The organism is Bradyrhizobium oropedii (assembly GCF_020889685.1).
GTDB classification, from domain to species: domain Bacteria; phylum Pseudomonadota; class Alphaproteobacteria; order Rhizobiales; family Xanthobacteraceae; genus Bradyrhizobium; species Bradyrhizobium oropedii.
This window is the reverse complement of sequence record NZ_JACMYO010000015.1, coordinates 1-55,275: the sequence shown is the minus strand read 5'-3', so window position 1 is coordinate 55,275 and position 55,275 is coordinate 1. Positions and strand designations below refer to the sequence as shown.

Annotated in this window: 56 protein-coding genes, 1 other RNA gene and 2 pseudogenes; 24 read left to right on the top strand and 35 right to left on the bottom strand. The window is 64.6% G+C overall.

Features of this window, described 5'->3' with window-relative positions:
- Nucleotides 1–183: 183 nt before the first annotated feature.
- On the top strand, nt 184–1,509 hold the full coding sequence (locus H8A95_RS06980) for a 4Fe-4S binding protein (RefSeq protein WP_229182492.1): 1,326 nt from the start codon (nt 184–186) through the stop codon (nt 1,507–1,509).
- Nucleotides 1,510–1,579: 70 nt separating this feature from the next.
- On the opposite strand, the gene H8A95_RS06975 is transcribed toward H8A95_RS06980, so the two are convergent.
- Nucleotides 1,580–2,305 (bottom strand): SDR family oxidoreductase, encoded by a 726-nt coding sequence (locus tag H8A95_RS06975; protein ID WP_229182491.1) that lies wholly within the window; start codon nt 2,303–2,305, stop codon nt 1,580–1,582.
- 19 nt (nt 2,306–2,324) lie between these two features.
- Nucleotides 2,325–3,215, bottom strand: coding sequence for an SDR family oxidoreductase (locus tag H8A95_RS06970; RefSeq protein ID WP_229182490.1), 891 nt, complete (start codon nt 3,213–3,215; stop codon nt 2,325–2,327).
- Between the two features lie 92 nt (nt 3,216–3,307).
- Here H8A95_RS06970 and H8A95_RS06965 point away from each other — a divergent pair, with 92 nt between their 5' ends.
- Complete coding sequence (locus tag H8A95_RS06965) at nt 3,308–4,150, top strand: helix-turn-helix transcriptional regulator (RefSeq protein ID WP_229182489.1); 843 nt, start codon at nt 3,308–3,310, stop codon at nt 4,148–4,150.
- Here H8A95_RS06965 and H8A95_RS06960 read toward each other — a convergent pair.
- Nucleotides 4,147–4,932: an ABC transporter permease gene (locus H8A95_RS06960; RefSeq protein WP_229182488.1), complete on the bottom strand. Its 786-nt coding sequence runs from the start codon at nt 4,930–4,932 to the stop codon at nt 4,147–4,149. The two genes, H8A95_RS06965 and H8A95_RS06960, sit on opposite strands and share 4 nt — an antisense overlap.
- Nucleotides 4,932–5,747 (bottom strand): ABC transporter ATP-binding protein, encoded by an 816-nt coding sequence (locus H8A95_RS06955; protein ID WP_229182487.1) that lies wholly within the window; start codon nt 5,745–5,747, stop codon nt 4,932–4,934. The genes H8A95_RS06960 and H8A95_RS06955 overlap by 1 nt, the downstream gene beginning before the upstream one ends.
- A gap of 179 nt (nt 5,748–5,926) precedes the next feature.
- Here H8A95_RS06955 and H8A95_RS06950 point away from each other — a divergent pair, with 179 nt between their 5' ends.
- Entirely contained in the window at nt 5,927–6,850 is a 924-nt protein-coding gene (locus H8A95_RS06950; RefSeq protein WP_229182486.1) for a ketopantoate reductase family protein, read from the top strand.
- 125 nt (nt 6,851–6,975) lie between these two features.
- Here H8A95_RS06950 and H8A95_RS06945 read toward each other — a convergent pair whose 3' ends face one another.
- Nucleotides 6,976–10,428 carry a C2 family cysteine protease gene (locus tag H8A95_RS06945; RefSeq protein ID WP_229182485.1) on the bottom strand — a complete coding sequence of 1,151 codons (3,453 nt, stop codon included), beginning with the start codon at nt 10,426–10,428 and terminating at the stop codon, nt 6,976–6,978.
- A 351-nt stretch (nt 10,429–10,779) separates the two neighbouring features.
- Entirely contained in the window at nt 10,780–11,589 is an 810-nt protein-coding gene (locus tag H8A95_RS06940; protein WP_229182484.1) for an IclR family transcriptional regulator, read from the bottom strand.
- Between the two features lie 128 nt (nt 11,590–11,717).
- Between H8A95_RS06940 and H8A95_RS06935 the strand changes: the two genes are divergently transcribed.
- Genes H8A95_RS06935 through H8A95_RS06900 form a run of 8 tightly spaced genes read left to right on the top strand, consistent with a single transcriptional unit; the run spans nt 11,718 to nt 17,628 of the window.
- The gene (locus H8A95_RS06935; RefSeq protein WP_420839342.1) at nt 11,718–12,953 is read left to right on the top strand and encodes an ABC transporter substrate-binding protein; all 1,236 of its coding nucleotides are present in this window, start codon (nt 11,718–11,720) and stop codon (nt 12,951–12,953) included.
- A 57-nt stretch (nt 12,954–13,010) separates the two neighbouring features.
- Entirely contained in the window at nt 13,011–14,360 is a 1,350-nt protein-coding gene (locus H8A95_RS06930) for an aromatic ring-hydroxylating oxygenase subunit alpha (protein WP_229182482.1), read from the top strand.
- Nucleotides 14,357–15,163 (top strand): SDR family NAD(P)-dependent oxidoreductase, encoded by an 807-nt coding sequence (locus H8A95_RS06925; RefSeq protein WP_229182481.1) that lies wholly within the window; start codon nt 14,357–14,359, stop codon nt 15,161–15,163. The genes H8A95_RS06930 and H8A95_RS06925 overlap by 4 nt, the downstream gene beginning before the upstream one ends.
- 31 nt (nt 15,164–15,194) lie before the next feature.
- Nucleotides 15,195–15,785, top strand: a complete 591-nt coding sequence (locus H8A95_RS06920) for a 3-phenylpropionate/cinnamic acid dioxygenase subunit beta (RefSeq protein ID WP_229182480.1) — start codon at nt 15,195–15,197, stop codon at nt 15,783–15,785.
- Nucleotides 15,786–15,800: 15 nt separating this feature from the next.
- Entirely contained in the window at nt 15,801–15,995 is a 195-nt protein-coding gene (locus H8A95_RS06915) for an SH3 domain-containing protein (protein ID WP_229182479.1), read from the top strand.
- Between the two features lie 23 nt (nt 15,996–16,018).
- Nucleotides 16,019–16,414, top strand: a complete 396-nt coding sequence (locus tag H8A95_RS06910) for a hypothetical protein (RefSeq protein WP_229182478.1) — start codon at nt 16,019–16,021, stop codon at nt 16,412–16,414.
- A 15-nt stretch (nt 16,415–16,429) separates the two neighbouring features.
- A complete protein-coding gene (locus tag H8A95_RS06905; protein ID WP_229182477.1) occupies nt 16,430–17,110 on the top strand; it encodes an FAD-dependent monooxygenase in 681 nt (226 codons plus the stop codon).
- Nucleotides 17,107–17,628, top strand: coding sequence for an FAD-dependent monooxygenase (locus H8A95_RS06900; RefSeq protein ID WP_229182476.1), 522 nt, complete (start codon nt 17,107–17,109; stop codon nt 17,626–17,628). The genes H8A95_RS06905 and H8A95_RS06900 overlap by 4 nt, the downstream gene beginning before the upstream one ends.
- Before the next feature lie 24 nt (nt 17,629–17,652).
- Here the strand turns inward: H8A95_RS06900 and H8A95_RS06895 are convergent, their stop codons facing one another.
- The 4 genes from H8A95_RS06895 to H8A95_RS06880 all read right to left on the bottom strand — a co-directional run bounded on the left by H8A95_RS06895 (nt 17,653) and on the right by H8A95_RS06880 (nt 20,006).
- The gene (locus H8A95_RS06895; protein WP_016844297.1) at nt 17,653–17,925 is read right to left on the bottom strand and encodes a DUF3551 domain-containing protein; all 273 of its coding nucleotides are present in this window, start codon (nt 17,923–17,925) and stop codon (nt 17,653–17,655) included.
- Between the two features lie 94 nt (nt 17,926–18,019).
- Nucleotides 18,020–18,292, bottom strand: a complete 273-nt coding sequence (locus H8A95_RS06890) for a DUF3551 domain-containing protein (RefSeq protein ID WP_229182475.1) — start codon at nt 18,290–18,292, stop codon at nt 18,020–18,022.
- Between the two features lie 42 nt (nt 18,293–18,334).
- Complete coding sequence (locus H8A95_RS06885) at nt 18,335–19,045, bottom strand: hypothetical protein (protein ID WP_229182474.1); 711 nt, start codon at nt 19,043–19,045, stop codon at nt 18,335–18,337.
- 124 nt (nt 19,046–19,169) lie between these two features.
- The gene (locus tag H8A95_RS06880; protein ID WP_229182473.1) at nt 19,170–20,006 is read right to left on the bottom strand and encodes a metal-dependent phosphohydrolase; all 837 of its coding nucleotides are present in this window, start codon (nt 20,004–20,006) and stop codon (nt 19,170–19,172) included.
- Between the two features lie 228 nt (nt 20,007–20,234).
- On the opposite strand from H8A95_RS06880, the gene H8A95_RS06875 reads away from it, so the two are divergent.
- The 3 genes from H8A95_RS06875 to H8A95_RS06865 all read left to right on the top strand — a co-directional run bounded on the left by H8A95_RS06875 (nt 20,235) and on the right by H8A95_RS06865 (nt 22,962).
- Nucleotides 20,235–20,450 (top strand): hypothetical protein, encoded by a 216-nt coding sequence (locus tag H8A95_RS06875; RefSeq protein WP_229182472.1) that lies wholly within the window; start codon nt 20,235–20,237, stop codon nt 20,448–20,450.
- A gap of 167 nt (nt 20,451–20,617) precedes the next feature.
- Nucleotides 20,618–21,406 carry an ATP-binding cassette domain-containing protein gene (locus tag H8A95_RS06870; protein ID WP_229182471.1) on the top strand — a complete coding sequence of 263 codons (789 nt, stop codon included), beginning with the start codon at nt 20,618–20,620 and terminating at the stop codon, nt 21,404–21,406.
- Entirely contained in the window at nt 21,403–22,962 is a 1,560-nt protein-coding gene (locus tag H8A95_RS06865) for an ABC transporter permease/substrate-binding protein (protein ID WP_229182470.1), read from the top strand. The genes H8A95_RS06870 and H8A95_RS06865 overlap by 4 nt, the downstream gene beginning before the upstream one ends.
- Before the next feature lie 99 nt (nt 22,963–23,061).
- Here the strand turns inward: H8A95_RS06865 and H8A95_RS06860 are convergent, their stop codons facing one another.
- Together H8A95_RS06860 and H8A95_RS06855 are read right to left on the bottom strand one after the other, a co-directional pair.
- Nucleotides 23,062–24,774, bottom strand: coding sequence for a sulfatase-like hydrolase/transferase (locus H8A95_RS06860; RefSeq protein WP_229182469.1), 1,713 nt, complete (start codon nt 24,772–24,774; stop codon nt 23,062–23,064).
- A gap of 169 nt (nt 24,775–24,943) precedes the next feature.
- The gene (locus H8A95_RS06855; protein ID WP_229182468.1) at nt 24,944–25,657 is read right to left on the bottom strand and encodes a TetR/AcrR family transcriptional regulator; all 714 of its coding nucleotides are present in this window, start codon (nt 25,655–25,657) and stop codon (nt 24,944–24,946) included.
- Nucleotides 25,658–25,768: 111 nt separating this feature from the next.
- Between H8A95_RS06855 and H8A95_RS06850 the strand changes: the two genes are divergently transcribed.
- Nucleotides 25,769–26,389 (top strand): hypothetical protein, encoded by a 621-nt coding sequence (locus H8A95_RS06850; RefSeq protein WP_229182467.1) that lies wholly within the window; start codon nt 25,769–25,771, stop codon nt 26,387–26,389.
- A 22-nt stretch (nt 26,390–26,411) separates the two neighbouring features.
- On the opposite strand, the gene H8A95_RS06845 is transcribed toward H8A95_RS06850, so the two are convergent.
- The gene (locus H8A95_RS06845; protein ID WP_050401946.1) at nt 26,412–26,645 is read right to left on the bottom strand and encodes a hypothetical protein; all 234 of its coding nucleotides are present in this window, start codon (nt 26,643–26,645) and stop codon (nt 26,412–26,414) included.
- A 28-nt stretch (nt 26,646–26,673) separates the two neighbouring features.
- Complete coding sequence (locus H8A95_RS06840; protein WP_229182466.1) at nt 26,674–27,072, bottom strand: lysozyme inhibitor LprI family protein; 399 nt, start codon at nt 27,070–27,072, stop codon at nt 26,674–26,676.
- A 154-nt stretch (nt 27,073–27,226) separates the two neighbouring features.
- Between H8A95_RS06840 and H8A95_RS06835 the strand changes: the two genes are divergently transcribed.
- Both H8A95_RS06835 and H8A95_RS06830 read left to right on the top strand, forming a co-directional pair.
- Nucleotides 27,227–28,225 (top strand): adenylate/guanylate cyclase domain-containing protein, encoded by a 999-nt coding sequence (locus tag H8A95_RS06835; RefSeq protein WP_229182465.1) that lies wholly within the window; start codon nt 27,227–27,229, stop codon nt 28,223–28,225.
- A gap of 192 nt (nt 28,226–28,417) precedes the next feature.
- Nucleotides 28,418–29,524, top strand: a complete 1,107-nt coding sequence (locus tag H8A95_RS06830; RefSeq protein WP_229182464.1) for a DUF2336 domain-containing protein — start codon at nt 28,418–28,420, stop codon at nt 29,522–29,524.
- A gap of 106 nt (nt 29,525–29,630) precedes the next feature.
- Here H8A95_RS06830 and ilvC read toward each other — a convergent pair whose 3' ends face one another.
- The 8 genes and pseudogenes from ilvC to miaA all read right to left on the bottom strand — a co-directional run bounded on the left by ilvC (nt 29,631) and on the right by miaA (nt 37,889).
- Complete coding sequence (gene ilvC / locus H8A95_RS06825) at nt 29,631–30,650, bottom strand: ketol-acid reductoisomerase (RefSeq protein WP_028342350.1); 1,020 nt, start codon at nt 30,648–30,650, stop codon at nt 29,631–29,633.
- 150 nt (nt 30,651–30,800) lie between these two features.
- Nucleotides 30,801–31,409: a LysE family translocator gene (locus tag H8A95_RS06820; RefSeq protein WP_229182463.1), complete on the bottom strand. Its 609-nt coding sequence runs from the start codon at nt 31,407–31,409 to the stop codon at nt 30,801–30,803.
- A 7-nt stretch (nt 31,410–31,416) separates the two neighbouring features.
- A complete protein-coding gene (locus tag H8A95_RS06815) occupies nt 31,417–32,292 on the bottom strand; it encodes an EamA family transporter (protein ID WP_229182462.1) in 876 nt (291 codons plus the stop codon).
- Between the two features lie 38 nt (nt 32,293–32,330).
- A complete protein-coding gene (locus tag H8A95_RS06810; protein WP_229182461.1) occupies nt 32,331–33,026 on the bottom strand; it encodes a class I SAM-dependent methyltransferase in 696 nt (231 codons plus the stop codon).
- 3 nt (nt 33,027–33,029) lie between these two features.
- Nucleotides 33,030–33,572 (bottom strand): acetolactate synthase small subunit, encoded by a 543-nt coding sequence (gene ilvN, locus H8A95_RS06805; protein WP_163155575.1) that lies wholly within the window; start codon nt 33,570–33,572, stop codon nt 33,030–33,032.
- 21 nt (nt 33,573–33,593) lie between these two features.
- On the bottom strand, nt 33,594–34,580 hold the full coding sequence (locus H8A95_RS06800; RefSeq protein WP_229182460.1) for a threonine dehydratase: 987 nt from the start codon (nt 34,578–34,580) through the stop codon (nt 33,594–33,596).
- A 231-nt stretch (nt 34,581–34,811) separates the two neighbouring features.
- Nucleotides 34,812–36,586: pseudogene (locus H8A95_RS06795) on the bottom strand (acetolactate synthase 3 large subunit).
- Between the two features lie 373 nt (nt 36,587–36,959).
- On the bottom strand, nt 36,960–37,889 hold the full coding sequence (miaA, locus tag H8A95_RS06790) for a tRNA (adenosine(37)-N6)-dimethylallyltransferase MiaA (protein ID WP_229182505.1): 930 nt from the start codon (nt 37,887–37,889) through the stop codon (nt 36,960–36,962).
- Between miaA and serB the strand changes: the two genes are divergently transcribed.
- Complete coding sequence (gene serB / locus H8A95_RS06785; RefSeq protein ID WP_229182459.1) at nt 37,888–38,793, top strand: phosphoserine phosphatase SerB; 906 nt, start codon at nt 37,888–37,890, stop codon at nt 38,791–38,793. The genes miaA and serB overlap by 2 nt on opposite strands.
- Before the next feature lie 130 nt (nt 38,794–38,923).
- Here the strand turns inward: serB and H8A95_RS06780 are convergent, their stop codons facing one another.
- From H8A95_RS06780 to H8A95_RS06725, 12 genes are all read right to left on the bottom strand, one after another.
- Nucleotides 38,924–40,420 carry a Do family serine endopeptidase gene (locus H8A95_RS06780; protein WP_229182458.1) on the bottom strand — a complete coding sequence of 499 codons (1,497 nt, stop codon included), beginning with the start codon at nt 40,418–40,420 and terminating at the stop codon, nt 38,924–38,926.
- A 186-nt stretch (nt 40,421–40,606) separates the two neighbouring features.
- A complete protein-coding gene (locus H8A95_RS06775) occupies nt 40,607–40,807 on the bottom strand; it encodes a DUF2065 domain-containing protein (protein ID WP_092115850.1) in 201 nt (66 codons plus the stop codon).
- Between the two features lie 108 nt (nt 40,808–40,915).
- Entirely contained in the window at nt 40,916–41,815 is a 900-nt protein-coding gene (gene hflC, locus H8A95_RS06770) for a protease modulator HflC (RefSeq protein ID WP_229182457.1), read from the bottom strand.
- Nucleotides 41,812–42,954 (bottom strand): FtsH protease activity modulator HflK, encoded by a 1,143-nt coding sequence (gene hflK / locus H8A95_RS06765; protein ID WP_229182456.1) that lies wholly within the window; start codon nt 42,952–42,954, stop codon nt 41,812–41,814. Before hflK ends, hflC begins: the two co-directional genes overlap by 4 nt.
- A gap of 144 nt (nt 42,955–43,098) precedes the next feature.
- On the bottom strand, nt 43,099–43,611 hold the full coding sequence (locus tag H8A95_RS06760; RefSeq protein ID WP_229182504.1) for a dihydrofolate reductase: 513 nt from the start codon (nt 43,609–43,611) through the stop codon (nt 43,099–43,101).
- Nucleotides 43,611–44,096, bottom strand: a complete 486-nt coding sequence (locus tag H8A95_RS06755) for a GNAT family N-acetyltransferase (RefSeq protein WP_229182455.1) — start codon at nt 44,094–44,096, stop codon at nt 43,611–43,613. The genes H8A95_RS06760 and H8A95_RS06755 overlap by 1 nt, the downstream gene beginning before the upstream one ends.
- Entirely contained in the window at nt 44,096–44,890 is a 795-nt protein-coding gene (locus H8A95_RS06750; RefSeq protein ID WP_050401897.1) for a thymidylate synthase, read from the bottom strand. Before H8A95_RS06750 ends, H8A95_RS06755 begins: the two co-directional genes overlap by 1 nt.
- 186 nt (nt 44,891–45,076) lie before the next feature.
- Nucleotides 45,077–46,057 carry a tripartite tricarboxylate transporter substrate binding protein BugD gene (locus H8A95_RS06745; protein WP_229182454.1) on the bottom strand — a complete coding sequence of 327 codons (981 nt, stop codon included), beginning with the start codon at nt 46,055–46,057 and terminating at the stop codon, nt 45,077–45,079.
- 133 nt (nt 46,058–46,190) lie between these two features.
- Nucleotides 46,191–47,705 (bottom strand): tripartite tricarboxylate transporter permease, encoded by a 1,515-nt coding sequence (locus tag H8A95_RS06740; RefSeq protein WP_229182453.1) that lies wholly within the window; start codon nt 47,703–47,705, stop codon nt 46,191–46,193.
- 7 nt (nt 47,706–47,712) lie between these two features.
- Nucleotides 47,713–48,213 carry a tripartite tricarboxylate transporter TctB family protein gene (locus H8A95_RS06735; protein WP_229182452.1) on the bottom strand — a complete coding sequence of 167 codons (501 nt, stop codon included), beginning with the start codon at nt 48,211–48,213 and terminating at the stop codon, nt 47,713–47,715.
- Between the two features lie 94 nt (nt 48,214–48,307).
- Nucleotides 48,308–48,841 carry a chromate transporter gene (locus tag H8A95_RS06730; RefSeq protein ID WP_229182451.1) on the bottom strand — a complete coding sequence of 178 codons (534 nt, stop codon included), beginning with the start codon at nt 48,839–48,841 and terminating at the stop codon, nt 48,308–48,310.
- Complete coding sequence (locus H8A95_RS06725) at nt 48,838–49,449, bottom strand: chromate transporter (protein ID WP_229182450.1); 612 nt, start codon at nt 49,447–49,449, stop codon at nt 48,838–48,840. The genes H8A95_RS06730 and H8A95_RS06725 overlap by 4 nt, the downstream gene beginning before the upstream one ends.
- Before the next feature lie 77 nt (nt 49,450–49,526).
- Between H8A95_RS06725 and ssrA the strand changes: the two genes are divergently transcribed.
- The 6 genes from ssrA (at nt 49,527) to H8A95_RS06695 (ending at nt 53,282) form a co-directional block, all read left to right on the top strand.
- Nucleotides 49,527–49,882: a transfer-messenger RNA gene (gene ssrA / locus H8A95_RS06720) on the top strand.
- Between the two features lie 144 nt (nt 49,883–50,026).
- Nucleotides 50,027–50,548, top strand: coding sequence for an SspB family protein (locus H8A95_RS06715; RefSeq protein WP_229182449.1), 522 nt, complete (start codon nt 50,027–50,029; stop codon nt 50,546–50,548).
- Between the two features lie 177 nt (nt 50,549–50,725).
- Nucleotides 50,726–52,141 carry a class II fumarate hydratase gene (gene fumC, locus H8A95_RS06710; protein ID WP_229182448.1) on the top strand — a complete coding sequence of 472 codons (1,416 nt, stop codon included), beginning with the start codon at nt 50,726–50,728 and terminating at the stop codon, nt 52,139–52,141.
- 276 nt (nt 52,142–52,417) lie between these two features.
- On the top strand, nt 52,418–52,606 hold the full coding sequence (locus H8A95_RS06705; protein ID WP_229182447.1) for a DUF4169 family protein: 189 nt from the start codon (nt 52,418–52,420) through the stop codon (nt 52,604–52,606).
- Entirely contained in the window at nt 52,603–52,878 is a 276-nt protein-coding gene (locus H8A95_RS06700; RefSeq protein WP_024580116.1) for a ribbon-helix-helix domain-containing protein, read from the top strand. Before H8A95_RS06705 ends, H8A95_RS06700 begins: the two co-directional genes overlap by 4 nt.
- A gap of 56 nt (nt 52,879–52,934) precedes the next feature.
- Nucleotides 52,935–53,282, top strand: a complete 348-nt coding sequence (locus H8A95_RS06695; RefSeq protein ID WP_229182446.1) for a VOC family protein — start codon at nt 52,935–52,937, stop codon at nt 53,280–53,282.
- A 113-nt stretch (nt 53,283–53,395) separates the two neighbouring features.
- Here the strand turns inward: H8A95_RS06695 and H8A95_RS06690 are convergent.
- A pseudogene (locus H8A95_RS06690) lies at nt 53,396–55,275 on the bottom strand (AsmA-like C-terminal region-containing protein); the annotation flags it as partial.

Here is a 55,275-nt window from a genome sequence, read left to right as displayed (position 1 = left end):
GCTACGCGCTCCTCAGGATGACGGAGTTGGCCGCGCTGGGTGTGCAAAGTGCTATTCAGGCATGTGCAAATCTGTCGCTTCGACGACCGGGATTCCATTACATGACGATTGACAGATAATTCGCTTGCCTCACGTCCACCCGCTCCATAATATGATGCCAGTCATTTATAGAGAGCATGGACCATGAGCCTCGACGATCACCCCACGGTCAGGGCTGTGCGGGCACGCAGCAGCCAACCGCTCCACGATGCCCCGGTTTCATCGGAGCTGATCAAGGAGATCGCGCGGAACTGCGGAGCCGACGACGTCGGCATCATCGAATTCGAGCGTGCCGCCATCGCGCCGCAGCGGGACTTCATCCGGAAGGTCTATGGCCGGACCCGTTCCCTGCTCGCGATCGTTTGTCACATGAACCGTGAGCCGGTGCGTTCGCCGTCGCGCTCGGTCGCCAACGAGGAATTCCACGGCACCTACGATCACGTCAACGAAACCGCACGCGCCATCGTTCGTGCGCTCGACGAGCGCGGCATCCCGGCCTGCAACTCGGTCGCCGCTTTCCCGATGGAAATGGACCTGCCCAGGATCATGATGGTCCAGCACAAGCCGATCGCGGTGGAAGCAGGCCTCGGCCGGATGGGAATCCATCGCAGCGTCATTCACCCGAAATTCGGCAGCTTCGTGCTGCTCGGCACCATCCTGCTCGGTTGCGACGTCGACGCCCACGACCAGCCGATCGACTACAATCCCTGCCTGGAGTGCAAATTGTGCGTCGCCGCCTGCCCGGTCGGCGCCATCAAGCCGGACGGCGGCTTCGATTTCCTGTCCTGCCACACCCACAATTATCACGACTTTCTCGGCAACTTCACGCAGTGGGTCGAGAAGGTCGCGGATTCGAAAGATGCAAAGGATTATCGCGCCCGCGTTCCACGCACCGAGACCCTGAATATCTGGCAATCGCTGTCGTTCAAGCCGGGCTACAAGGCGGCCTATTGCATCTCGGCCTGCCCGGCCGGCGAAGACGTGATCGGGCCTTTTCTGGAAGACCGCGACGGCCATTTCGCCGACGTGGTGAAGCCGCTGATCGACAAGGATGAGTTCGTCTACGTGATCCCGGATACCGACGCCGAGGATACGGTGACGCGGCGCTTCCCGCACAAGAAGGTCCAGCAGGTCACGTCCGGCCGCCATACCGGCAGCGTCCAGTCCTACATCTTCTCGCTTTCGCTCGGATTCCAGCGCGGCAGGGCGCGCGGCCTCGACCTCGTGACGCATCTGCGCTTCACCGGAGCAAGCGCGCTGGATATGACGGTTGTGATCAAGGGCAAGGAGCTCCAGGTGGTGCCGGGGCGTCACGTCGGAGAGGCAGCCCTGAACATCACCGCCGATACCCGGGCATGGCTGCGCATCCAGAACCGCGACCTCGAGCTTGCCGACGCGATTGCCGCAGAACTGGTGAGCGTGAGCGATGAGAAACTGTTCGCAGCCTATATGCGGTGCTTCCCGCTCTGAGCCGGATGCTTCCCTGCGTAGGGCGGGTTAGGCGCAGCCGTAACCCGCCCTACATTTCACGCTGCCGATCTCACACCAACAGACCACCGCCATCCACCGCAAGAGTCTGCCCCGTGACGTAACTGTTCAACATCAGGTACACGTAGGCAGTGGCCGCCTCACCCGGCGATGCAGCGCGCGGCAACGGCAAGCCTGCTACATAGCCGCGCACCCTCTCCTCCGGCATCTGCGTGACGCGCTCGGTGAGAATGAGGCCCGGGCATACGGCATTGACGCGGACCGGCGCAAGATCGACGGCAAGGCCGCGGGCCAGGCTCTCCATGGCTCCCGCCGCCGCGGTCACGAACGGCATCGCCTTTTGCGGGCGGTGCGCCAGCAGGCCGCCGGTCAGCGTGATCGATCCGTTCGCAGCGATCACGCGGCTGCCGTGCTTGACCGCCGCGAGCGAGCCCCAGAAGCGGAGCGTGAGAGCCTCGCGCGCCACAGCGAGATCGAGATCACGCGTCGCACCGAACGCCGGGAGGCCCTGATCGCCCGCCGTGATCGCGAGGTGATCGAAGCTGCCGACCTGATCGAAGAAGCGCGACACGCCGGCTTCGTCGCGCAGATCGACAGTACGGCCCGAAGATCCCGGCAGCCGCGCGACCGCCGCATCGACATTCGCGGGGTTGCTGGAGGCAATCACCACCTCCGCGCCCTGTTCCCGCGCGAGCGCGGCGACGGCAAAGCCGATCCCCGACGATCCTCCGATTGCGATCACACGCTTGCCCGCAAGCGACATCATGGCGTCAGTCATGATCGGTGCTCCGCCGCGTTCAAGCGAAATACGCGGGATGATCAATGTCGGCGATCAGCCCGGCCTGCTGCGGCTGCCAGTCGAGCCGCGACCGCGTCCGCGCGCTCGAGGTCGGCACGTCGAAGGCGACAAACCTGCCGAACATGCCGAAATGCTCCGCCGCTTCCTCCGGCGATTTCGACACCAGCGGAACGTTGAGCCGGCGGGCGATGACCTCGGCGATCGCCTTGAACGGCACGCCCTCATCGGCCACCGCATGGAACGGGCCGCCTTCGACGCCGCGCTCGAGCGCAAGCCGATAGACGCGCGCTGCGTCGAGGCGATGCACGCCGGGCCAGCGATTCTGTCCCTCACCGATATAGACAGAGACGCCCTTCTCGCGCGCGAAGGCGACGAGGCGCGGCACGAAGCCATGATCGCCGTGACCATGCACCGAGGGTGGCAGCCGCACCACCGCCGCGCGCACGCCACGCGCGGCCACGGCCATTGTCGTAGCCTCGGACGCACGCGGATAGGCCTCGGAGACCGGAATCGGCGGATCCTTTTCGGTTGCGACGCGGCTCTGCGCCACCCGCGCAACACCTGATGTCGTGATCAGCTGCCGGTTCGATCCTTCGAGCACGGCACCGAGCGTCTCGATGGCGCGCCGGTCATCCTCGGAGTTCTGCGCAAACTTCGAAAAGTCATGGTTGAAGGCGCAGTGGATCACCGCGTCCGCCTGCGCGGCGCCGCTGCGCAGGCTGTCGAGATCTTCCAGCGTCCCGTAATGTACCTCCGCGCCGGCGGCCGCGAGCGCTTCGGCGCCCTTGTCGGAACGGGTCATGCCGAGCACCTGATGGCCGGCTGCAATCAGATCGTCGGTGACGGCAGAGCCGACCCAGCCGGTGGCTCCAGTAACAAACACGCGCATCAGCAAGTCTCCAGGTTTTGCTGGAGACAAATCTGGGTCGTTGCGCTATCGTGGTAAAGTAGTGACCTTATCATGGTATAATGGCTAACAGGATGAGCGAACCGCTCGCGCATGAGAACCTGCTCGGCGCTTACCTGAAGGACCGCCGCAGCAAGCTCGATCCCGCCACGTTCGGCTTTCCGCCCGAGCGCCGCCGCACGCCGGGCTTGCGCCGCGAGGAAGTGGCTCAGCGCGCCAACATCTCAGCGACCTGGTACACCTGGCTCGAACAGGGTCGCGGCGGCGCGCCGTCGGCCGATGTGCTCGACCGCATCGCGCGCGCGTTGATGCTGACCGATGTCGAGCGCGAGCATCTGTTCCTGCTCGGCCTCGGCCGCACGCCCGAGGTGCGCTACCAGAGAAGTGAAGGCGTGACGCCGCGGCTGCAGCGCGTGCTCGGGGTGCTGGAGCCGCACCCCGCCATCATCAGGACCGCGATATGGGACGTCGTCGCCTGGAACCGGGCGGCGACCGTGATGCTGACGGACTACGGATCGCTGCCGCCGCGCGAGCGCAACGTGCTGCGTTTCATGTTCCTCGATCCCCGCGTCCGCGCCGCGCAACACGACTGGGCAAGCGTGGCGCGCTTCGTGGTCGGCGCCTTCAGGGTCGACGCGGCACGCGCAGGAGCTGCCGCCGAGGTGCAACCGTTCGTCGACGAGCTCTGCCGGCTGAGCCCGGAATTTGCGGCGCTCTGGCGTGACAACGACGTGCGCACGCATGGCGAGGGCATCAAGCAGCTCCGGCACCCGATCCTTGGCCCGGTGAAATTCGAATATTCGGCGTTCGCGGTCGACGGCCGGCCCGACCTCAGCATGATCGTCTACAATCCTGTAGACCCCGAGGTGACGGAGAAGATCCGGGGGCTGATGGAGGCAACGCTGGCAGCGGGCTAATCCCGCGCAGCCGCCGTCGGCCGCCAGACCAAAAGCCGCTTCTCCACCGCGGTCACACCCATGTCGATCAGGATGACGAAGGCCGACAGCACGAACATGCCGGCGAACACGCCGGCAACGTCGAACACGCCTTCGGCCTGCTGGATCAGATAGCCAAGGCCGGCAGCCGAGCCGAGATATTCGCCGACCACCGCGCCGACCACAGCAAAGCCTACCGAGGTGTGGAGCGAGGAGAACATCCATGACAGCGCCGAGGGCCAGTAGACATGGCGCATCAGTTGCCGCTCGTTCATGCCGAGCATGCGGCCATTGTCGAGCACGGTGGTCGGCACTTCCTTGACGCCCTGATAGACATTGAAGAACACGATGAAGAACACCAAGGTCACGCCGAGCGCGACCTTGGACCAGACGCCGAGCCCGAACCACAGCACGAAGATCGGCGCCAACACCACGCGCGGCAGTGCGTTGACCATCTTCACATAGGGATCGAACACCGCGGCGACGCGCGGCTGCCGCGCAAACCAGAAGCCGACCAGAATGCCGCCGGCCGAGCCGATCACGAAGGCGAGGATCGATTCCCACAACGTGATCGCAAGATGCTTCCAGATCACCCCGGTCGAGAACCATTTCACGATCTGGCTGAAAACGTCGACCGGATTGGAGAAGAAGAACGGCGGCAGCAGCACCTTGCCGAACACCGGCACGGTGGAAAAGACTTGCCACAACACCAGCGTGACGACGGCGACCAAAACCTGCAAAGCCAGCAACGTGACGCGCGACATCAGGCGGCTCCCGCCTGCGTCGACTGGACATACCCCTTCATCACCTCATCCTTCAGCACGCCCCAGATCTCGCGGTGCAGCGCATGGAAATCCTTCTCCATCCTGATCTCGGCGATGTCGCGCGGCCGCGGCAGCGTGATGCGCCAGTCGCCGATGATGCGCGCGGAAGGACCGGCGGACATGATCACGACGCGGTCAGCGAGCGCGATCGCCTCCTCGAGATCGTGGGTCACGAACAGCACCGCCTTGCGGTCGGCGGTCCACAATTCCAGCAGCAGATTGCCCATGATCTGCCGCGTCTGGGCGTCGAGCGGACCGAACGGCTCGTCCATCAAAAGGATCTTCGGATCGCGGATCAGGACCTGTGCAAGGGCGACGCGCTTGCGCTGACCGCCCGACAACATGTGCGGATAGCGGCCCGCGAACGCGCCGAGCCCGACCGACGTCAGCCACCTCCCGGCGCGCGCCAACGCCTCGGTGCGCGGCGTGCCCCTGATCTCGAGCCCGATCGCGACATTGTCGATCGCGGTCTTCCACGGGAACAGCGCATCGGCCTGGAACAGGTAGCCGGCGTCACGGTTGAGGCCGCTCAGCGGCCGGTCGAAGATCCTTGCCGTTCCCGCCGCGGGTTTGAGCAGCCCGGCGGTAACATTGAGCAGCGTCGACTTTCCGCATCCGGTCGGGCCGACAATGGCGACAAACTCGCCGTGCTCAACCGAAAGATTGGCCTGCTCGACCGCGGTATAGACCCGTCCGTCCGCCAACCGAAAGGCCACCGTCGCACCGTCAAGCGCGACCGCCGTCGGCTCCGTCATCGCCACCCATCCCTCCCGAACTTTCGGAGATGGCTTAGCGGTTCGGGCCGGCAAGTTCAACGCAGGAAGATGACGTAGGTGCGCAGGGTCGCGGTCACGCGGTTTTCAGGCAAATCGGGTTGCGCATTGCAATGACATCGTCGAGGCTGCGGGCCAACACGGTGGACAAGGAGACAATCATGCGGATCGCAGTGGTGGGCGCTGGAGGCGTCGGGGGCGGCTTTGGTGCGGCGCTCGCACATGCCGGAGCCGACGTCACCTTTATCGCGCGCGGCGCCCATCTGGCGGCCATGCGCAGCGAGGGGCTGAAGGTTCAGGGCGGCCGCGGCGAAACCCATCTGGTCCCGACCCAGGCGACCGACGATCCCGCAAACGTCGGCCCGGTCGATATCGTGCTGTTCTGCGTCAAGCTGTGGGACGTCGAAAGTGCCGGGGCGCACATCAAGCCGATGGTCGGCCCAGACACCGCGGTGATCCCGCTGCAGAACGGCATCGATGCGCCGGATCGGCTGATCCCGATCCTGGGTCGCAACGCCGTGATGGGCGGAGTGGCGCAGATCTCGGCCTCGATCATCAAGCCCGGCGTGATCAACCAGGTCGGCACCTTCATGCGCATGATCTTCGGCGAGCTCGACGGCCGCATCACGCCGCGCGGCAGGGCGCTGCTCGAGCTCTGCCTGAAGGCCGGGTTCGATGCGACGCTGAGCGAACAAATCAACACCGAGCTCTGGATGAAGTTCGTCGGCCTCGCCACCAATGCCGGCATGACCGCGGTCACGCGCCAGCCGATCGGCAGACTGCGCGACGATCCCGACCTGCGTCCGTTCTTCGTGTCGGCCTGCGAGGAGATCATCGCCATCGCCCACGCCAGCGGCATCAAGCTGCCGCCGGACCCGCTCGCGAAGGTGCTCGATTTCATCGGGCACGCGCCGCCGGCAATGAAGGCCTCGATGGCGCTCGATCTCGAGCGCGGCAACCGGCTCGAACTGCCCTGGCTGAGCGGCAAGGTGGTCGAGCTCGGCCGCAAGCTCGGCGTCCCGACGCCGACGCACGCCATGCTCTATGCGGTGCTGAAGCCCTACGTCATGGGGACACCGGCGTAGAGCGCATCCGCCGGGATCGGCTGGAATTTTGCGTTCGGGCCCGAGTGCCTATCAGCGCAGGAAGATCGCGCAGCCCCCGCGCGGCCGTCGAACGTGACGGCCGCGCGTTGGGCGGCGGCGGCCGCTCAGGCATGCTGCGGCGGGGCAAGCGTGGCGACCTGATCGGGATGCACCGTGATCGTCGTGCCGTTGTGCCCATCGCTCGCGGCGACGAAGGTGGATGCCATGTAGTTTCCGAGCAAGGCGATGCTGGCGGCGTGGACGCCGTCCGAGATCGTCAGCGATCCGCCCGACGTGTTGCCGGCAAAGGCCACGGTTTGGCCGGCCGCAAAATTGATGTTGGCGAAATCGATCGCGTCGGCTCCCGTCATGCCGGCGACGGTGCCGGAGAAACCGGCGGGATCATCAAGCTTCAGCGTGCCGGAGCCTGATGCAAAGGAGATTTGAGCCGAGCTTGCTGATGGAAGCTCGAGGGTCTGTCCGACTGGAATGATCGAGGGATCGTTGACCGTGAAGGCACTGGACCAGGCGCCCCACACGGTCCCGTCATTGGCTTTTATCCAGAGCGTGTCTGTGCCCGAGCCGACATGATACGCAAGCTGGGAGAGCTGCGAGGCCGCGACGATGTTGTCCTGATTTGCTCCGAGCGTCGTGCCGTTCAGCGTGAAGTAGCCGTTCCCGCTTCCGGTGTTCCAGACATCATAAGATGTCGCGGAACTGCCGAACGGATCCGCATAGGTGAAGAGTGAGGACACCGCGAACGTCTGGCCTTGAACGGACAGCGTGCTTGAATTGGTCGGACTCACGACCGGGCCGGTGTCGATCGGTGCGTTCACGGTGAAAGCGCTTGACCATGATCCCCAGACGGTGCCGTCGTTCGCGCGGACCCACAATGTGTCGACGCCCGAGCCGGATTGATAGCTCAGCGAGCCCAGTTGCGCCGCCGTGATGTAATTGTCCTGGTTGGGCGAAAGCGCCACCCCGTTCAGAACGAAGTGCCCGCCGCCGGCGCCCGTGTCCCAGACGTCATACTGGGTCGCAGCGCTGTTGAACGGATCGCCGTAGGTGAACAGGGACGTCGCCGCATAGCTCTGCCCGTGAGACGCATTGATGTTCGAGACGGTTTCAACAGGACCGGTGTCGACGGGAGCGTTGACCGTGAAGCTGTTCGACCACTTCCCCCAAACCGTGCCGTCATTGGCGCGGATCCAAAGCGTGTCGATGCCCGAGCCGGATTGGTAGCTCAGCGAGGCCAGTTGCGCCGCCGTGATGTAATTGTCCTGGTTGGGCGAAAGCGCCACCCCGTTCAGAACGAAGTGCCCGCCGCCAGCGCCCGTATCCCAGACATCATACTGGGTCGCAGCGCTATTGAACGGATCGCCGTAGGTGAACAGGGACGTGGCCGCATAGCTCTGCCCGTGAGACGCATTGATGTTCGAGACGGCTTCAACAGGACCGGTGTCGACCGGTGCATTGACGGTGAACGCGTTCGACCATGCCCCCCAAACAGTTCCGTCGTTTGCGCGGATCCAAAGTGTGTCGACGCCGGACCCGGACTGATAGCTGAGCGAGGTCAGTTGGGCCGCCGTGATGTAATTGTCCTGCTTGGCCGGCAGCGCCACCCCGTTCAGGACGAAGGACCCGCCAACGGTGCCGCTGTCCCAAACGTCATATTCGGTCGCAGCGCTACCGAACGGATCGCCGTAGGTGAACAGGGACGTGGCCGAATAGCTCTGTCCGTGAGACGCATTGATGTTCGAGACGGCTTCAACAGGACCGGTGTCGACCGGAGCGTTGACGGTGAACGCGTTCGACCACTGTCCCCAAGCCGTGCCGTCGTTGGCGCGGATCCAGAGTGTGTCGATGCCGGAACCGGATTGATAGCTCAGCGACGACAGCTGGGCGGCCGTGACGTAATTGTGCTGATTGGTGGGAAGCGCCACCCCGTTCAGAACGAAGTGCGCGCCACCGATGCCGGCGTTCCAGACATCGTATTCGGAGGCCGCGAAGCCGAATGGATCAGTGTAAGTGAACAGCGATGACGCGACAAAGCTCTGGCCATGCGATGCCGTGACGTTCGAGACCGTCACGACGGGCCCTTCCGGCGTCGCGGTAAACGAGGCCCAGGCGCTCCAGAATACGCCGTTATACGCGCGCACCCACAGCTGATCGCTCGCGGCACCGAACTGATAGCCAATTTGGGACCATTGCGAAGCGGCGACGTCGATCTCGACCCCGGCCGCCTGCGCCACCCCGTTCACGGTGAAATGGCCATTGCCGCCGGTGTCCCAGAGCGCATACTCGGTCAGGGGCAGGCCACCGCTCGTCACGTAGAACATGGACGATGCGCTGATCGAAGTCTGCGCCCGGCCGGTTACATTGGACACGACCACATTCGGCGCGACGTCGACGGCGCCGGAATTGTCGATGACGAAGTCGCCTTGCTCATTGGCGATCTGCGTGAGCGAAACCTCGAACTGCACGTCCCAGTTCTGGCCGGGATAACTGTTTCCCCACGGATTGCGAACGATGAAATTGCCCGTCGCGCTGTCATATCCGATGACTGCGAAAGCATGGTCCGGGACCAGCTGGATATTTCCCGCACTGTCGTAGGTGTACGGAGACGTCGAAGGGATCTCGAGGATGACATCGTCGCCGGCGGCGAGCGCAGCGGTGTAGATCGACTTGTCACTGTACCAATAGGACGCGGTGCTCAGATAATAGTTGACGCTCGTCGCATCGGTCAGATTCTCGAAGACATTCGTCGGGGGATCGGCGGAGATGTTGTTGTAGCTATTGACGGCCGGGTGCCCGATCTGTCCCGTCGAACTGAGTTGGGCGTAGGCCTTTTCCACCAAGGCAACCCACATTGCGGTGGGCTGCTCATTGTAGTTGTGACCGTAATCAAGTTCGGTTCCACTGACGACCGGAAACTCGTCGTTGACGGTCTCCCATGTCTCCTGACCATTGACATAGAAGCGTACGCCATAGGTACCGTTTCCATTGTCCACGATCATGGAGCTCATGACCTGGGGATGAAAGACGACGAGGTCGATCAAGCCCGACATCAGCTCGCAATCGCCGCTTGCTCCCTGACAGACATCGTTGACGGTGGCCGCACCCGCCGAAGAGTACAACGGTCCGACAACAGCGCTATAGCCCTGCAATGTCCAGCCGCTCGAGGCCGCATCGGGCGGCAAAGTCGGATCCGGAAGATCGGTCCCCTGGAACCACTTTCCGATCAGTTCGGACATCTGCGTTGATGTCGTGCCAACCTGCAGATTGCCGAGCGCGACCGACGTCGTGCTGCCCCCCGTCCAGGTGGCATTCGCCGGATTGCCGTCGACGAGCTGGACGAAAAGATGGAAGACGTAGCTCGATGTGGAGAGACCGCTGTTCAGATTGGCCGCAATCACCTGCAGCGAGTTCAACTCATTCGCAGTGACGCTCCCGCGATTGGCGACATCCGCCAGCAACTGAATAGCTTCGGCGTCGGTGAAATCGCCGTCCGCCGCAAAGTTGAGCATGTCGGACTTGATGCCACTGTCGACAAGCGAATTGACCCAACTTGCAGTCATGGAAGCCTTCGTAAGTCTTGACGCGATCTGGTTGCCGTCGACCAAGCCGGTCTTGGACGAGGTTGCCTGCGTCCTATCGAGACAAATCCGGCAATAAAATGCGTTACTATCGCGTTAGTTGTGACCGAATTCGGGGCATGTGTCGATCTTACCGGACACTGCCGACTGTGAAAGAAGCCGCATTATCGTGAAGATTCCTTAATGTCTGCCTGATGCGTCACCCACCGCCCCGGGATTGCGGCAGGCGCCCGACAGCCGCACCGGGGTTCCTGCACCGGACCGGCCTTCGATCGTCCGGGTTCCCAACAGAGCTTCGCCCGCGCCAGCTGGGCATCGCCCGTGCCCGTCAGTTCACACGGGTCCCGCAACGGCCGGCTCGGTGCCCTGAAATCCCAGCAAGACTGAAATTTGCCGGCCCGCCTCGCGCACCAGCCCGGAATATTCCAACAGCTTCTGCTCATCGATGCGCGCGGTCGGCCCGTAGAGACCAACCGAACCGACGACATTGCCGCGATGATCGAAACACGGCGCGGAGACCGCGGCCGCGCCGGCGAAGATCTCGCTGTGACTGGTCGCATAGCCGTTGTGCCGTGCAAAGGTCAGGGCTTCCTCGATCCGCGCGCGCTCGGTGCTCGGTACGGTAGCTGAGATAAGTGCGGCCTGTCGCGCCGGATCCATGAACGCCAACATCGCCTTGCAGGACGATCCCTGGGTCAGGCTCAGGCTGTGGCCGACACCGCGGCTGATCGAGAGCACATGACGGCTCTCGCATTCGAGGATGCAGATGCCGCGATCGTCCTGCTCGCGGAACAATGCGGCAGTTTCGCCGGTCGCCTCGCGCAGGCCTTCGACGATCGGGCGCGCGACCGCGACGATTTCCAGTCCCTTCAGCCAGACATGGGACAGCTTCATCACGCCATGCGACAGCCGAAAGCGCTGCGGGTCGCCTTCGGCCTGGATCAGGTCGCGCTGCGACAGAGTCTGCAGCAGACGATAGAGCGTCGGCCGGCTCAGCCCGACACGCTTCTGAATCTCGATCACGCTCATCGCCGGCTGATCCGGCGTGAAGCATTGCAGGATCGCGATCGCGCGATCGACCGCCCGCACACCAGACGCCCCCTGCTCGGCGTCCTGAGTTTCCGCCTTCGGCTTCTTCGCCATCCGTCCACATCCGCAAATTCGGCAGGGCGCGCTGCATCCAGCGCGCTTGACCAATCGGCCCGCCCGGATACTATCTCATATTATGAGAATGATGTCCACCAGATGGACACATAATGGCGACGGGAGGATTGGATTTGCTTCAGACAGACGCCTCGCGCAGATGGACCACCGCCACGATCGCCGCGGTGATGCTCTCGACGCCGCTGGTGCACGCTGCGCCCGACGGCTCGGGCATTTCGGACGGCGTGGTGCGGATTGCGGTCCTCGGCGATTACGGCAGCGGCCGCGATCTCGGCGGGCCGGGCTCGGTGACCGCCGCCAAGCTTGCCGCCGAAGATTTTCACAACAAGGTGCTGGGCAAGCCGATCGAGATCATCTCAGCCGACCATCAGAACAAGCCCGACGTCGCGGTCGGGATCGCGCGGCAATGGTTTGACGTCGACCATGTCGACGCGGTGACCGACCTTGCGGTGAGCTCAGTGGGTCTTGCCGTCGCCGGGCTCGCGACACAGAGCAACCGGACCGCGCTGGTCTCGGGCGCGGCGACGTCAGACCTTACCGGCGACAAATGCTCGCCCGTCATCACGCATTGGGCAGACGACACCTACGCACTATCGGCCGGCCTGGTCGGTGAGCTGAGCCGCCGCGTCGGCAAGGAATGGTTCTTTGTCGCGGTCGACTATTCGTTCGGCACGGCGATGGTGAAGGACGCCTCGCGTGCGGTGACCGATAATGGTGGCAAGGTGATCGGCGCGGTGCGCTATCCCTTCAACACCACCGACTTCTCGTCCTTCCTGCTGGCCGCCCAAAACTCCGGCGCCAAGGTGGTGGCGCTGGCCGGCACCGGCGCCGACACCGTCAATGCCGTGAAGCAGACCCACGAATTCGGCCTGCAACAGGGCGGGCAGACCATCGTCGGCATGCTGACCTTCATCTCCGACGTTCATTCGATCGGCCTGCGCGACGCGCAGGGCATGTACATCGCGTCCCAATATTATTGGGATGACGACGACGGCACCCGCACCTTCGCCAAGCGCTTCATCGAGATCGAGAAGCGCGAGCCGACCAAATTGCAGGCCGCGACCTACGCCGCCGTGCGGCATTATCTGAAAGCGATCGAGGCCGGCGGCAGCGACGAGGCGAAGGCCGTCAATGCCGAAATGCGCAAGTTGCCGGTCGATTTCTTCGGCCGCCCCGCGCACATCCGGAAAGACGGCCGCGTCGTCTACGATCTCTCGCTCTACCGCGTGAAGAAGCCGGAGGAGAGCAAATATCCCTGGGACTACTACCAGAAGATCGCGGTGATCCCCGGCGACAAGGCGTTCCGCCCCGAGGGGACGGGCGGCTGCAAGCTCGACAAATAGGACGGACCATCATTCACCGCGACGCACGGTCGCGCAGGGAAGAACAAGGAGGAGCCGATGCCGCTTCGCAATGATTTCGATCAGCTTGTTGACGTCAAGGGTGGTTTCATCAGCCGCGAGATCTTCGTCGATGCCGATATCTACCGGCAGGAACTCGACAAGGTCTTTACCCGCGCGTGGCTGCTGGTCGGTCACGAAAGCCTGGTGCCCAATCCCGGCGACTTCTACACCTCGCGGATGGGCGAGGAATCCGTGATCCTCTGCCGCGACAAGAAGGGCGAGATCCACGTCTTCCTCAATTCGTGCCGGCATCGCGGCATGAAGGTGTGCCGCTACGAGCAAGGCAACACGTCGCTGTTCACCTGCCCCTATCACAGTTGGACCTACACCACCGACGGCAAGCTGCAGGGCGTTCCGCTGCATCGGACGCTGTATGACGGCGTGCTCGACCGCGAGGCCAACTCGCTGGTCTCGGTCGCCAAGCTCTGCAATTACAAGGGCTCGATCTGGGCGACCTGGGACAAGGACGCGCCCGACTTCCTCACCTATCTCGGCGACGCCAAGATCCATCTCGACCAGGCGCTCGACTGCCGCGACGGTCGCGAGGGCGGCTCCGAGGTGATCGGTGTCCACAAATGGGTGTTCCCCGCCAACTGGAAATTCGCCGCCGAGAATTTCCTGGGCGACACCTATCACAACCCGAGTCACCGCTCGGTCGACTTGATCGGCATCGGCCCGAGCGCTGCCGCCGGCAAGAAGGGCCGCCGCGACGACGAGCTCGAGAAGGCCGAGCACGTCTGGATCAGCTTTCCGGCAGGCCATGGCGTGCACAGCGCGATCCAGCCGGAGGCCAACGAATATACCGAGTCTTTCCTCGACAACCCAATCCTCGAAAAATACTTCCGGCACTGCTTCGAGGAGCGCAAGCGACGGCTCGGCGAAGGCGCGCGGCTGCTGCCGTTCGTCGGAACGATCTTCCCGAACACGTCCTATCACGGCCGCCAGCCGCGCGGACTTTGCGCCTGGCATCCGCACAGCCCGACCTCGACCGAAGGCTGGCGCTTCTTCCTGGTCGACAAGGACGCGCCGAAGGAAGCCAAGGAATATCTGCGCCGCTACTACATGCGCTACTCCGGCCCGGCCGGCATGACCGAGCAGGACGACATGGAGAACTGGCTTTATGCGACCGCGGCGAGCACCGGCACGGTCGCGCGGCGCTACCCCTTCAACTATCAGCAGTCGATGGGCGCCTACGTGACCGACCATCCGCTCGGCGGCGATGTCTCCAAGCAAGTCACCGAGCAGATCGCACGCGGCTTCTACCGCCGCTGGACCACCTACATGCAGGGCGGCGACTGGCACGAGCTGCTCGGATCGCCCGCAGGCAACAGGCAGGCCGCAGAATGAGCGCAACCCAAAAAACGGTCCTCGTCAGCGGGGGCACCTTCGGCATCGGCCGCGCGATCACGCTCGGGCTCGCGCGGCGCGGCCATGCCGTGGTGGCATTCGGTCTCGAGGCGCCGCAGGTCTCGAGCATCGCGCAGCACGCCATTCCGGCCCTGCGCGATGAGCTCGAGCGCGAAGGCCTCTCGGCCGAACTGGTGGAAGCCGACGTGTCGAAAGCGAGCGACGTTGCGCGGGTGGTCGCGCACGCCGTGGCGCGATTCGGCCGCATCGACGGCGTCGTCAACAATGCCGCGATCGGCCCGCTCGGCACCGTGCTCGACACCGACGAGACGCTGTTCGATCGCATCATCGCCGTCAACCTGAAGGGGCCGTATCTGACCAGCCGCGCCGCGATCCCGCACATGATCGCGCAAGGCGGCGGGTCGATCGTCAACATCGGCTCCGGCGCCGGCTGGGGCAAGCCGAACATGGCGGTCTACAGCGCGAGCAAGGGCGGCGTTGTCGCGCTCAGCGCGGCGATGGCCTACGACTTCTTCCACCAGCGCATTCGCGTCAACACCGTGATCCCCGGTGGCGGCGGCATCGTCAGCGGCATGAGCCTCGGCCGTGTCGGCGGCGATGCGGCGCGCCTCGGCAATAGCGCGCCCGGCACCGCCGCGGGGCGCGTCGCTAGCGGCGACGACATCGCCAACGTCGTGGCCTTCCTGCTGTCGCCGGAAGCGGAAACGCTGTCCGGCACCGTGATCGATGTCGGCTGCTTCGCCCAGCAGGGCGGGCCGATCCCGCCCAAGCCGGCGCTCTGACAACCCGAGATGCCTGATTAAGGAGATAGAGATGACGACGACCGTTGGGGATCAGGACAGACAGTCGGCGACGAACGCCGCGATCGAACGATCGGCGGCCTATTACCGGCTCAAGGCCGATGTCGAGGATTTCTACTACCACGAGGCCGACCTGCTCGACGACCGGCGCTTCCGCGACTGGCTTGAGCTGCTCACCGAGGACGTCAGCTATTTCATGCCGATCCGGCGCAATGTGAAGTTCGGCCAGCAGGTCGCACGCGAGAACACCAAGCGCGGCGAAGGCATCAGCTGGTTCGACGAGGACAAGTGGACGCTGACCAAGCGGGTCGAGCAGATCCTGACCGGCGTGCATTACGCAGAGGAGCCCCTTTCGCGGATCACGCACATGGTCAGCAATGTTCAGATCAAGGAGGCACGGCCGGATATCGGCACAGCGCGCGAGCTCGATGTCACCAGTCGCTTCCTCGTCTACCAAAACCGCGTCGAGTACGAGACCTACATCTTTGTCGGCCGCCGCAACGACACGCTGCGCCTGACCGACACTGGCTGGAAGATCGCGCGGCGCGAGATATTGCTTGAACAGAATATCCTGCTGGCCAAAAATCTTACCACGTTCTTCTGAGCAAGGTGTGGTGCGATGATTGACGTGATGGCGATCAAGGTAGGCACACGGCTGAAGCTGGAAGCCGGCGTCGTGGCCGAGGTGGTGGAGAACATGGACGACGGCCAGTGGCTGCAGGTGCGCTATCTGGAGTGCCCTGCCCGACCCGGTGACGTCGGCACCGTGGAACTGTGCCATGCGCAGGACGTCATCAAGGTGCTCAGCGAATAGTTCCGGCCAACGGACCAACGATCATGCTGCGATTTGAGTACATGCCGAGCGATTTCCATCCGCTGTTTTTGTTCCTCGGCGAAGCCGCCGATCTCGCCGCGCTGGCCAAGCTGCTGCGGCACTTTGCCGAGAACCCGCAAACGATCGCCGTGGTGGAGCGGATTCCCGGCACCGTTTCGCGCGACGAGCTGGTGCTGACATCCGCCGACGACGAATTCGGCATGCGCGATCTCGGCGGGCGGTTTGCCTGGAAGCTGACGGACTGGCAGGCGGAACGGATCGCCGCGCGCATCGAGCTGCTGACATCAGAGAATAACAAGTCCGGCTCGGAAATCGTCGAGATCGGCAGCGAGGGCGAGATCCCGGTGAAAGTGTCGCGCGGGGAGTTCACCGACGACTTCCTGATCACGCGCAGATAGCGGCGGGCATATCGCGTGAACTCACAGCACAAGCCAAGAGTCCTGATTGCCGGCGCCGGGATCGGCGGCCTCGTCGCGGCGTTGTCGCTGCTGCAACGGGGCATCGAGGTCGATATCTTCGAGCAGGCGTCCGAGTTGCACGAGCTCGGTGCCGGTGTCCAGCTCAGCGCCAACGGCACAAGCGTCCTCATCGCGCTCGGTCTCGACCAGCAGATGCAGACGATTGCCTGCGAGCCATCGGGCAAGGAGATCAGGCTGTTCAGCACCGGGCGGACCTGGAAGCTGTTCGACCTCGGCGCCTCGTCGCGCGCGATCTATGGCGCGCCCTACTGGATGGTGCATCGCGGCGACTTTCACCGCGTGCTGGTCGACGCGTTCAATGCGCGCGCCCCCGGGCGGCTCCATCTCGACAGCCGCTGCGCCGGCTTTGATCAGGACGCCGACGGCATCTGGCTTCGGCTGGCCAATGGCGAGCGACACCGCGGCGACATCGTGGTCGGTGCCGACGGCGTGCACTCTGAAATTCGCCGGCAGATCGGCGGCGACACGAAGCCGTTCTTCGCGGGCGTCGCGGCCTGGCGCGGCCTGGTGCCGATGGAACGGCTACCGGCAGTCTCAGGCGCGACGTCGGCACCAACTGGGTCGGCCCCGGCGGCCACGTCATCACCTATCCGGTTCGCCGTGGCGAGCTGTTGAATTTCGTCGGCATCTTCGAGGGCGAGAGCTGGTCGGTCGAGTCGTGGACCGAACGCGGCACGCGAGAAGCGTGCAGCGGCGCCTTCGCCGGATGGAATCCGGAGATCCACACCATCATCGATAGCCTCGACATTCCCTATAAATGGGCGCTGCTGGGCCGCGACCCGCTCGATCGCTTCGTCGTCGGGCGCGCCTGCGTGCTCGGCGACGCCGCGCATCCGACGCTGCCGTTCCTGGCGCAGGGCGCCAACATGGCGATCGAGGACGGCATGGTGCTGGCGCGCTGCCTTGAAGGCTTTCCGCCCGAAGAGGCGCTGCGGCGCTATCAGGCCGCGCGGCTGACGCGGACGAATACGATCGTGACGAAGTCGGCCGAGAATGCCCGGCGCTTCCACAATCCGGCGCTCGCCGACGCCGAAGGCGCCGACGCCTATGTCGCGCGCGAATGGCAGCCGGAGCGCGTGCGCGAGCGCTATGACTGGTTGTTCACCTACGACGCCTTGCGTGTGCCGCTTTGACGGGACGAGCTTCGCAGGCCAGCCTCACTGAACGGGATGGCGTCCACGGCGCACCGGACGTTCCGGGGGTGGAGGCGGAGGAGCGAAGAAGGGGTTGACGATGCACATCGCCGAGAGACCCGATGCGGTCGCCTGACACTGCGGGATCGAGGTGTAGCTGCAATCGATGTGGTCTCCTGCCATCGGCCCGTTATAGAGATGCAAACAGACCGGATAGTTCGGATCATAGGCCTGTCCGGCGGCAGGTCGGGCCAGCGCGACCGCGAACGCAGCGATCGCGAAAAGTTTCAGGCGCATCGGATTCTCCTTATTGCTCGGACCCTTTCCTCACAACTGCCGGAGTTAGTCAACCGCACTGGCGACACGACGACCACACGCAAGCCTGAGCGCGCTAGTTGGCGGACTGGCGTTGTCGCTGCCCCCGTTGCTTTGGCGGCTTTTTCGGACCTTTGTAGAACGGATTGACCGAGCATGTCGCCGAGCGACCCGAGGCCGTCGCCTGGCACTGCGGAAGCGACGTGTAGCTGCAATCGATGTATTCCGGCGTCAGCCTGCCGCCATAGACTTCCAGGCACACCGGATAATTCGGATCGTACATTTGCGCGGCGGCGGGCCCGGCGAGACAACCGCCGACGGCGGCGACCAACACGAATTTCAAGCGCATCGCGTTCTCCTCAAGCTTGATCCGAGACGCCCCCGCGCGCGGTTATCGCTGCTCGTCGGCCGGCTTGCCGTCGCCCTCTCCGAGACAACGGATCATGAAGGCCGTCGTGTCCCGCGGCAGGACCTGCGCGGCGCGCGCCTTGAGACGGCATTCGAGCTGCGCGATCTGGCGCGCCCGCTGCCGTTCCGACGGCAGCGTCGATTGGCGCAACCGGCGCAGCGTCATCGGCGAGCCGTCCGACTCGAAGCTCAGCTCGTACTTCTTGCCGCTTTGGTCGGTGGCGGCGCAGGTGATGCTGGACACCTGCCGCGTGATGAAACTGCCGACCTGACGGCACGAGCCTGTCGACATCTCGACCAGCGGCACCGGCAGGCCGTCGACGCGCGGGCGGTCGCTGGACTTCAACAACATGCGGTCGACCGCGAGCTCGAACAGGTTGTCCTGGGTGCGCTCGGTGCTCTCGCCGGAGAACGAGACGATGTGGCTCTTGTCGGCGGGATCGTCGAGCACCACGGTGAACTCCGATCGGCCGCGCAGGGTGTGGAAGTAGGCCACCGCCTTGCACGTATAGCTGCGGCCGGCGACGGTGACGTTGCGGCAGGTACCCGACATCAACGCGTACAGATCGACGTCATAGACCGGACCGGCGGCACTTGCGAACGCAGGCCAGCAGACGATGGCAGCCGCAATCAATTGAGCGAAACGGGAGATCATGCTGAAACGGCCGAAAACACGGTCAATCGGGAGGTCCATGGCGCAACGTCGCTGATTTCCACGGACTGTGCAACGATGAAGCAGGCCGAAATGTGGAGGCCCCGCAAACGAGCGGGGAACGCACCACAGTCCGTGCTGAAAGGCCGCGGGCTGACGTCTTGCGTCAGATTTGCGGGCCGGACAAGGTCACCTCGCGCTCGGCGCGGAAGACGTTGCTGTAGAGATTCGCGATCCACTGACGACCGCTCGCCGTCATGTTCAGGCAATTGATGGCGCCCTGGATGTGCGGCGCGACCATATTCCAGTAGAACTGCGGATAGCGATCGACGATGTCGGCCGGCGATTCATAACCGAGCTGGCGGTTGATGCCGACTTCCTCAAACTCGTGATAGAGCGCGTTGGCTTTCCTGATGTAGTTGGGATCGCCGAGTTGCCCGATGAAATCGGCCGCACGGACGATCGCCGCCTCATCGTCATATTGCTGGCCTTCGGGCGCCGGAAACCGCGTGCCCTCGATGTTGCGCGCGACGCGCTCGCGATCGAGCGGAAGCACGGCCTCGAGCCTGTCGAGCACATACAGCTTCGAGCGGTCGACATGATACGGCATCAAGCCGGCATCCGACGAGCCGCGCGGCAGCACCACCTTGTTACCGGAGGCATCGATGATGTAACCATCCGGCCCATCGCCCTTCAGCAGACCCCGCACATAGCCGATGTCATGCGTCAGGCAGGCGATGATCGTATGGGTGTAATCCTCCGCGGTGACGTGGGTGTGCAGCGCGCGGCCGCGGATGATGTCATGCCCCGCGAGCGTGACCAGCATCGTATGCTCGACATTGTGGTAGAGCGCATCGCTGTTGCCGATGCATTCCAGCGCGATGCGCGCGGCAGCCGGCAAGAGCTCGCCAAAGCGCGCCTGCGAAGCTCCGAAGGTGCGGCTGACATGGGTGGCGAGAAACTTCTCCAAAGCGCCTGCCGCCAACTCAGGTAACGTCATCATCGATGCAGCCCCCGACCGCGCAACGTTCCTCGCTCGCCCCGATCTCACGTCGTAGTTGGGCGGCAACTATAGCGTATCTGCGGGCGTGCGGCTACGCGCTGACAAGCGTGTGATTCGTTCAGCCGTACTTTCCCGGTCTTGCCGGTTGCGACACCAAAGCCGCTGATAATGGCATGAACCGTGCATGATTCGGTTCAGACCGGGTCAATCCTACGGACAAAGACCATCATGCTCGTTACGCTCGTCGCCATCCTTTGCAATGCTCAGCTCTGCATGGAAAAGGTCGTCACCAACAGCGACCAATCCGGCATCACCATGGGCGCCTGCGCTGTGAGTGCCCAGATCGGCATCGCCGATTGGCTCTCCAAGGGCCCGTATCACGACTGGCACTTGCAGAGCTACAAGTGCATCATGGGCAAATACGTACCCAAGAACGAAGTGTGATGTGTGCTCACAGCCCCGGAAGGGGCTGACGCGCTTCGCGTGCCCAACTGGAACAGCCTGCGAAACGCGTGATGCAGGCGCGTGCACCTCGAGTCAAAGTCCATTTTATGGGCTATCACTGTGGCTCATGATGGTGAGACGTGAGGTCGCCCAGGAATGGCTCAAGAATGCCTGCAACGCCGCTGATTGCCTACGCGCATGTCGGCAAGAGTTTTGACGATGGTCGCGTGGTGGCGGTCGACGACGTCTCGCTCGACGTGGCCGAAGGCGAATTCCTGGCTGTTGTCGGTGGCTCGGGCTCGGGCAAGACGACGCTGCTCAGGCTCGCCAACCGCCTGATCGAGGCCGACCGGGGCCGGATCGCCGTCGAGGGCGAAGATGTCAGCCGGATCGACCCGATCCTGCTGCGCCGCCGCATCGGCTATGTCTTCCAGAGTGGCGGGCTGTTTCCGCATCTCACCGTCGCCGGCAATATCGGCATCACGCCAAAGCTGCTGGGCTGGCCACCGGCGGAGATCTCGGCGCGGGTCGACGAATTGCTCGACCTCGTGCGGCTCGACCGCTCACAATATCGCGACCGTCTGCCGCACGAGCTCTCCGGCGGTCAGCGCCAACGCGTCGGCGTCGCGCGTGCGCTGGCTGCGAAGCCGCGCATCGTGCTGATGGACGAGCCGTTCGGTGCGCTCGATCCGCTCACCCGTGACGCGCTCGGCGACGATTATCGCACGCTGCACCGCGAGCTCGGCCTGACCACGGTCATGATCACCCACGACATGACCGAGGCGTTGCTGCTGGCCGATCGTGTCGCTGTCATGCACGGCGGCAGGTTGCTGGCGCAGGGCACGCCGGCGGACCTCTCGGCCAGCACCGATGCCTATGTCGGCGAACTCCTGCGCACGCCGCGGCGACAGGCGGAACGCCTCGGCGCATTGCTGCCGCGGGACGGCGCGGCATGAGCCCGTCAGCCGATCCACGCTGGAGCGAGGCGTTTTCACATCTGCCGGATTATCTCGGCAGTCATGTGCGGGTCAGCGTGTCAGCGCTGGCGCTCGGACTCCTGATCAGCCTGCCGCTCGCGATCGTCGCCCGCAACCGGCCGGTGCTGCGCACAGCGCTGCTCGGGCTTGCCAGCATCGTGCAGACGGTGCCCGGTCTCGCATTGCTTGCGCTGTTCTATCCATTGTTGCTGGCGCTCGCGGCCGTGACCGCGGCGTGGCTCGGCTTCAGCTTCTCCGCATTCGGATTCCTGCCCGCGGTGCTGGCGCTCGCGCTCTATTCGATGCTGCCGGTGTTGCGCAACACCATCACCGGGCTGTCGGGCGTCGATCCCGCGGTGCTGGAGGCCGCCCAGGGCGTCGGCATGACGCCGCAGCAATCGCTGACCATGGTCGAGTTGCCGCTGGCGCTGCCGGTGATGATGGCAGGGATCCGCACCGCCGCGGTCTGGGTGATCGGCACCGCGACGCTGTCGACGCCGATCGGCCAGACCAGCCTCGGCAACTATATCTTCGCAGGATTGCAGACCCAGAACTGGGTGTTCGTGCTGTTCGGCTGCTTCGCCGCCGCGGTGCTCGCGCTCGTCGTCGACCAGTTGCTGGCGCTGATCGAGAATGGCCTGCGCAATCGCAGCAGCATTCGGACCGCACTCGGTGGGCTCGGCATTGCCGCCCTGATTGCGGCGACGCTGGTGCCCGCGATCGCGCGGCCGCACGCGCGCTATGTGGTCGGCGCCAAGACGTTCACCGAGCAATATGTGCTGTCGGCATTGATCGCGCAGCGGCTGCAAGCGGCCGAACTGTCGGCCACGATCCGCGCAGGCCTCGGCTCCAACGTGATCTTCGACGCACTCGCATCGGGCGATATCGACGTCTATGTCGACTATTCCGGCACGCTGTGGGCCAACCAGTTCCACCACACCGACATCAGGCCCCGCGCCGAGCTGCTGAGCGAGCTGAAGACGACGCTGGCGAAGCAGAACATCACGCTGTTCGGCGAGCTCGGCTTCGAGAATGCCTATGCGCTGGTGATACCGAGGAAGCGCGCCGATGAGCTCGGCATCCATTCCGTCGCCGACCTCGCATCGCACGCCGCGACCATGTCGATCGCAGGCGATTATGAATTCTTCTCGCGTCCGGAATGGGCCGGTATCCAGAAGGCCTATGGGCTGACATTCCGCGCCCAGCGCCAGATGCAGCCGGACTTCATGTATGCCGCGGTCGCCTCCGGCGAGGTCGATGTCATCGCCGGCTACACCAGCGACGGGCTGATCGCGAAATACGACCTGGTTGCGCTCGCGGACGACAGGCACGCGATCCCGCCCTATGACGCGATCGTGCTGCTGTCGCCGAAGCGGCGCGACGACGAGGCCTTCGAGGCGGCGCTGCGGCCGCTGCTCGGCAGGATCGACATCGCCGAGATGCGCGAGGCGAACCTGCGCGCATCGGGCAACGATGCATCATCGTCGCCCGATGCCGTCGCGCGCTGGCTGTGGGAGAAGATCGGGATCAGATAATCTCTCACCGTCATTGCGAGCGAAGCGCAGCAATCCACCTCTTTGCATACGAGGAGAGATGGATTGCTTCGTCGCTGCGCTCCTCGCAATGACGGCGCCTCAAAGTCCCTTGATGATCCCCGCGTCGATCAACAGCCGATTGAAGCGGCGCGCTTCTGCGCCGTCCTTGCAGGAATAGAACGCACCGTTGCAGCGAAGCATGATGGCTTTCTGCTCCTCGAATGACGGATCGAGCGGAATACCGGCGGCCTCCTGAATCACCAGCGGCAGATAGGCAGCGTCGATCGTGTTCATCACGGTCGGGCTCTTCACCGGATCGAAGTTGACCGCATCGATCGCGTAGTAGGTCGCGTAATAGCGCTGATCGTAGTCCATCAGCTTCTTGCCGATGCCGGCCTCGTCGAGATCGGGGTCGAGCAGCTGCGGCGAGAACTCCGGCTGATGATCGCCGTAGCGCACGATCAGGAACGGCTGCGCGGGAAACCTCTTCTTCAGCGCCGCGACGAAGCCGGCATAGTCATTGGCGCTCAAGGTCTGCCGGCGCAGATATTCGTCGACCGACGGCGTATTGCCCGGCCGCTTCCACGACGGCAGCAACTCGGGACGGAACTTCGTCTCCCACGGGAAATGATTGGCGGCGAGATAGACGAAGGTGAACAACGGCGTGCCTGATGCCTTCTGTTCGGCCATCAGCTTCAACGCCTTGTCGTAGAAGAAGCTGTCGGGCTCGACGTCCTTCGCATGCAAATCATGCGCGTCGTGGAATTGCTGGATGCCGGTCGTGGTCTGGAAGTTGCGCGCGCTCATGAAGGCACCGAACGCCGGATAGAGCGACAGCGTATCGTAGCCGCAGCGGCGCAGCGCCAGCGGCAAGCCGCGCGCGACCCGGCCCGATGCGATCCGGGTGACGAAATAGGCGAACCGGCCGAACGAGCGCGACGACAAACCCGCAAGCACGTTGTACTCGGTGAACCAGCTCGGCCCGCCATTGCTCTCGGCGAGGAATTTGCGTTCGACACCGTCGTAGGACTTGAACTGGCTGCCATAGCCCGGCGGAACCTTGACGCCGGAAGCAGCGCGGATGTCGAAACTCGATTCATCATGGATCATGATGATGTTCGGCCGCCGCCCGGCGGGATGACAGGCGTCGACCGCGGGGATCTTGAGCTGGTCGCTCGCGCTCGGATCCGACTCCATGAAGCCATAGGCAACGAAGTCGGATACCGCGGTCACGCCGGAGCGCGCGAATTTCGAGAGATAGCCGTCGTCGTAATAGCCGCGCCAGGCTTCATCCGGCCAGGCGAACGCATAGCCCGAGAGCGCGGCGGCGCAGGCCAGGCAGGCGGCAGCGGCCGGCAGACGGCGGATCCGGAACGGATCGAGCCACCACAGCGCGTACATCAAGGGCAGCGTGACGAGGCCGGCGCCGATGATCGACCAGCGCAGGTTCGGAAAGATCGTGAGCAGGAACGCCGCGGTGTCGCGATCGATCACCATCAGGTCGACGAAGTTCGCGGTCATCTGCACCACGTCGTGCTTGAAGCGCGACAGCAGCACCAGCACCACGACCAGCGTCAGCGACAGCGCGCCCGACAATGCCGGCCGGCGCAGCAGCGCGATGAACAGGAAGTTCAGGATTCCCCAGGTGAGCAGGAAGCAGAGCCGTGAGCCGAAGTCGGTCTCGGTCCGCAGCATCAGGATCAGCGCGCCGAGATGCGGCGCGGCGACCGCCATCAACCGCCAGATGCCGATCGCGACGAGACCGCCGGCCAGCGCGGCAACCGAGGAGTTTTGCTGAGGCGCGGGCGCCATGGGCGGGACGCAATACAACCCGGCGCAATGCCACGGCCTTGACTGGCAACGGCCAGGAGGCATACGGCACAGCCGGTGTCTGCGCCGTGTCACAAAATCGTAATTGAATCGTCATGAACGCGCAATGAATTTGCCCGCCCGGAGCACGCCGGGCCGGCACGGCACGCCCTCAGGCTTTGGCCGCCGGCGCCACACCCGCTCCGATGCCCGCAATGAAGAGGTCGAGGATGTCGGCGGCCATCCGCTCGGCCTCAGCGGCGGCGACGCCCCAGCGCGGCAAATGGCCGTCGATGTGCATCCGCGCAAATCCGTAGACCAGCGAACGGCCGGCGATCTGGACCTGCTTGAGATCGCGCCTCCCCAGCTGACCGGCCGAAAATGCCTCCGCCAGCGTGCGCTCGGTCAGGCCGATCAACTCCGCATTGTCGCTGGAAACCCCGGCCGAGCGGTCGTGGTCGAAGAACCGGCGGCTGGAGATGATCTCGAAATGGGTCGGGTTCTTCATGGCCCAGCGCAGATAGGCGATCCCGAGACAACGGAAACGACCGAGCGGATCGCCTGATGGTGCATCGGCCAGCGCCGCCTCGATCTCGGCGCGGAAGCGGCGCTGCGCCTCCTCAGCCACCGCATTCATCAGGGCATCCCGGCTCGGGAAATGCCGGAACGGCGCGCCGGGCGAAACCCCGGCGCGGCGGGCGGCCTCGCGCACGCTGACCGCGTCCGGCCCGCCCTCCCCGACCAACTGCATGGCGGCATCGATCAGGACCCGACGGAGGTCGCCGTGGTGATACGGCTTGGCCGCCGGCGCGCGCGCTGGACGCGGCTTGGCGGGCCGGCGTCCGGCAGGCGGGCTCTTTTCGGATGTCTTGGCGGGACGGCGCATGACGCACGCTCTAGCATCACTCGCTTGTGAATGTAAGCACCGATTACACGAATTGACCGCACCCGATCGCAAGATGTAACTGGCGATTACATCAACAATGGGAGGCAGGTCATGGCGACGCGTCGTAACTGGTTCGAGGGCTGGCGGCTGTTCGGCCTGCTCACATTGACCCTGATCGGGCTTTCGATCTGGATCGCGGCGATGCGGCAGTTCGAGGTCGAGGGCGTGCGGATGGTGATCCGCTTCACGGCACGGACCTCGCTGCTGTTCTTCTGCCTCGCCTTCTCCGCCGCGGCGCTGGCGCGGCTCTGGCCGAACGCCTGGACGCACTGGCAGCGTCGCAACCGCCGCTATCTCGGCGTCACCTTCGCGGCCTCGCACGCCATCCATGCGGTCGCAATCACCGCATTCGCAATGCTCGATCCGCTGGGCTTCGCAGCCGCAACTTCGGTTGTCTCCTACATCTTCGGCGGCATCGGCTATCTCGTGATCATCGCGCTGACCGCGACCTCGTTCGATCGCACGGCTGCGATGCTGGGCCAGCGCGCCTGGCGCAGACTGCATCTCATCGGCGGCTACTATCTGCTGCTGCAGTTCACCGCCTCGTTCGGCAAGCGGATTCCCGAGATGCCGCCCTACGCGCTGTTCCTCGTGCCGCTCGCGGCCGTATTCGCGCTCAGGATGATCAGCATGGCTGCACGGGCTGCGCCGCGTCAGGCGCAGGCAGGCTGAGACGCACCGAGATCAGATTGGATCATACAAGGTGAAACTTGCGGCCGAGCCGGCGATGTACCGACAGCACCGCGCGATCGACGTCGCTGATCAGGCTGTCGCCGAGCACGACATTGGGTATCTCCCAGTTGCGCCCGATCTGCGCGTCGGGCAGCGCGGCGACCGCCGGCACGCGCGCGGTCTCGCAGCCGGGCTGGGCGCGCAGAGCCTCCTCCGCAAGCTGGGTCAGTTCGTCCTGGCTCTTTCCGTCAGTCATGACAGCGGTCCTGACTCCGGAAGATGGCTCACTGATGGCCGAGATTCTCCAGTTCCTTGGCGCGGGTCTCCGTCATGCTGCGTATGCATTCGCCGGCATCGAGCCGGGCGATGGTGCCCTCGCCGAGGTCGTAGTACAGGCAGTTGGCGTCGCGGTACTGGATCCACAGCCGTTGCGCGGTGCGCAACTGCTCGCGCTGCTTGTCGCCTACGGCATCCTTCAGCGCCTGTTGATAGGCAACGTTCATCCGCTTGTCCCACTGCGCAGTCTTGGCCTTGAGGCACTCGACCATCTGGTAGGTGCTGCCATCGCAGGATTGTTCGGGATCGCCCTGATCGCCCGCCCAGGCCGATGAGGTGGCGATGATCAAAGCAGCCGCAACCAGGGTCCCGCGCCTGCACCCGCCTGTCGTCAGGGCAGATTTCATGCCGCCTTCCTCTTCCGATCAATCCAATAGTCGGACCATATGTTAGTGCGGCCGCTGCCGATCCCGTTCATATCGGTCGCACTGCGGCTGGCGTTCCCGATCTGCGCAGGATATTTCATGGCTGTGGAGGAACCATGCGGCGCGCGTGACGCCCGTGATCGTTCTGGCCGTGTTCGGCCTGCTTGTCGGTGGGCTGTTTCGCTATGCCTTCGATGAACTGAATGAAGCCTCCGTCGCGAACTATGTGCGCAGCGCCCTCGACGGCGCCGCCCTCACCCTTATCGTCTGGGCGGCACACCTCTATCTGGCCGCGCGCGGCGGCTGGCTGCGGCGGCAGCCGCTCATTGTCGAGCTGATCGTCCGCTCCGTGATCCTCGCCGTCATCGTTGCGGTTGCCGCGATTGTGCTGGAGATCGTGCTCTACGGGCATGGGCTCGAGGCCAAGTGGATTCGCGAAACGTTCTTCAAGATCATTGGTGTCGGCCTGCTGCTGTCGATCCCGATCACGACGATCTACGAGCTGGTCCGGATGATCGGCGGGCATACGCTGCTCGGCATCGTGCTGGGACGCTACCGCCAGCCGGTGCGCGAGGAACGCGTGCTGCTGTTCCTCGACCTGGTCGGCTCGACGACGCTGGCGGAGACGATGGGCGAGCTGCGCGTGCAGGAACTGTTGACCCGCTTCTTCTGCGATATCGACGAGCCGATCGTGGCGCATGGCGGCGAGGTTCACGCCTATGTCGGCGACGAGGTCATCGTGACCTGGCCGGCCGGCGCCAGCCAGCCGTCGCGCGGTTATCTCGACTGCGTGTTCGCGATCGAGGACCGTCTTGCCAAGCGGGCCGATCACTATCGCAAGGAGTTCGGCGTGGTGCCGACGTTTCGGGCCGGAATGCACGCCGGTCCGGTCGTGGTCAGCGAATGCGGGGTCTCGCGGCGGCAGATTGCCTATTTCGGCGACACTGTGAACGTCACGGCACGGCTGCAGGCGCATTGCAAGGAGGCCGGCCGGCCGCTGCTGATATCGGGAGAGCTGCTTCGCCTGCTTCCCCCGGATCGGGATTTCATCATCGAGCCGCTCGGCTCGACGCAGTTGCGCGGGCGCGCCGCGTCGATCGACATCTTCGCCGTCGCCCGGCGCGGATCGTCCTAAACAATCTCTTAAAAGCACCGGCCAGACTTGCGATCGCGCCCAAAGCGCAAATTGAATCTTGTCCGGTCGCGCTCCGTTAACGATGCGGTGCGTCTCGTATTTGCACCGGGTTCCGCCTTAACGCAGGTGTAAGACCGCGCCCTGCATGGTGCGCGGACAGGTGTCATTCAACAAAAACAAGGTTGCCCATCGATGCCGCAACAGGCGTCACAATCGATTATTGCCGAACTCGAGGATGCGGTCCGGGACGGGACGTCTGCCAAGCGCGTGCAAACGCTGCGGCAGGTCACCGATCTGTTCCTGAACGACGGCGACCGCCTCAACGACGAACAGGTCAAGGTATTTGACGACGTGCTCTGCCTGCTCGTCGCGCGCGTCGAGACGCGTGCGCGGGCCGAGCTCAGCAAGCGGCTCGCGCCGCTCGACTATGCGCCGTTTGAGGTGATTCAGCACCTCGCCTGGGACGACGACATTGGCGTCGCAGGCGAGGTCCTGACCCACTCCAGCCGCCTCTCGAACGCCGCGCTGCGCGAGATCGCCAGCACCAAGGGCCAGGATCATCTGTTCGCGATCTCGGCGCGGGAAAACCTGCCCGCCTCGGTCACCGACGTGATCATCGATCGCGGCGAGGACAAGGTGATCCGGCGCCTCGCCAAGAACGCCGGCGCGCAGTTCTCCGACAACGGCTACTCGATCATCGTCGCCCGCGCCGAAGGTGACGACGAGCTGGTCGAGATCCTCGGGTTGCGCATCGACATTCCGGCCAAGCTGCTGCGCGAACTGCTGCAACGCGCCAAGGAAACCGTGCGCGCCCGCCTGCTCGCGATCGCATCGCCCCGGGCGCGCGAGGAGATCAGCCAGGTGCTGAACGACATCGCGCAGGAAGAGGCAGCCGCCCCGCGCCGCAACTACGGTATCGCCGAAGAGCTGGTCAAGCTGATGAAGCAGCTCAACGAGCTCGACGATGCGGCCGTCTACAAATTCGCCGAGGACGGCAAATTCGACGAGGTCACGGTCGCGCTCGCCGTTCTCAACGACATGCCGATCGCGATGATCGAACGCCTGATGCTCGGCCTCCGTTCCGACCTGCTCCTGATCCCGTGCCGCTCGGCCCGGCTCAACTGGCCGACGGTCGAAACCATCCTGCGCAAACGGCCGCTGCCGCATACCATCGACCATGCGACGCTCGAGATCGCGCACCGCGATTACCGGCGGCTGTCGCTGGAGACCGCGCAGCGCACGGTGCGGTTCTGGCAGCTGCACAACAGGATCGAGAAGCAGCCGATGGCAGCCGGCTAGCCGCCGCTCGCGTTTCGCGACAAAGAAAAAGGGTGGGCAACGCGCCCACCCTTTTTGCTTTTGGTGTGCAGGGCAAGCGACACGCGCTCGCCCTGCAAATTCAGCCTTAGTTCTTGCTCTTGTCGACCAGCGCGCCCTTCTTGATCCAGGGCATCATGTCGCGCAGCTTGGCGCCGACTTCCTCGATCGGATGCTGGGCGAGCTTGGCGCGGGTTGCCTTGAACGAGGTCTGGTTGACCTTGTTCTCCAGCATCCAGTCGCGGGCGAACTTGCCGCCCTGGATGTCGGCGAGCACGCGCTTCATCTCCGCCTTGGTCTCGGCCGTGACGATGCGCGGACCGGTGACGTACTCGCCGTATTCGGCGGTGTTGGAGATCGAGTAGTTCATGTTGGCGATGCCGCCTTCATAGATCAGGTCGACGATCAGCTTCACTTCGTGCAGGCACTCGAAATAGGCCATCTCGGGCGCGTAGCCGGCCTCGACCAGGGTCTCGTAGCCACCCTTGATCAGCTCGACCAGGCCGCCGCAGAGCACCACCTGCTCGCCGAACAGGTCGGTCTCGCACTCTTCCTTGAAGGTGGTCTCGATGATGCCGGCGCGGCCGCCGCCGATCGCCGAGGCGTAGCTGAGGCCGAGGTCGTGCGCATTGCCCGACGAATCCTTGGCGATCGCGATCAGGCAGGGCACGCCGCCGCCGCGCTGATATTCCGAGCGCACGGTGTGGCCGGGGCCCTTCGGCGCGATCATCAGCACGTCGAGGTCGGCGCGCGGATCGAGCAGGTTGAAGTGCACGTTGAGGCCGTGGGCGAACACGAGCGCCGCGCCCTTCTTCATGTTGTCGTGCAGGTGCTCGCGATAGATGTCGCCCTGCAGCTCGTCCGGGGTCAGCATCATGACGAGGTCGGCCCACTTGGCGGCTTCGGCGACTTCCATCACCTTGAAGCCGGCGTTCTCGGCCTTCTTGGCCGAGGCCGAACCCTTGCGCAGCGCGATCGCCACTTCCTTGACGCCCGAATCCTTCAGGTTGAGCGCGTGGGCGTGGCCCTGGCTGCCGTAGCCGACGATGGCGACCTTTTTGCCCTTGATCAGGTTCAGGTCGGCATCGCGATCGTAGTAAACTCGCATCGTGGTTTCCTCGTTTGAAGGGGGCCAAAATCGGCCGATGAATCAGGCTTTCGGAAGGTCAGAACCGCCGGGCGCCCGCGAATTTCCGGCGTTGTCTAGAGCATTTTCACCCTCAGGGGAAACCCTCATCTCGCATGGCGCGGTGCGGCATCATGCGTCCATGAAGACCGGGTAGAGCGAGGCCAGCAGCAGGATGGCCATGACGACGTTGAAGACACGGATCGCCCGGGGCGAGGTCAGGATCGGCCGCAGGGCGGTGCCGAACAGCGCCCAGACGATGCAGGACACCGTTCCCAGCACCAGGCTCAGGCCGACCTGAATCGCGATGTTCCAGGGAAAGGCGGCAATCGCCGCATAGGCCGTGATGGTGCCGATCACCATCACCCAGCCTTTGGCGTTGATCCACTGGAACATGGCCGCGCCCCAGAAGGTCATCGGGCCGCGGCCGGGCTTGTCGTCCTTGTCCGCCGAGGGCGGCTCGGCCATGGCGATGACGGCGGCGAGGTAGATCAGGTAGGCGACGCCGCCATATTTCAGGATCGTCTGCAGCACCGGATAGGCGATGAAGACGGCGCCGAGGCCGACGCCGACCGCGCCGACCATGAAGGCGAAGCCGATCGTGATGCCGGCGATGTGGGGCACCGTGCGGCGGAAGCCGTAGGTCAGCCCCGACGACAGCAGCATGATGTTGTTGGGGCCGGGCGTGAAGAACATCACGACGGCGAATACGACAAAGGCAAACAGCAGCGAATTCGACATCGTGCCCTCACGCGACTTTCGGCAGAGCTTTTGGACGCTTCGACAGCAGCATCACGGCGATGCCGGCGATGACCGTGACCATGCCGGTCAGCCGCAGCGGCCCGAATGTCTCGCCGAACACGATGCTGGAGGCGGCGGAGCCGACGAACGGCACCAGTAGCGCGAACGGCACCACCTGTGCCGCCGGATAATCCCTGAGCAGCCGGCCCCACAGCCAGTAGGCGATGCTGGTGGAGATGCCGCCGAGGCAGAGCACACAGACGAGCCCGGTCAGCGACATGTGGCTCAGCGCCTGCCAGGTCGGCTGCGGCCCGTTGCTGATCAAGGTCAGCAGCGCGAGCGGTACCGCGGCAGACAGGCACAGCCAGGCGAACAGGTCGAACATCGGTACGTCCTGTGCCCGCCGCAGCAGCAGATTGCCGATCGCAAAGCTGATCGGACAGATCATGATGATTGCAAACGCGGCGACGCTGAAGTCGTAACCGACTGTCCCGCAGATCATCAGCAGGCCGAGCGCGGCGATCGCGATCCCGATCGCCTGGGTCCGCGTCGGCATCTCCCCGAAGATCACGGCGGCGAAGGCGATGGTGAACAGCGCCTGGCTCTGCACGATGACGCTCGAAAGCCCGACCGGGACGCCGTGCGCGATCGCAAAGGCCTGCGCCAGGAACTGGCCGAGGAACAGCGTTGAGCTGATCCCGATCAGCAGCGGCCAGGAGACGTCGGGCTTGCGCAGGAACAGGCACGGCAGCGCGGCGATGGCGAAGCGCAGCGTCGTCATCAGCTCCGGCGAGAACTCATTGAGCGCGATCCGGCTTGCGACGAACGCAAGCCCCCAGATCACCGCGACCATGACGGCGATGCCAACATCGGCCGGCTTCATTGTTGTTCTTCTTTTGCTTCCGTTACGACGGTCGGGATCTAGATCTGTTCATCCGGCTTAGGTTTGCGCAGCAGATAGGTGCCGTGCAGCGGTGCGTGGTAGTCGGCCGCGACCAGCGTGAAGCCGGTCTCGGTCAGCATGCGCTCCATCACCCAGCCGAAGGTCGAGTATTCGTCGCGCATATGGGTCATCACGCTCTCGCGTTCGAAATCGTGATTCTTGATCGAGAAATCGGCCCAACCCTCGACATCACGGTCGACGCCGTCGGGCATGCTGACGAACACCATGTCGCGCAGATAGAAGTTCGCGCCCGGCTTCAGCGCGTTGAAGATCCGCGACAGCGCCACGGCCTTCCAGAAGTCCGGCAGATGATGCAGCGTGAATTCGCTGACGATCAGATCGTAGGAGTTCGGCTGATAGGCGAAGGACAATAGGCCGGCCGGCTGGGTCCGGATCTTCGCCTTGCGGTCGCGCGCATAGATCTCGGCAAGCCCGATCATCGCCGGCGAGATGTCGATGGCGTCGACCTCGGCGCCTATCAGCGCCGCCTCGGTCGCCAGCACACCGTTGCCGCAGCCGATGTCGGCGATGCGCCAGCCCGGCTTGACGCCGAGCATGGTCAGCGCCTGACGGGCCCGGACATCGCTGTCCTCGCTGACGTCATAGATCGAGGCAACCGCGGTATCGAGACCGACCTGCCGCCGTTGCGTGTAATACCAGTCGCGCGCCAACATGACTCACATCCCTTCCGGCCCACGCGTGATCGCGGCCACCCCGGTTCGTGACACCTCGACCAGGCCCAGCGGGCGCATCAGGTCGATGAACTGACTGATCTTGGACGAGTTGCCCGTGATCTCGAACACGAAGCTCTCGGTCGTGGCGTCGATCACCCGGGCGCGGAACGCATCCGCCAGCCGCAGCGCCTCGACGCGGTGATCGCCACCACCCCTCACCTTGACCATCGCAAGCTCGCGCTCGATCGAGCTGCCGGTCAGCGTCATGTCGACGACGCGGTAGACCGGGATCATGCGGTCGAGCTGATGCTTGATCTGCTGGATCACCATCGGCGTGCCCGTGGTGACGATCGTGATCCGCGAGAGATGTTTCTGGTTCTCGGTCTCCGAGACGGTGAGACTGTCGATGTTGTAGCCACGGCCGGAGAACAGGCCGATCACGCGCGCGAGCACGCCGGGCTCGTTCTGCACGAGGACAGACAGCGTATGCGTCTCGTTCGGATCGTGACGCTCTTCGAGGAAGTAGGCGGATGCGGGCTGGTTCATGGTCGTCCCCTTACATTCTTGTCACGCCACCGCCCGCTGGGCGGCCGGCGCAGCATCCGTCCCGATCCAGGTCCGGAACAGATCGAAATCGATATTGCCGCCGCTCAAGATCAGGCCGACCCGCTTGCCGGCGAGCTTGCTCTTTTCCTGCAGCGCGGCCGCGAGCGCCGCAGCGCCCGCGCCCTCGGCGAGATTATGGGTATCGGTCCAGTAGGCGCGGATCGCCTGGGCGACCTCGTCGTCGGTGACCTGCACGATGCGCGAGGCGCCCTTGCGGATCAGGGCGAGCGCATCCGCGTCCGGAATCCGCGTCGCCATGCCGTCGGCGAGCGTGTTGCTGGTCTCGGTGGTCACGATCTTTCCGGCCGCAAACGACAGCGCGTAGGACGGCGCCTCGGTCGACTGCACGCCGACGATCTCGGTCTTCAGGCCGAGCAGATCGCGCGCCATGATGCAGCCGGAGATGCCGGAGCCCTGCCCGATCGGCACATAGAGGATGTCGAGATCGGGCGCTGACCGAAACAGTTCGAGCGCATAGGTCGCAACACCCAGCACCAGGTCCGGATGGAACGACGGCACCATGTGCAGGCCGGCGAACTGGGCGCGGCGCCCGGCCTCCTCCCGCGCGGCCTGGAAGTCCTCGCCGTGCTCGACGAGCTCGGCGCCGAACGCACGCATGGCGCGGTTCTTCTCGACCGAGTTGCCGCGGGGAACATAGATCGTCGCCGGCACGCCATGACGGCCCGCGGCGAAGGCCAGGCTCTGGCCGTGATTGCCGCGCGTCGCCGAGATGATGCCGGGCACATCAGGCCGCTCGCGCTTCAGCCGCTCGAGATAGACCAGGCCGCCGCGCACCTTGAAGGCGCCGGTCGGCGTGTGGTTCTCATGCTTGACCACGACCTCGGTACCGAGCCGCTCGGCCAGCAACGGCCAGGCATACGCCGGCGTCGCCGGCACCGCGGTGCCGACGATCCTGTGCGCGCGCTCGAGCTCGTTGAGATCAAACATGAGAGCCGCCTTCCATCCGAGCACGCGATAGACCGCCTCGCCCCGCTCTTCGCGGGGCCGAGACGAGCTTCGCTCGCTCTGAGAGGGTTGGGGTGAGGGGCTGCCTCCAAGAAAGCGGTGAGAGAAGGACTCGCGGAGACTCCCCCTCACCCGGATTGCGCTCGCGCGCAATCCGACCTCTCCCCGCAAGCGGGGCGAGGTGAAGAGAGAGTGCGCCACGATCGAACATCATCACACCAGCGCCTTGCCGCCGGAGAAGGCCTTCGCGGTGGCCTCATCGGTCGCTTCTTCCGGCAGCAGCATCTCGTTATGCGCCTTGCCCGACGGGATCATCGGGAAGCAGTTCTCCAGCGCGGCGACGCGGCAGTCGAACAGCACCGGGCGCTTGATCGAGATCATCTCCTTGATCGCGCCGTCGAGATCGGCGGGCTTGTGCGCCTGCAGGCCGACGCAGCCATAGGCGTCGGCGAGCTTGACGAAGTCCGGCAGCGCTTCCGAGTACGAATGCGACAGCCGGTTGCCGTGCAGCAGCTGCTGCCACTGCCGCACCATGCCCATGTACTGGTTGTTCAGGATGAAGATCTTGATCGGCAGCTCGAACTGGACCGCCGTCGACATCTCCTGGATCGTCATCTGCACCGAGGCGTCGCCGGCGATGTCGATCACCAGGCTGTCCGGATGCGCCACCTGCACGCCGACCGCGGCCGGCAGGCCGTAGCCCATGGTGCCGAGGCGCCCGAGGTCATCCAGCGGTGTGGCTCCTCGAAGCCGAAGAACTGCGCCGCCCACATCTGGTGCTGACCGACTTCGGTCGTGATGTAGGTGTCCTTGCCTCGGGTCAGCTCGAACAGGCGCTGGATCGCGTATTGCGGCAGGATGACATCGTTGTTCTTGCGGTAGGACAGCGAGTTGCGCGCGCGCCATTGCGCGATCTGCTGCCACCACGCCTTGATGTCCGGCTTCTTGGCTTCCGCCTTGAACACCTGCAGCAAGTCGCCGAGCACGTTGCCGCAATCACCGATGATCGGCACGTCGACGCGGATGTTCTTGTTGATCGAGGACGGATCGATGTCGATGTGGATCTTCTTCGAGCCCGGCGAGAACGCGTCGGTGCGGCCGGTGATGCGGTCGTCGAAGCGCGCGCCGACGCACAGCATGACGTCGCAATCATGCATGGTCATGTTGGCTTCGTAGGTGCCGTGCATCCCCAGCATGCCGAGCCAGTTCGGCCCCGACGCGGGATAGGCGCCCAGACCCATCAGGGTCGAGGTGATCGGAAAGCCGGTTGCTTCCACCAGCTGGCGCAGCAGCTGCGAGGCCTCGGGACCGGAATTGATCACGCCGCCGCCGGAATAGATCACCGGACGCTTGGCATTGGCGAGCAACGCCACCGCCTTGCGGATCTGGGTCGCGTCGCCCTTCACGCGCGGCGTGTAGGAGACGTGCACGTCGGACTTGCGCTGCGGATGATAGGTGCCGGTGGCGAACTGCACGTCCTTCGGCACGTCGACCACGACCGGACCCGGCCGGCCGGTGGTGGCGACATAGAAGGCCTCGTGCAGCACCCTGGCGAGGTCGTTGACGTCGCGCACCAGCCAGTTGTGCTTGGTGGCGGGCCGCGTGATGCCGACGGTGTCGCATTCCTGGAAGGCGTCGTTGCCGATCAGATGGGTCGGCACCTGGCCGGTGATGCAGACCAGCGGGATCGAATCCATCAGCGCGTCGGTCAGCGGCGTCACCATGTTGGTGGCGCCGGGGCCCGACGTCACCAGCACCACGCCGGGCTTGCCGGTCGAGCGCGCATAGCCTTCGGCGGCGTGGCCGGCGCCCTGCTCGTGGCGGACCAGGATATGCTCGACCTCGCTCTGCTGGAAAATCTCGTCGTAGATCGGAAGCACCGCACCGCCGGGATAGCCGAAGACATGCTGCACGCCGTGATCGATGAGCGCGCGCACGATCATCGCGGCGCCGGTCATCTGATTGGGATCGTGGCTCTTGTCGGTCATGGTTCGCTCCGGATGCGCTTGTTTTTGCGCGGCTTTTGTCAGTTCTCGTCAGTTCTGCTTCGGGCAATAAAAAGGGGCCCCAGAGGCCCCATGCACACCGCCCGAATTTGGATGGCCGCTAGCCATCCCCGGCGGTGTGCCTGGGTACGACGGCGATAAGGAGTTTGGTAATAATGTTGCGCACGAGACGACCCAGTCTTCCCAAAGGTTGCGCGAACATAGCGGCCAAAGCCTGAATGTCAAGGCAAGGCAAGCACTTTCGCGATTTACGTACTCTAACGGGGTTCCGCCCGTTCGGCGAGTGCTTTTGCGCTGGCGAACACGCATGGCTGACGGGCGCGCGGCGGCATCGGTGCGCTTCGCTCCATCCGGTCTACGGGATCCGGCTCTCCAGCCACTCCCTGCCAGCCTCCGGGGCCACCCATTCGAATTCCGGGAGCTGGTGGCGAAACCAGGTAAACTGGCGCTTGGCATAATGGCGGGTGTCGGCCCGGCCGATTTCGGCGGCTTCCTCCCGGCTGATCTCTCCCTTGAGGTGCCGGATCAGCGCCGGCACGCCATGGGCCTTCATCGCCGGCAGCAGTGGGTCGAGCCCGCGCGCCGCCAATGCAGCGACCTCGTCGCGCGCGCCGGCATCGAGCATCGCGCCGAACCGCGCGTCGATCCGCGCATAAAGCTGCTCGCGCTCCGGCGCGAGAAACAGCGCATGGAATTGGCCCGGTGGCAGCAACGGCGGCAGGCCATCGCGATGCCAGTCCGGCAGCGGGCGACCGGTGGCCTCGACGACCTCGAGCGCCCGCGCGATGCGGGTGCGGTCGCGCGGCTTCAGCCGTTCTGCCGACACCGGATCGCGCTGCACGAGCTCGGCATGCAGCGCCTCAACGCCGTGCTGCTCCAGCCTTGCGCGCACGCCGTCGCGCACATCGGGGGGGATCGGCGGCACCGCCGACAGGCCGCGCGTCAGCGCCTTGAAATACAGGCCGGAGCCACCGATGAAGATCGGCAGCCGGCCCTGCGCACGCGCCTCGCCCAGCACATTGGCCGCATCCGCCACCCAGGCGCCGGCCGAGAAATTCACGGCGGCGTCGACATGGCCGTACAGCCGATGCGGAACCAGCGCCTCCTCGCCGGCAGTCGGCCGCGCCGTGATGATCCGCAGATCGCGATAGACCTGCATGGAGTCGGTGTTGATCACGATCCCGCCGGTGCGCTGCGCGAGCGCGAGCGCCAGCGCCGACTTGCCGCTGGCGGTCGGCCCTGCGATAAGCACTGCCTTGTCCAACAATCCCGAATGCGCCTGCATGTCCCTCGTTGCCACGCTGATCTGCAATCCTGCAAGCCCCGCGCTCGACTCCACCATCGTCGAGGGCGCGCGGGCCGTGCTGCCCTCACCCGGCCCGGCGCAGTGGCTGTTCAACGAAGTCGCCGTCGATATTCCCTTCGAGAGCCAGAACACCGGCAAGGACGACATCAAGGCGATCGAGGAACGCCTGCGCCAGGCCCGCGGCGACCTGCCGATCGACATTGTCGTGCAGCCTCGGATCATCAGGCGCAAGAAGCTTTTTCTGGCCGACATGGATTCCACCATGATCGGACAGGAATGCATCGACGAGCTCGCCGATTTCGCCGGGCTGAAGGCCCATGTTGCCGCCATCACCGAGCGCGCGATGCGCGGCGAGATCGAGTTCGAGTCGGCGCTGCGCGAGCGCGTGGCGTTGCTGAAGGGCCTGCCGGTCGGCGTCGTCGACGAGGTGCTCGACAAGCGCATCACGCTGACACCGGGCGGGCGCGAGCTGGTCATGACCATGCGCGCGCAGGGCGCCTATACCTGCCTGATCTCGGGCGGCTTCACCTTGTTCACCAAGGTGGTCGCGGCGAAGGTCGGCTTCCAGGAGAACCGCGCCAATCAGTTGCAGGTCGCGGACGGCAAGCTGACCGGCGAAGTGGTCGAGCCGATCCTCGGCCGCGCCACCAAGCTCGCCACCCTGATCGAGCTGACCGAATCCTTCGACCTCGACGACATCGACACGCTGGTGGTGGGTGACGGCGCCAACGATCTCGGCATGATCCAGGCCGCAGGCCTCGGCGTCGCCTATCACGCCAAGCCGGCGGTCGCGGCCGCCGCGGCGGTGCGGATCGACCACGGCGACCTCACTGCGCTGCTGTATGCGCAGGGCTATCGCCGGGACGAGTTCGTGGCGGGGTGAACCTTGCCGTCGTCCCGGCGAAAGCCGGGACCCATAACCACCGATGCCAATTACCTAGAAAAGCCGTCGCCCAGTTCCTCAACAAGAACGGCCACGGCGTATGGGTCCCGGCTTTCGCCGGGACGACATTCTACTGCACGCCGAGCGCGACGAAGCGGAGTTCGCCGTCGCCATTGGAGACCAGCAGCAGCACGGACTTCTTGCCGTCCTTCTTCAGCTGATCGACGCGCTTCTTGATGTCGGCGGCGCTGGACACCGCCTCTTGCGCCACCTCGACGATGACGTCGCCGGCCGACAGCCGCTTCTCGGCGGCATCGGAGGCGTTGTCGACGCCGGTGACAATGACACCCTTCACGCTGTCCTTGATCTTGTACTTGGTGCGCAGATCCTTGCTCAGCGCCGCAAGGTCGAGACCGAGCGCCTTCTGGGTCACCGGCTTCTCGGCGGCGTCGTCCTTCGGCTTGGCGTTGGCCTGCTGGACCTTCTCGTTGTCCTCGAGCCGGCCGAGCGTGACCTTGCGGGTCTCCTCATTGCCCTTGCGGATGATGACGACGTCGACTTCCTTGCCGACCGCAGTATCGGCGACGACGCGCGACAGATCCTTCGGGTCCTTGACGTCCTTGCCGTCGAACTTGACGACGACGTCGCCGGGCTCGATGCCGGCCGGCCTGGCCGGGCCCTTGTCGTCGACGCCGGCAACCAGCGCGCCGCGCGCCGGCTTGATGTTGAGGCTGTCGGCGATCTCGTCGGTGACCTGCTGGATGCGAACGCCGAGCCAGCCGCGGCGCAGCTCGCCGAACTTCTGCAGCTGGTCGACGACGCCGGCCACCGTCTTCGACGGCACGGCGAAACCGAGGCCGATCGAGCCGCCGGTCGGGGAGATGATCAGCGTGTTGACGCCGATCACCTCGCCATCGAGGTTGAACAGCGGACCGCCGGAATTGCCGCGGTTGATGGCGGCGTCGGTCTGGATGTAGCTGTCATACGGGCCCTGGCTGATGTCGCGGTTCTTGGCCGAGACGATGCCTGCGGTCACCGTGCCGCCGAGGCTGAACGGGTTGCCGATCGCGACCACCCAGTCGCCGAGGCGGATCTTGTCGCTGTCGCCGAACTTGACCGCGGTGAGCGGCTTCGGCGGCTTGAACTTGAGGACCGCGAGGTCGGTCTTCTTGTCGACGCCGACCAGCTCGGCCTTGATCTTGGTGCCGTCGTTGAGGATGACGTTGATCTCGTCGGCGTCGGCGATGACGTGGTTGTTGGTGACGACGATACCTGCGGTATCGACGATGAAGCCCGAGCCGAGCGAGTTGGTCTTGCGCGGCTGGAACTCGCCACTCTTGTCGCCGCCCTTGCCGGGCGGCCCGCGGCGGTTCTTGAAGAAGTCGTCGAAGAACTCCTCAAACGGCGAGCCGGGCGGCAATTGCGGCATCGTCCGGTCCTTGGCCTCGATCGTCTGCGACGTCGAGATGTTGACGACGGCGTCGATCACCTTCTCGGCGATGTCGGCGATACCCTCGGGGCCGCGTGCGAACGCCGGCACGGAGCTCAGCATGCTCGCAGCACCGATCGAGATCGCAGCTCCCATCATGCGGAGGCGACGGCTCAGGGCTGGTCTGGCAGCGATCATGTCGGAGTTTCTCCAGGCAAACGGGTTCAAATTAGCTGGTCGCAGTATGCGCCCGTGATCACAGAGTGCGCCCGAACGGGCATATGGCGCAAGCATCTCACCCCGGCATTTCGGCGAAAAACCGGCTGCGAGAGGCTCACGATTATGTTCATTCTGGCGCGATCTGCGCGGTGGAACAGGCAATGATCAGCGCCGCACCAGCCAGATCAGGATCAGTCCCGCAACCGCCGAACCGATGCCGACAATGCGCAGGATGTTATCGGGCGTGGCCAGCGCGCTCTTCATCGCCCGGCGCATCCAGGCGGGGCTTGCCGCAAACAGGATACCTTCGAGCACGAACAGGATTCCCAACCCGATGAGGAAGTCGCCGAACGCTATGGACTTCATCGGATGGCAGCCTCCCGCTCGATGCTTATTGTTGTTGAGTGGCGGCGACGCGTGATCCGCATCGCCGCCAGGTCGTGATGTTCAAGTCGTGATGTTCAGGTCTTGACGTTACTGTTTCGGCGCGGCGGCCGCCTCAGGCGCCTTGCCGTTCGCATTGCCGAAGTATCTGAAGAATTCCGAGTCCGGCCGCAACAGGAAACGTGTGTCGCCGGAGCGCAGACTATTCTCATAGGCCGTCATCGAGCGATAGAACGCGAAGAAGTCCTTGTCCTTGCCATAGGCCTCGGCGAACAGGCGGTTGCGCTCGGCATCACCAGCACCGCGGGTTTGCTCCGCGGTCGAGTTCGCCTCGGCGACAATCACCGTTGCTTCGCGGTCGGCCTTGGAGCGGATCTCCTGCGCCTTCTGGTCGCCCTGGGCACGGAACTCGGCCGCTTCGCGCTGACGCTCGGACTTCATCCGGTCGTACACCGCCTGGCTGTTCTGCTCCGGCAGGTCGGCGCGGCGGATCCGGACGTCGACGACTTCGATGCCGTAGCCGTCGGCCTCCTTGTCGAGCTGCTCGCGAATCCGTGCCATCAGCTTCTCGCGCTCGTCACGCACCACCGTGATGAAGGTGACCTCGCCGAGCACGCGGCGCAGCGCCGCGTTGAGCAGCGTGGTCAGCTGCAGGTTGGCGGCCTGGATAGAGCCGACGCTGGTGTAGTAGCGCAGCGCATTCTTGATGCGATAGCGCGCGAAGGCGTCGACCACCAGCCGCTTCTGGTCGGAGGCGATCACCTCCTGCGACGGGTTTTCGAGATCGAGGATGCGCTTGTCGACGTTGATCACCGAATTCCACGGCGCCTTGAAGTGCAGGCCGGGATCGGTGACGACATCGACCGGCTCGCCGAACCGCAAGACGATCGTCTGCTCGGTCTGCTGCACGGTGAACACCGAGCTGTAGCCGACGGCGAGAACGATGAAGAGGAGAACCAGGGACACAATGCCGGTGACAGGGGACCTCATCGGGTGGCTCCCTGCTGCTGGCCGGTCGTGGCCGGCGCTGCTGCCGGACGCCGCGGCGTCAGTTCGCCGAGCGGAAGATAGGGCACGACGTTCTGGCCCTGGCCGCCGTCATAGACCAGCTTCTCGGAGCTACCGAGCACGCGTTCCATGGTCTCGAGATAGATGCGCTCGCGCGTCACTTCGGGTGCCTTCTTGTATTCATCATAGACTTTCAGGAAGCGTGCGCTCTGGCCCTTGGCCTCGGCGACCGCCTGCTCCTTGTAGCCCTCGGCGGCCTGCAGGATCTGCGCGGACCGACCACGCGCTTCCGGCACGATCCGGTTGGCGTAGGTCTGCGCCTCGTTCTGCTTGCGCTCGAGGTCGGAGCGCGCCGCCTGCACGTCGCGGAATGCGTCGATCACCTGCGCCGGCGGATCGACCTTCTGCATCTGCACCTGGGTGATCTGGATGCCCGCGCTGTAGTTGTCGAGCGTCTTCTGCATCAGCTCCTGGACGTTCTGCTCGGTGACGTTGCGCGCCCCGGTCAGGATCGGCTGGATCTGCGAGCGGCCGATCACCTCACGCATCGCGCTTTCGGCGACCGCCTTCACGGTGCCTTCGGGATTCTGGATGTTGAACAGGTAGGCGCCGGCCCCGCCGGGCTTGATGCGCCACAACACGGTGAAGTCGACGTCGACGATGTTCTCGTCGCCGGTCAGCATCAGGCTCTCTTCCGGCACGTCGCGCATGGTGCGGCCGCGCCGTGCGGGATCGTCGATCAGGGTCATGCCGATCGAGATCGTGTTGACGCGCAGCGCCTTCGGCAGCAGCACCGTTTCGATCGGATACGGCAGGTGATAGCGCAGGCCCGGCTGGGCATCGCGGTCATATTTGCCGAAGCGCAGCACGACGCCGAGCTCTTCGGACTGGACACGGAAGATTCCGGTCGCAAACCAGATCGCGAGCGCTGCGACCAGCACCAGCACGATGCCCATGCTGCTGAAATGGCCGCCGGGCAGCCACTGCTGCAGCCGGTCCTGGCCGCGCCGCAGCAGATCCTCAAGATCCGGCGGCCTTGGCCCGGCCGACTGCGGACCTGTGCCCCACGGCCCTTTCGGACCCGAGCCCCATGGCCCCCCGCCCTGATTTTTCCACGGCATCAAACATCTCCTCGGCAAGTCCGGACGGGACGCCCGGCCTCGAATGTCCGGCCCGGTTATAGGGGACCGTCAGGGCCCTTACAACGCAAGCTTCCTGGCCGGACGAGCTATGCGCCGGGGCAAAATTGTCAATGCAAACATTGGTTAACCCCGGCCGCGCCGACGATATGTCACATAGGAGAAGTCGGCGTTGTCGTCCGGACCAGCCGGATTCCGCACGCGCGCGACCTCGTCCCACTCCTTGGCGTCGATTTTGTCGAACCGTGTATCGCCGTCCGGCCGGGCGTGAACCTCGGTGATCTCCAGGCGATCGGCCGTGCCCATCCATTGCGCATAGATTTCCGCGCCACCGATGACGGCAATTTCAGTGGCGAAACGCCGCAGCGCGTCACCAAGCGCAATTGCGCGGGCGTTTTCGAACGACGTCGTGACGATCGCACCACGCGCGCGGTAGTTCGCATCGCGCGTCACCACGATGTTGGTGCGACCCGGCAGCGGCCTGCGCAGGGATTCGAACGTCTTGCGTCCCATCACGACGGGCCGGTTCAGGGTGAGCGCCTTGAAGCGCTGCTGATCGGTCTTCAGCCGCCATGGAATTGCGTTGGCATTTCCGATCACACCGTTCTCGGCGACCGCGACGACGAGTACGATCTCCATCAGCGAGCCCCGTCCGCAAGCGCCGACAGCGCCTCGCCGGAGACGCGGCAGATCGTCCATTCGTCCATCATCTCGGCGCCGAGCGATTTGTAGAATGCAATCGACGGCGCGTTCCAGTCGAGCACCGCCCATTGCAGCCGCGACCAGCCATTGGCGAGGCATTGCTTCGCCAGATGCACCAGCAGCGCCTTGCCGATGCCCTTGCCGCGCAGCGCCGGGCGCACGAAGAGATCCTCGAGATAGATGCCGTGGCGGCCGGCGAAGGTCGAGAAGTTGACGAACCAGACCGCGAAGCCGGCGGGCTCGCCGTTCCATTCCGCGATGTCGCAAAAGAGCCGCGGGTTGGCGCCGAACAGCGCCTCGGCGATATCGGCCTCGCTGGCGTGGACCTCGTGCAGGAGCTTTTCGTATTCGGCGAGCTCGCGGACCAGCGAGAACACCAGTCCGGCCTCATCGGGCCGCGCGCGGCGGATCGTCAGCGACATCAGACTGCGACTTCGGCCTTGATGTGCGGATGCGGGTCGTAACCTTCGAGTTTGAAGTCTTCGTAACGGAACGCGAAGATGTCCTTCACATCAGGGTTGATCGCCATCGTCGGCAGCGGCCGCGTCGGGCGCGTCAACTGCAGGCGCGCCTGCTCGAGATGGTTCGAGTAGAGATGCGCGTCGCCGAGCGAGTGCACGAAATCGCCGGGCTTCAGCCCGGTCACCTGCGCCACCATCATGGTCAAGAGCGCGTAGGAGGCGATATTGAAGGGCACACCGAGGAAGACGTCACCTGAGCGCTGATAGAGCTGACAGGACAATTTGCCGTTCGCGACATAGAATTGGAACAGGCAGTGGCACGGCGGCAGCGCCATCTTGTCGACTTCGGCCGGATTCCAGGCGCTGACGATCAGCCGCCGCGAGTCCGGGTTGCGCTTGATCATCTCGATCACGTTCGTGATCTGGTCGATGCTGCGGCCATCGGGCGCCGGCCAGGAGCGCCATTGCGAGCCGTAGACCGGACCGAGATCGCCGTTGGCGTCGGCCCACTCGTCCCAGATCGTGACGCCGTTGTCGTTGAGATATTTGATGTTGGTGTCCCCGGCCAGGAACCAGAGCAGCTCGTGGACGATCGCCTTCAGCGGCAGCCGCTTGGTGGTCAGCATTGGGAAGCCGGCCGAGAGGTTGAAGCGCATCTGATGGCCGAAGATCGACAGCGTGCCGGTGCCGGTGCGATCGTGCTTCTCCGCGCCGTCGGCGAGGATGCGTTCGAGCAGGTCGTGATACTGGTTCATGACTGATTCTTGGCGTCTGTTTCGGGCTTCCGAGGGAGCGGCGAATGTAGCGGCCAAGACCGCTAGTCGACACGCCGATTCGGCTGAACGCACCGATTATACCCTGAAAAATGAACACTCCTGCGCCAAACGGCAAGGGGCGGAACTCGCGTCCCGCCCCTCGCCTATCCACTTGATCACGCTGGCTTAACTCGCCGGCTTCAGCACCGGCGTCCATTTCGCGATCTCGTTCTTGACGAGGGTCGCGAGCGCCTCCGGCGTGCGGTTGGCGGGCGCCGGGATTACGCTGCCGAGCTCGAGCAGGCGCTTGCGGACGTTCTCGTCGTCGAGCGCCTTGATCGCCGCAGCATTCAGCGTCGCGATGATGGCGGGCGAAGTTCCCTTCGGCGCGAACACCGCATTCCAGGCCTGAGCCTGGAACGCCGGCAGGCCGGCCTCCGTCGTGGTCGGGACATTGGGGAGCGACGGATTGCGCTCGGGGGTCGCGACCGCATAGGCCTTGATGGTGCCGGCGTTGATCTGCGGCACCGCGTTGACGATCTGGTCGCACATGTAATCGACCTGGCCGGCGACCAGCGCGTTCATCGCCGGGCCGGTACCGTTGAACGGCACGCCGACCGGCTTGACGTCGAGGATCGAGTTCAACAGCTCGCAGGACGCGTGCGAGACTGAGCCGATGCCGGCATGCGCGGCGTTGACCTTCTCGGCATTGGCCTTCACGTAGGCGACGAATTCCTTCAGATCCTTCGGCGGGAAATCCTTGCGGGCAAGGATCAGGATCGGCGTACCCGCGAGCAGCGCAACCGGCTCGAAATCCTTTTCCGGATGATACGCAAGCTTCGGGTAGAGCGGCACGGACGCCGCGTGCGTGCCCATGTGTCCGGTAATCAGCGTGTAGCCGTCATTGGCGGCGCGTGCGGCGCGCGTCGTCGCGGTGGTGCCGCCGGCGCCGACCACGTTCTCGATGACGATGCTTTGTCCAAGCGTTTGCGCCATGTGGGCGGTGACGATGCGCGAGATGACGTCGGTCGGACCGCCGGCTGCGAACGGCACGATCATGGTGATGGTGCGCGTCGGATAGTTTTGCGCAGACGCCGGCGCGGCGAATGCGCTCAGCGCGGCAAATGCCGACAGGCATGCGCCCGCAAGCGAGCGAATGGACATCATCTCGATTCCTCCCGGGAACGTTTGACCAATAAAAATGCCGGCCAAATCGGCCGGCATTTTCATTTCACGAGACGACATCGAGTGTCGATTCGACTTCCGCCTGCGGCGCGCCGACGCAGGACCTGGAGAGAACTCAGCCCTCGGACTCGACGAACACCTCGTCGCGCTTCGCACGCAACGCCGGCAGCACGGCGAGCACCAGCAGACCCGCCGCGATCGCCAGCAGCACCGCCGACAGCGGCCGCGAGAGGAACACGCTCCAGTCACCGCGCGAGATCAGCAGTGCGCGACGCAGGTTCTCCTCCATCAGCGGACCCAGCACCATGCCGAGCAGCAGCGGTGCCGGCTCGAAATCGTGCTTGATGAGCCAGTAGCCGACCAGGCCGAACGCGCCTGCGAGAACGACGTCGACCGGCGCGTTGTTCACCGAGTAGATGCCGATCGCGCAGAACACCACGATCGAGGGGAACATCAGCCGGTACGGCACGCGCAACAGACGAACCCAGATGCCGACCAGCGGCAGGTTGATGATGATCAGCATCAGATTGCCGATCCACATCGAGGCGATCATGCCCCAGACCAAATCGGGCTGCTTCTGCATCACCTGCGGACCCGGCACGATGCCATGAATGGTCATCGCGCCGACCATCAGCGCCATCACCGCATTCGGCGGGATGCCGAGCGTGAGCAGCGGGATGAACGAGGTCTGCGCCGCGGCGTTGTTGGCGCTTTCCGGCGACGCGACGCCCTCGATCGCGCCGCGGCCGAACCGCGACGGATCTTTCGCCAGCTTCTTCTCCAGCGTATAGGCCGCGAACGAGGCGATCACGGCGCCGCCGCCCGGCAGAATGCCGAGGATCGAGCCGAGCACGGTGCCGCGCAGGATCGCAGGCGTGGAATCCACCAGATCCTTCCTGGTCGGCATCAGGCCGGTGATCTTCTGCTGCACCAGATTGCGGTCCATCTCCGCGCCGTGGTCGAGGTTGCGAATGATCTCCGCGAAGCCGAACACGCCCATCGCCACGGTGGCGAAGCCAAGACCGTCGGCAAGCTCGGGGATGTTGAAGGCCATGCGCGAGGCACCGGTCTCGATGTCGGAGCCGACCATCGACAACAACAGGCCGAACACGATCATCGCGACCGCCTTCAGCACCGAGCCCTTGGCCAGCACCACCGCGAAGATCAGGCCGAGCACCATCAGCGAGAAATATTCGGCCGGGCCGAACGCCAGAGCGAGCTTGGTCAGCGGCGCGCCGAGCACGGCGATCAGCACGGTTGCGACGCAGCCGGCAAAGAACGAGCCGATCGCGGCGATCGCCAGCGCCGGGCCGGCGCGGCCCTGCTTGGCCATCTGATGGCCGTCGAGCGCGGTGACCACGGAGGTCGCCTCACCCGGAATATTGACCAGGATCGAGGTGGTCGACCCGCCATATTGCGCACCGTAATAGATGCCGGCGAGCATGATCAGCGCACCGACCGGCGGCAAACCGAAGGTGATCGGCAGCAGCATCGCGACGGTGGCAATGGTGCCGATGCCGGGCAGCACGCCGACCAGCGTGCCGACCAGCGCACCGATCAGGCACATCAGAAGGTTGATCGGCGAGAACGCGACCGCGAAACCGTGGGCGAGATTGGCAAACAGTTCCATCACGCCCTCACTGGATCAGGAAACGCGGGAACATCGGCATCGGAAGTCCCAGCACATAAGGAAACAGCAGCGCGCAGCCGAGCGTCAGGCAGGCACCGACAATGATGGCTTCGATCCATTTGGTCTCATGCGAGCCGAGTGCGGCGATCAGGAAGGCCGCAAAGGCGGAGACGACGAGGCCGAACGGCCGGATCCCGACTGCGAAGAACACGATGGCCGCGGACACGAACAACGGGCCGCGCCAGGAATAGGCCGCGATATTCGGGCCGTCCTTGAGAACGCCCATCAGCGCAACGGCAGCGCCGAGCAACAGCAGCAGCACGGCAAACATGCGCGGCGCGGTTCCGGCGCCGAACGAAAATCCGTGCATGCCTTGCAGATCGCTCGAGGCCCACAAGGCAAACAGCGCGACCGCCACCATGGCGAGCCCGCCGATGAAGTCCTGCGGACCGCGTACCCATTCCGGCAAGATCGATTTGACCGGCGCCTCGCTCGGCGTGTCGCTCATGACTTCGCTTCCCCCGTCAGGGCTGTCCCGCCCGCTTTGATTGAATGGCTTGGCTTTGTGGTGCGTTGACCGAAAGCCTTGCTAGCGATTTTCGTCAGACAACGCCAGCAAAACCCAAGAGACCTCCGGCAAGCAACACCCACAAGGGATTGATCCGCGTCGCAAAAGCAAGCGCGGCTGCGACAATGGTGATCAGCACCGCGATCCAACTTTGGTCTGATGTCTGCGCCACGATCAGCCCGGAGGCGGCCATCAGACCGATCGACAGCGGAACCAATGCGGCTTGAATGATCGCCGGCCAGCGCGCGTCGCGCGAGCGATCGAGGAAGCGGCTTACATAATAAGCAAGCAGCGCGGTCGGTCCGCACATCGCAACCGTCGCGGCCAGCGCCCCGGCGACGCCTGCGACAGAATAGCCTATCAGCGTCACGATCAGCACGTTCGGCCCCGGCGAGAGCTGCGAGATCGCGAACACGTCGGCGAACTGCTTGTCGGTCAGCCAGTGATGCACGTCGACCGCGGCGCGGTGCATTTCGGGGATCGCCGAATTGGCGCCGCCGACCGCAAACAGCGACATCAGGCCGAAGGTCCAGACCAGCGCCGCGACCGGGTTGGAGTCCGAGCTCATGCCTTCACCATGCGGCGCGTCAGGATCGTGACCGCAAGGCTGAGCGGGATTGCCACCAGCAGCACGATCTGGAGCGGCCACCGGATCAGTCCGATCGCGACGAAGACCGCGGCCAGAATGACGAGGCCTGTGACATCACGCCGCTTCAGGAGCGGCATCATCATCTTGAAGACGACGGCGAACAGCAGCCCGACCGCGGCGCAGGCCACCCCTGCGAGGGTCCGGCGCAGGACGTCGATATCGCCGTAGCGGGCATAGAGCGCGGCAAGGACAGTCGCGATCACCATCGGCGGCCCGACCAGCCCGGCGAAGGCCGCCAGCCCACCCGCGACGCCGCGAAAGCGCGAACCGAACACGACCGACAGGTTGACGATGTTCGGACCTGGCAGGAAATGGCACAGCGCGAAGGTCTCGTTGAACTCCTCGGCCGTCATCCAGCGGTGCTGCTCGACGATCGACCGCCGGGCCCAGACCAGGACCCCGCCAAAGCCGGCCAGCGACATCTTGGCAAAGGCCAGGAACAGCTCGAGCAGGCCCGGCTGATGGGGCGGCGACGGTGCGGAGGCATCCGGCGCCGGGGCGGCAACCGGCGGGGATTCCGGGGGCATGGGCAAAATCTAGAACGGCGTCAGGACGCCGGCCAAGCCAAATTGGTGTGTTTTCACAACTGAAAGGGCCTGAATCGGCTCTGTTTTTCTACGGCGTTGCCGCTATATTGGGGGTGCCGGTTCGCCGGCTATGGAAATAAATGGCCGTCGCAATAAACCATTCGGACCCGGGGGCGGTACCCGGCGCCTCCACCAGAACCCATCCTTCGCGGTGGCTTTCGGCGGGGGCGAAATAGGATCGACGAGGGCGTAAAGGGCGTGTTTTTTCTCGGTATGGTTCCGCCGTTATCGGGCTAATGCAATAGTTGCCAACGACAACTTTGCTCCGGTTGCTCAGGCTGCGTAACGCAGTTTGAAAGACCATCTTAAAGTCCTAACGGGTTAAGCTCCGTTAGGCGGGGTTCGGAGGCACCTGGCAACAGAAGCCTCCACTTTATTTCCGATCGGGCGTCCGCCCGCATTATCCGCTACCAGCCCTGCTGATTTCCGGCTCCCGGCGGGGTAGCATGGCCAAAAGGGCGAGTCGGACGGGTCCGACGACGCCGTGCCGGCCATTTTTCGAAGCGACAGGATCACCATGGCGACCGATCACATCCGATATGACGTGCTGGCGCGCGATGCGCTGCGCGGGGTGCTGCGCCGGGTGTTGTCCGACGCCGCCGAACATGGCTTGCCGGGTGAGCACCATTTCTACATCACCTTCCTGTCGCACGGCGACGGCGTGAAGCTGTCACCACGACTGCTCGCGCAGTATCCGGAAGAGATGACCATCATCCTGCAGCACCAGTTCTGGGACCTGGTGGTGACCGAGGACCGGTTCGAGGTCGGCCTGTCGTTCGGCGGGATTCCCGAGCGGCTGAATGTGCCGTTCGCCGCGGTGACGCGCTTCCTCGACCCGTCGGCGCCGTTTGATCTGCGGTTCGACGTCTCGGACGCGCTGTCCGAGGATGCTCCTCCCGCCACCGCGCCGGCCTCTCCGCTTCCCGCACCGGCCGCCCGCGCCGCGGTGGAGACCGAGACGGCCGAGACCGAGCAGGAGCCTGCCAAGCCCAGCGAAGGTGCCGAGGTCGTCCGGCTCGACCGCTTCCGCAAGAAGTAATCTAACACAGATCACTCCGCGACCTTGTAGGATGCTTGAGAGGTTCGGGATGACAGATCGTCATCCCGGACTATCTTCTGCATGAACGTGCTTCTTGCGCGGACGCTTTCGCGTTGTCGCGCCGGAGAGTCCGACGCCATGCCGGTTCACGTTCTGACGACGCAACGGAGAGCATCCATGGCTCAATCGACGACACCATCCAACGCCGCTACCCGCAGCGAGACCGACAGCTTCGGTCCGATCGACGTCCCCGCCGATCGCTACTGGGGCGCGCAGACCGAACGCTCGCGACAGAATTTCAAGATCGGCCACGACCGGATGCCGATCGCGATCATCCACGCACTCGGCGTCGTCAAGCTCGCGGCAGCAGAGACCAATCGCGAACTCGGCCAGCTCGATGCACGCCGCGCCGACGCCATCGTCAGCGCCGCCAGGGAAGTGATCGAAGGCAAGCTCGACGATCATTTTCCGCTCGTGGTCTGGCAGACCGGCTCCGGCACGCAGACCAACATGAACGTGAACGAGGTGATCGCCAATCGCGCCAACCAGATGCTCGGCGGCGAGCTCGGCGCCAAGCAGCCGATCCATCCGAACGATCATGTCAACATGAGCCAGTCGTCGAACGACTCGTTTCCGACCGCGATGCATATTGCGGCAGCGGGCCGCATCATCGCCGACCTGATCCCCTCCCTCACCGAGTTGCATCAGGCGCTGCACCAGAAGCAGGAGGCGTTTGCCAAGATCGTGAAGATCGGACGCACGCATACGCAGGACGCGACACCGCTGACGCTCGGCCAGGAATTCTCCGGCTACGCGGCGCAGGTCGAGAGCGGCATCGCGCGGCTGCAAATTGCGGTGAAGGAGCTGTTTCCGCTCGCGCAGGGCGGCACCGCTATCGGCACCGGCCTCAACTCGAAGCCGGAATTCGCGAGCGCCTTCGCCAGGCACGTTGCAGAGCTCACCAAATTGCCGTTCACCAGCGCGGCAAACAAGTTCGAGGCGCTGGCTTCCAACGACGCCTATGTGCTGGTGCACGGCGCGATCAATTCGGTGGCGACCGGCCTGTTCAAGATCGCCAACGACATTCGCTTCCTCGGATCCGGCCCGCGCTCGGGTCTCGGCGAATTGATCCTGCCGGAGAACGAGCCGGGCTCGTCGATCATGCCGGGCAAGGTCAACCCGACCCAGTGCGAAGCCATGACCATGGTCTGCTGCCAGGTGTTCGGCAATCAGACCACGATCACCGTCGCCGGCAGCCAGGGCCATTTCGAGCTGAACGTGTACAAGCCCGTATTGGCATATTGTATGATAAATTCCATTCAGTTGCTGTCTGACGTTGTCCGCTCATTTACCGAGCATTGCGTTGTCGGCATACGCGCCGACGAAAAGCGCATCAACGAACTGATGCAGCGCTCACTGATGCTGGTGACCGCGCTCGCGCCGAAGATCGGTTACGACAACGCCGCCAAGGTCGCCAAGTCGGCGCACGCGCACGGAACGACGTTGAAGGAAGAGGCTTTGCGGCTTGGATTTGTGTCAGCGGATGAATTTGACCGCCTCGTGCAGCCGGACAAAATGACACACCCCGGCTGATCGAGCGACGCGCAATGTCCGGATAATTACGGTCACCGCGCGTGATATAATTATGGATCATAACTCCTAAAGACTAAGGCGAGTTACCTATCAGCTCTGCGTTGGCGCATGGTACAGACGTCTAGTTTTCGCAGAGCGAAACGGATTCTTTGATGCTATCACGAGCATCAGATGGGGATTCGGGATGGATATCGAGCCGGGCGCGCAGCGCAATCGCTCTTGCTTTCGTCACGATGCATCACCAATTCTGCTCTGGGGACGATGAGGACGACGAGCATGGGCGACGTGGTCAACTTGAAACGATTCAAGAAGCGCGGTGAGCGCGAACAAGCAGCGAAGCAGGCCGAAGCCAATCGTGCGCTATTCGGTCGCACCAAATCCGAACGGGCGCGCGACGAATTTCTCGGCGAGCGCAACGCTCGTCAACTCGATCAGCATCGTATCGAAAGTGGAGACGCATCATGAAGTCTCCCGTCGTTAAGCGTTCGATCGTCGTCGCCGGACACAAGACCAGTGTCAGCCTGGAAGAAGCCTTCTGGAACGGCATGAAAGAGATTTCCGGTCTGCGGAACATGACGCTGTCGGAATTGGTCGGCGAGATCGACAACAACCGTCAGCAGGGCAATTTGTCCTCCGCGATTCGGTTGTTCGTGCTCGACTACTTCCGGTCGCGCGCGACGCCGGCCGTGCCGACGGATGTCCGGCCGCAACAGGTCGACACGCGCCAGCAGGCCTGACGGCCCTCTCCGACCGTCGCTTCAAAAGACGGTCGTTCCGCCGCGCGGTCTTCAGCATGAAGGTCAATCGCATCGTCGCGAACGTTGCCGCATCAAACATGGCGGCAGCGAAGTCGTTCTATCAGGATATCCTCGGCCTCGCGCCGCTGATGGATTTCGGTTGGGTTGCGACTTACGGCTCATCCGAAACGATGCAAGCTCAAATCAGCTTCGCAACCGAAGGCGGATCCGGTACGCCGGTGCCCGATCTCTCGATCGAGGTCGACGACCTCGACGAAGCGCTGCGCCGGATGAAGGCAGCCCGCATCGCGATCGAATACGGTCCGGCGGACGAGCCGTGGGGTGTGCGGCGCTTCTTCGTCCGCGATCCCTTCGGCCGGCTGATCAATATTCTCCAGCACTAATCCTGAGCTGAATTCTGGAGATCTGGTCCGATTGAATCGGACCAGATCTCCAGATTCTTGCTTTGACGCGTTTTCTTGACGCGAACCGGTACCCACTTCGCTTGAAAACGCTTTTAGTTCTGCACCGCCGGCCGCGGCGGCGGATTGGCGACCTGCGGCGTCAGCGACAGTGGTGGTCGCAGCGGCCGCGACCTGGCCGCGCCGGGCACCGGCTTGACCTCGATCGGCGGCGGCAGCGGCGCGACCTGCGGCTGGCTCGCAATCGGCGCAGGCGGCACGACGGCCGGCGCAGTGGCAACCGGCGGGACGATCGGCGGCCGTGGTGCCACGACCTTCGGCTTCGCCGGCACGCGGCGCGGATCGGGACCGGGCACCGGCAAGTTGGCGGAAGGTACCCCCGCCGAATTTGAGTTGGACGCATCAGGCGCCGGCGCGGCAGGAGGCGGAAGGGCCGCCGGGGTTGGCGGCGGCGGTTCACCGCGCTCGATCGCATCGAGCCGCTTGGTCTCCCGGTCGATCGCGCGCACTGCAAGCCAAGACGACAACGCCGCAATGTCGATGCTGCGGGACAGCCCGTCGGGCGTGCCGATGGCAAGCAGCTGGATTTCCGGGCGGCTGCTGGCGGTGCCCACCTGCGTCGACGCCAGTGCGGCGCGGATGTCGGCCTGGTCGGCCGGAATGTCGTAGCCGCCGGACACGATCGCGTTGGCTCCGTTCGCCGCGAGCGTGGTGGCACCGACCCGGATGCGGCCGTCTCGGATGTTGAAGGGTATTTGCGCCGAAGCGATCGACAGCCCGCCGGCGGCGAGCGCCGGCTCGACGATCTGCTTCAGCCTGATGTCGTCGGTCGCCTGCCCGGAGTCGCTGGCGCGGATCGCAACGTCGAACGCACGCGGATCGAGGCCTGGAAGGTTCAGCCCCTCCAGCGTCACGACGCCGCTGCCGGACAACGCGCCGATCAGCGCCGAGGCGCTGCGGCCCTGCGTCAACAACGTCATCTGCATCGAGGTCCGCGCCTTGGGCATCGCGAGACTGCGATAGCGCAAGGCTGAACCGTCGACATCAGACAGCTGCACATTGGCGTTGAGCGCAAGTCCATTGACGCCCTGTCGCGCATCGATCGAGGCCCTCGCCTCGCCGCCGCCGATCTTGCCCTTGATGCCGTCGAAGGTCAGCGACTGCCCGTCAGACCTGATGGTGCCGTTGACCGGCTGCAGCTCGGCACCACCCGGCAGCAGACCGTGCAGCGCTTCGAACGTGACCTTGCCGCGCCAGGCGCTTGTCAGCCCCTGGCCGAGCGGCTCCGACGCATCACGACCAACCGCGCCGATCGCAGCCGCGAAAATCGGTGCCAGCGTGATCTGATCGAGGCCGACTTCGCCCTCGATGCTCTTCTGATCGGCAAGCGTCACCGCGAGACGGCCGCGCAGCCGCGACCCGGCGACGATGCTGTCGAGATCGTCGAAGGTCAGCCTGTCACCGACCAGCGTCAACTTCGATGACAGGCGGATATTTGCGGCCGGATCGGATGATTTGAGATTGAGCAGCGGACTGATGTCGGCGCTGCGGACACGAAGACTGACGCTCGATTTGCTCTCGCTGGCGCCGTCCTTGGTCGAAGGGGTCCAAGGCTCGGCGGCGCCTTCCGCGTCCGCGTCGAGCCCCGCGCCCCACAGCCTCGCCTTCAGCCGCAGCGGCGCGTGCCATGCGCCGGTCACGGTACCCTCGAACTGCGTCGGGCCGGGACCGGCCGCGACCACGCGGTCAAGCCCGAGCAGCGCCAGCAACGCGTTGCCCTCGCCGGCCGAGAGCTTTGCCTCGGCTGTCACGTCGTTGCGGCGAAGGGTGTCGAAATCCAGCGCGCGGATCGCGGCGACCTGCGGCGTCGCCGAGATCACTGTGCTGCCCTTGAGCTGCGGCGTGTCGAGATCGAGCGTCGCGCGCGCGCTGACGCGATCGGCGGCCTTGCCCTTCGCGAGATCGAGCGCAAGCC

Bases quoted from the DNA above. Each gene is read 5' to 3' on its own strand.
- H8A95_RS06980 (WP_229182492.1), top strand. From the start codon at position 184: ATGAGCCTCGACGATCACCCCACGGTCAGGGCTGTGCGGGCACGCAGC.
- H8A95_RS06975 (WP_229182491.1), bottom strand. From the start codon at position 2,305: ATGACTGACGCCATGATGTCGCTTGCGGGCAAGCGTGTGATCGCAATC.
- H8A95_RS06970 (WP_229182490.1), bottom strand. From the start codon at position 3,215: ATGCGCGTGTTTGTTACTGGAGCCACCGGCTGGGTCGGCTCTGCCGTC.
- H8A95_RS06965 (WP_229182489.1), top strand. From the start codon at position 3,308: ATGAGCGAACCGCTCGCGCATGAGAACCTGCTCGGCGCTTACCTGAAG.
- H8A95_RS06960 (WP_229182488.1), bottom strand. From the start codon at position 4,932: ATGTCGCGCGTCACGTTGCTGGCTTTGCAGGTTTTGGTCGCCGTCGTC.
- H8A95_RS06955 (WP_229182487.1), bottom strand. From the start codon at position 5,747: ATGACGGAGCCGACGGCGGTCGCGCTTGACGGTGCGACGGTGGCCTTT.
- H8A95_RS06950 (WP_229182486.1), top strand. From the start codon at position 5,927: ATGCGGATCGCAGTGGTGGGCGCTGGAGGCGTCGGGGGCGGCTTTGGT.
- H8A95_RS06945 (WP_229182485.1), bottom strand. From the start codon at position 10,428: ATGACTGCAAGTTGGGTCAATTCGCTTGTCGACAGTGGCATCAAGTCC.
- H8A95_RS06940 (WP_229182484.1), bottom strand. From the start codon at position 11,589: ATGGCGAAGAAGCCGAAGGCGGAAACTCAGGACGCCGAGCAGGGGGCG.
- H8A95_RS06930 (WP_229182482.1), top strand. From the start codon at position 13,011: ATGCCGCTTCGCAATGATTTCGATCAGCTTGTTGACGTCAAGGGTGGT.
- H8A95_RS06925 (WP_229182481.1), top strand. From the start codon at position 14,357: ATGAGCGCAACCCAAAAAACGGTCCTCGTCAGCGGGGGCACCTTCGGC.
- H8A95_RS06920 (WP_229182480.1), top strand. From the start codon at position 15,195: ATGACGACGACCGTTGGGGATCAGGACAGACAGTCGGCGACGAACGCC.
- H8A95_RS06915 (WP_229182479.1), top strand. From the start codon at position 15,801: ATGATTGACGTGATGGCGATCAAGGTAGGCACACGGCTGAAGCTGGAA.
- H8A95_RS06910 (WP_229182478.1), top strand. From the start codon at position 16,019: ATGCTGCGATTTGAGTACATGCCGAGCGATTTCCATCCGCTGTTTTTG.
- H8A95_RS06895 (WP_016844297.1), bottom strand. From the start codon at position 17,925: ATGCGCCTGAAACTTTTCGCGATCGCTGCGTTCGCGGTCGCGCTGGCC.
- H8A95_RS06890 (WP_229182475.1), bottom strand. From the start codon at position 18,292: ATGCGCTTGAAATTCGTGTTGGTCGCCGCCGTCGGCGGTTGTCTCGCC.
- H8A95_RS06885 (WP_229182474.1), bottom strand. From the start codon at position 19,045: ATGGACCTCCCGATTGACCGTGTTTTCGGCCGTTTCAGCATGATCTCC.
- H8A95_RS06880 (WP_229182473.1), bottom strand. From the start codon at position 20,006: ATGATGACGTTACCTGAGTTGGCGGCAGGCGCTTTGGAGAAGTTTCTC.
- H8A95_RS06875 (WP_229182472.1), top strand. From the start codon at position 20,235: ATGCTCGTTACGCTCGTCGCCATCCTTTGCAATGCTCAGCTCTGCATG.
- H8A95_RS06870 (WP_229182471.1), top strand. From the start codon at position 20,618: ATGCCTGCAACGCCGCTGATTGCCTACGCGCATGTCGGCAAGAGTTTT.
- H8A95_RS06865 (WP_229182470.1), top strand. From the start codon at position 21,403: ATGAGCCCGTCAGCCGATCCACGCTGGAGCGAGGCGTTTTCACATCTG.
- H8A95_RS06860 (WP_229182469.1), bottom strand. From the start codon at position 24,774: ATGGCGCCCGCGCCTCAGCAAAACTCCTCGGTTGCCGCGCTGGCCGGC.
- H8A95_RS06855 (WP_229182468.1), bottom strand. From the start codon at position 25,657: ATGCGCCGTCCCGCCAAGACATCCGAAAAGAGCCCGCCTGCCGGACGC.
- H8A95_RS06850 (WP_229182467.1), top strand. From the start codon at position 25,769: ATGGCGACGCGTCGTAACTGGTTCGAGGGCTGGCGGCTGTTCGGCCTG.
- H8A95_RS06845 (WP_050401946.1), bottom strand. From the start codon at position 26,645: ATGACTGACGGAAAGAGCCAGGACGAACTGACCCAGCTTGCGGAGGAG.
- H8A95_RS06840 (WP_229182466.1), bottom strand. From the start codon at position 27,072: ATGAAATCTGCCCTGACGACAGGCGGGTGCAGGCGCGGGACCCTGGTT.
- H8A95_RS06830 (WP_229182464.1), top strand. From the start codon at position 28,418: ATGCCGCAACAGGCGTCACAATCGATTATTGCCGAACTCGAGGATGCG.
- ilvC (WP_028342350.1), bottom strand. From the start codon at position 30,650: ATGCGAGTTTACTACGATCGCGATGCCGACCTGAACCTGATCAAGGGC.
- H8A95_RS06820 (WP_229182463.1), bottom strand. From the start codon at position 31,409: ATGTCGAATTCGCTGCTGTTTGCCTTTGTCGTATTCGCCGTCGTGATG.
- H8A95_RS06815 (WP_229182462.1), bottom strand. From the start codon at position 32,292: ATGAAGCCGGCCGATGTTGGCATCGCCGTCATGGTCGCGGTGATCTGG.
- H8A95_RS06810 (WP_229182461.1), bottom strand. From the start codon at position 33,026: ATGTTGGCGCGCGACTGGTATTACACGCAACGGCGGCAGGTCGGTCTC.
- ilvN (WP_163155575.1), bottom strand. From the start codon at position 33,572: ATGAACCAGCCCGCATCCGCCTACTTCCTCGAAGAGCGTCACGATCCG.
- H8A95_RS06800 (WP_229182460.1), bottom strand. From the start codon at position 34,580: ATGTTTGATCTCAACGAGCTCGAGCGCGCGCACAGGATCGTCGGCACC.
- serB (WP_229182459.1), top strand. From the start codon at position 37,888: ATGTCCCTCGTTGCCACGCTGATCTGCAATCCTGCAAGCCCCGCGCTC.
- miaA (WP_229182505.1), bottom strand. From the start codon at position 37,889: ATGCAGGCGCATTCGGGATTGTTGGACAAGGCAGTGCTTATCGCAGGG.
- H8A95_RS06780 (WP_229182458.1), bottom strand. From the start codon at position 40,420: ATGATCGCTGCCAGACCAGCCCTGAGCCGTCGCCTCCGCATGATGGGA.
- H8A95_RS06775 (WP_092115850.1), bottom strand. From the start codon at position 40,807: ATGAAGTCCATAGCGTTCGGCGACTTCCTCATCGGGTTGGGAATCCTG.
- hflC (WP_229182457.1), bottom strand. From the start codon at position 41,815: ATGAGGTCCCCTGTCACCGGCATTGTGTCCCTGGTTCTCCTCTTCATC.
- hflK (WP_229182456.1), bottom strand. From the start codon at position 42,954: ATGCCGTGGAAAAATCAGGGCGGGGGGCCATGGGGCTCGGGTCCGAAA.
- H8A95_RS06760 (WP_229182504.1), bottom strand. From the start codon at position 43,611: ATGGAGATCGTACTCGTCGTCGCGGTCGCCGAGAACGGTGTGATCGGA.
- H8A95_RS06755 (WP_229182455.1), bottom strand. From the start codon at position 44,096: ATGTCGCTGACGATCCGCCGCGCGCGGCCCGATGAGGCCGGACTGGTG.
- H8A95_RS06750 (WP_050401897.1), bottom strand. From the start codon at position 44,890: ATGAACCAGTATCACGACCTGCTCGAACGCATCCTCGCCGACGGCGCG.
- H8A95_RS06745 (WP_229182454.1), bottom strand. From the start codon at position 46,057: ATGATGTCCATTCGCTCGCTTGCGGGCGCATGCCTGTCGGCATTTGCC.
- H8A95_RS06740 (WP_229182453.1), bottom strand. From the start codon at position 47,705: ATGGAACTGTTTGCCAATCTCGCCCACGGTTTCGCGGTCGCGTTCTCG.
- H8A95_RS06735 (WP_229182452.1), bottom strand. From the start codon at position 48,213: ATGAGCGACACGCCGAGCGAGGCGCCGGTCAAATCGATCTTGCCGGAA.
- H8A95_RS06730 (WP_229182451.1), bottom strand. From the start codon at position 48,841: ATGAGCTCGGACTCCAACCCGGTCGCGGCGCTGGTCTGGACCTTCGGC.
- H8A95_RS06725 (WP_229182450.1), bottom strand. From the start codon at position 49,449: ATGCCCCCGGAATCCCCGCCGGTTGCCGCCCCGGCGCCGGATGCCTCC.
- H8A95_RS06715 (WP_229182449.1), top strand. From the start codon at position 50,027: ATGGCGACCGATCACATCCGATATGACGTGCTGGCGCGCGATGCGCTG.
- fumC (WP_229182448.1), top strand. From the start codon at position 50,726: ATGGCTCAATCGACGACACCATCCAACGCCGCTACCCGCAGCGAGACC.
- H8A95_RS06705 (WP_229182447.1), top strand. From the start codon at position 52,418: ATGGGCGACGTGGTCAACTTGAAACGATTCAAGAAGCGCGGTGAGCGC.
- H8A95_RS06700 (WP_024580116.1), top strand. From the start codon at position 52,603: ATGAAGTCTCCCGTCGTTAAGCGTTCGATCGTCGTCGCCGGACACAAG.
- H8A95_RS06695 (WP_229182446.1), top strand. From the start codon at position 52,935: ATGAAGGTCAATCGCATCGTCGCGAACGTTGCCGCATCAAACATGGCG.